34 protein-coding genes and 1 pseudogene (1 of these 35 cut by a window edge) are annotated in these 41,669 nt (G+C 74.1%); 22 read left to right on the forward strand and 13 right to left on the reverse strand.

Translation table 11 applies throughout. From position 1 onward, the window contains the following. Both VT52_RS15090 and VT52_RS15095 read right to left on the reverse strand, forming a co-directional pair. A protein-coding gene (locus VT52_RS15090; RefSeq protein ID WP_046425103.1) for an aldo/keto reductase crosses the window boundary here: on the reverse strand, nucleotides 1–918 show its 5' portion. The gene continues 99 nt to the left of window position 1, outside the view; only the first 918 of its 1,017 coding nucleotides appear in the window; its start codon is at nucleotides 916–918; the stop codon falls past the left edge of the window. Further along, nucleotides 915–1,379, reverse strand: a complete 465-nt coding sequence (locus VT52_RS15095; RefSeq protein WP_046425102.1) for a MerR family transcriptional regulator — start codon at nucleotides 1,377–1,379, stop codon at nucleotides 915–917. Before VT52_RS15095 ends, VT52_RS15090 begins: the two co-directional genes overlap by 4 nt. Before the next feature lie 375 nt (nucleotides 1,380–1,754). Between VT52_RS15095 and VT52_RS15100 the strand changes: the two genes are divergently transcribed. Further along, complete coding sequence (locus VT52_RS15100) at nucleotides 1,755–2,582, forward strand: serine hydrolase domain-containing protein (RefSeq protein ID WP_046425100.1); 828 nt, start codon at nucleotides 1,755–1,757, stop codon at nucleotides 2,580–2,582. 105 nt (nucleotides 2,583–2,687) lie between these two features. Here VT52_RS15100 and VT52_RS15105 read toward each other — a convergent pair whose 3' ends face one another. Beyond that, nucleotides 2,688–3,344, reverse strand: a complete 657-nt coding sequence (locus VT52_RS15105) for a pirin family protein (protein WP_046425098.1) — start codon at nucleotides 3,342–3,344, stop codon at nucleotides 2,688–2,690. 93 nt (nucleotides 3,345–3,437) lie between these two features. On the opposite strand from VT52_RS15105, the gene fasR reads away from it, so the two are divergent. The 5 genes from fasR to fabF all read left to right on the forward strand — a co-directional run bounded on the left by fasR (nucleotide 3,438) and on the right by fabF (nucleotide 8,421). Continuing rightward, entirely contained in the window at nucleotides 3,438–4,643 is a 1,206-nt protein-coding gene (fasR, locus tag VT52_RS15110; RefSeq protein WP_046425096.1) for a fatty acid biosynthesis transcriptional regulator FasR, read from the forward strand. Nucleotides 4,644–4,732: 89 nt separating this feature from the next. Beyond that, nucleotides 4,733–5,659, forward strand: coding sequence for an ACP S-malonyltransferase (locus tag VT52_RS15115; RefSeq protein WP_046425094.1), 927 nt, complete (start codon nucleotides 4,733–4,735; stop codon nucleotides 5,657–5,659). A 24-nt stretch (nucleotides 5,660–5,683) separates the two neighbouring features. Then, complete coding sequence (locus VT52_RS15120) at nucleotides 5,684–6,715, forward strand: ketoacyl-ACP synthase III (RefSeq protein WP_046425092.1); 1,032 nt, start codon at nucleotides 5,684–5,686, stop codon at nucleotides 6,713–6,715. Between the two features lie 81 nt (nucleotides 6,716–6,796). Then, a complete protein-coding gene (locus tag VT52_RS15125) occupies nucleotides 6,797–7,045 on the forward strand; it encodes an acyl carrier protein (RefSeq protein ID WP_046425089.1) in 249 nt (82 codons plus the stop codon). A gap of 113 nt (nucleotides 7,046–7,158) precedes the next feature. Beyond that, nucleotides 7,159–8,421 (forward strand): beta-ketoacyl-ACP synthase II, encoded by a 1,263-nt coding sequence (gene fabF / locus VT52_RS15130; protein ID WP_046425087.1) that lies wholly within the window; start codon nucleotides 7,159–7,161, stop codon nucleotides 8,419–8,421. Between the two features lie 70 nt (nucleotides 8,422–8,491). Here fabF and VT52_RS15135 read toward each other — a convergent pair whose 3' ends face one another. After that, nucleotides 8,492–8,986: a DUF3145 domain-containing protein gene (locus VT52_RS15135; RefSeq protein WP_046425085.1), complete on the reverse strand. Its 495-nt coding sequence runs from the start codon at nucleotides 8,984–8,986 to the stop codon at nucleotides 8,492–8,494. A gap of 254 nt (nucleotides 8,987–9,240) precedes the next feature. Between VT52_RS15135 and VT52_RS15140 the strand changes: the two genes are divergently transcribed. Continuing rightward, nucleotides 9,241–10,125 carry an SGNH/GDSL hydrolase family protein gene (locus VT52_RS15140; protein ID WP_046425083.1) on the forward strand — a complete coding sequence of 295 codons (885 nt, stop codon included), beginning with the start codon at nucleotides 9,241–9,243 and terminating at the stop codon, nucleotides 10,123–10,125. Here the strand turns inward: VT52_RS15140 and VT52_RS15145 are convergent. Beyond that, complete coding sequence (locus tag VT52_RS15145; RefSeq protein WP_046425151.1) at nucleotides 10,100–10,591, reverse strand: SRPBCC family protein; 492 nt, start codon at nucleotides 10,589–10,591, stop codon at nucleotides 10,100–10,102. The two genes, VT52_RS15140 and VT52_RS15145, sit on opposite strands and share 26 nt — an antisense overlap. Before the next feature lie 46 nt (nucleotides 10,592–10,637). Here VT52_RS15145 and VT52_RS15150 point away from each other — a divergent pair, with 46 nt between their 5' ends. Further along, the gene (locus VT52_RS15150; protein WP_046425081.1) at nucleotides 10,638–11,615 is read left to right on the forward strand and encodes an aldose epimerase family protein; all 978 of its coding nucleotides are present in this window, start codon (nucleotides 10,638–10,640) and stop codon (nucleotides 11,613–11,615) included. 72 nt (nucleotides 11,616–11,687) lie between these two features. Next, nucleotides 11,688–11,887, forward strand: a pseudogene (locus VT52_RS38810) (AraC family transcriptional regulator); the annotation flags it as partial. A gap of 42 nt (nucleotides 11,888–11,929) precedes the next feature. Here VT52_RS38810 and VT52_RS15155 read toward each other — a convergent pair. The 3 genes from VT52_RS15155 to VT52_RS15165 form a co-directional block, all read right to left on the reverse strand. Beyond that, entirely contained in the window at nucleotides 11,930–12,904 is a 975-nt protein-coding gene (locus tag VT52_RS15155) for a hypothetical protein (protein ID WP_107481340.1), read from the reverse strand. 78 nt (nucleotides 12,905–12,982) lie between these two features. Then, nucleotides 12,983–13,780, reverse strand: a complete 798-nt coding sequence (locus tag VT52_RS15160; RefSeq protein ID WP_046425078.1) for an EI24 domain-containing protein — start codon at nucleotides 13,778–13,780, stop codon at nucleotides 12,983–12,985. Nucleotides 13,781–13,790: 10 nt separating this feature from the next. After that, nucleotides 13,791–14,225, reverse strand: a complete 435-nt coding sequence (locus VT52_RS15165; RefSeq protein ID WP_046425076.1) for a MarR family winged helix-turn-helix transcriptional regulator — start codon at nucleotides 14,223–14,225, stop codon at nucleotides 13,791–13,793. Nucleotides 14,226–14,297: 72 nt separating this feature from the next. Here VT52_RS15165 and VT52_RS15170 point away from each other — a divergent pair, with 72 nt between their 5' ends. Then, on the forward strand, nucleotides 14,298–15,323 hold the full coding sequence (locus VT52_RS15170; protein WP_046425074.1) for an NADP-dependent oxidoreductase: 1,026 nt from the start codon (nucleotides 14,298–14,300) through the stop codon (nucleotides 15,321–15,323). A gap of 144 nt (nucleotides 15,324–15,467) precedes the next feature. Here VT52_RS15170 and VT52_RS15175 read toward each other — a convergent pair whose 3' ends face one another. Together VT52_RS15175 and VT52_RS37980 are read right to left on the reverse strand one after the other, a co-directional pair. After that, on the reverse strand, nucleotides 15,468–16,628 hold the full coding sequence (locus VT52_RS15175) for an EstA family serine hydrolase (protein WP_046425072.1): 1,161 nt from the start codon (nucleotides 16,626–16,628) through the stop codon (nucleotides 15,468–15,470). Nucleotides 16,629–16,746: 118 nt separating this feature from the next. Continuing rightward, nucleotides 16,747–17,430 carry an SCO2400 family protein gene (locus VT52_RS37980; protein WP_046425070.1) on the reverse strand — a complete coding sequence of 228 codons (684 nt, stop codon included), beginning with the start codon at nucleotides 17,428–17,430 and terminating at the stop codon, nucleotides 16,747–16,749. A 291-nt stretch (nucleotides 17,431–17,721) separates the two neighbouring features. Here VT52_RS37980 and VT52_RS15185 point away from each other — a divergent pair, with 291 nt between their 5' ends. The 4 genes from VT52_RS15185 to VT52_RS15200 all read left to right on the forward strand — a co-directional run bounded on the left by VT52_RS15185 (nucleotide 17,722) and on the right by VT52_RS15200 (nucleotide 23,230). Further along, the gene (locus VT52_RS15185) at nucleotides 17,722–20,667 is read left to right on the forward strand and encodes a glycoside hydrolase family 35 protein (RefSeq protein WP_046425069.1); all 2,946 of its coding nucleotides are present in this window, start codon (nucleotides 17,722–17,724) and stop codon (nucleotides 20,665–20,667) included. A gap of 107 nt (nucleotides 20,668–20,774) precedes the next feature. Continuing rightward, entirely contained in the window at nucleotides 20,775–21,380 is a 606-nt protein-coding gene (locus VT52_RS15190; protein WP_206306516.1) for a toxin-antitoxin system, toxin component family protein, read from the forward strand. Then, nucleotides 21,377–22,630, forward strand: coding sequence for an MAB_1171c family putative transporter (locus VT52_RS15195; protein ID WP_046425067.1), 1,254 nt, complete (start codon nucleotides 21,377–21,379; stop codon nucleotides 22,628–22,630). The genes VT52_RS15190 and VT52_RS15195 overlap by 4 nt, the downstream gene beginning before the upstream one ends. A 21-nt stretch (nucleotides 22,631–22,651) precedes the next feature. After that, on the forward strand, nucleotides 22,652–23,230 hold the full coding sequence (locus tag VT52_RS15200) for an RNA-binding protein (RefSeq protein WP_046425065.1): 579 nt from the start codon (nucleotides 22,652–22,654) through the stop codon (nucleotides 23,228–23,230). On the opposite strand, the gene VT52_RS15205 is transcribed toward VT52_RS15200, so the two are convergent. After that, on the reverse strand, nucleotides 23,227–24,114 hold the full coding sequence (locus tag VT52_RS15205; RefSeq protein ID WP_046425064.1) for an ATP-grasp domain-containing protein: 888 nt from the start codon (nucleotides 24,112–24,114) through the stop codon (nucleotides 23,227–23,229). The two genes, VT52_RS15200 and VT52_RS15205, sit on opposite strands and share 4 nt — an antisense overlap. Nucleotides 24,115–24,248: 134 nt before the next feature. Here VT52_RS15205 and VT52_RS15210 point away from each other — a divergent pair, with 134 nt between their 5' ends. From VT52_RS15210 to VT52_RS15220, 3 genes are all read left to right on the forward strand, one after another. Then, nucleotides 24,249–25,271 carry a MerR family transcriptional regulator gene (locus VT52_RS15210; protein ID WP_046425062.1) on the forward strand — a complete coding sequence of 341 codons (1,023 nt, stop codon included), beginning with the start codon at nucleotides 24,249–24,251 and terminating at the stop codon, nucleotides 25,269–25,271. Between the two features lie 154 nt (nucleotides 25,272–25,425). Next, entirely contained in the window at nucleotides 25,426–26,889 is a 1,464-nt protein-coding gene (locus VT52_RS15215; RefSeq protein ID WP_046425060.1) for an acyl-CoA synthetase, read from the forward strand. Beyond that, nucleotides 26,882–28,231: a carboxyl transferase domain-containing protein gene (locus tag VT52_RS15220; RefSeq protein ID WP_206306517.1), complete on the forward strand. Its 1,350-nt coding sequence runs from the start codon at nucleotides 26,882–26,884 to the stop codon at nucleotides 28,229–28,231. Before VT52_RS15215 ends, VT52_RS15220 begins: the two co-directional genes overlap by 8 nt. 15 nt (nucleotides 28,232–28,246) lie before the next feature. On the opposite strand, the gene VT52_RS15225 is transcribed toward VT52_RS15220, so the two are convergent. After that, nucleotides 28,247–31,927, reverse strand: a complete 3,681-nt coding sequence (locus VT52_RS15225) for a S8 family serine peptidase (protein WP_046425057.1) — start codon at nucleotides 31,925–31,927, stop codon at nucleotides 28,247–28,249. Between the two features lie 273 nt (nucleotides 31,928–32,200). On the opposite strand from VT52_RS15225, the gene VT52_RS15230 reads away from it, so the two are divergent. The 5 genes from VT52_RS15230 to mreB all read left to right on the forward strand — a co-directional run bounded on the left by VT52_RS15230 (nucleotide 32,201) and on the right by mreB (nucleotide 40,504). Next, nucleotides 32,201–32,593 carry a CU044_2847 family protein gene (locus VT52_RS15230; RefSeq protein ID WP_046425055.1) on the forward strand — a complete coding sequence of 131 codons (393 nt, stop codon included), beginning with the start codon at nucleotides 32,201–32,203 and terminating at the stop codon, nucleotides 32,591–32,593. After that, nucleotides 32,590–34,446 carry a VMAP-C domain-containing protein gene (locus tag VT52_RS15235; protein WP_071387450.1) on the forward strand — a complete coding sequence of 619 codons (1,857 nt, stop codon included), beginning with the start codon at nucleotides 32,590–32,592 and terminating at the stop codon, nucleotides 34,444–34,446. The genes VT52_RS15230 and VT52_RS15235 overlap by 4 nt, the downstream gene beginning before the upstream one ends. A 34-nt stretch (nucleotides 34,447–34,480) precedes the next feature. Next, complete coding sequence (locus tag VT52_RS15240; RefSeq protein ID WP_046425050.1) at nucleotides 34,481–35,515, forward strand: AAA family ATPase; 1,035 nt, start codon at nucleotides 34,481–34,483, stop codon at nucleotides 35,513–35,515. Then, a complete protein-coding gene (locus VT52_RS15245) occupies nucleotides 35,505–39,323 on the forward strand; it encodes an SAV_2336 N-terminal domain-related protein (protein ID WP_071387451.1) in 3,819 nt (1,272 codons plus the stop codon). The genes VT52_RS15240 and VT52_RS15245 overlap by 11 nt, the downstream gene beginning before the upstream one ends. A gap of 143 nt (nucleotides 39,324–39,466) precedes the next feature. Next, nucleotides 39,467–40,504 carry a rod shape-determining protein gene (gene mreB, locus VT52_RS15250; RefSeq protein WP_046426428.1) on the forward strand — a complete coding sequence of 346 codons (1,038 nt, stop codon included), beginning with the start codon at nucleotides 39,467–39,469 and terminating at the stop codon, nucleotides 40,502–40,504. Nucleotides 40,505–40,527: 23 nt separating this feature from the next. Here mreB and VT52_RS15255 read toward each other — a convergent pair whose 3' ends face one another. Continuing rightward, the gene (locus VT52_RS15255) at nucleotides 40,528–41,400 is read right to left on the reverse strand and encodes a MurR/RpiR family transcriptional regulator (RefSeq protein WP_046426426.1); all 873 of its coding nucleotides are present in this window, start codon (nucleotides 41,398–41,400) and stop codon (nucleotides 40,528–40,530) included. Between the last annotated feature and the right edge of the window lie 269 nt (nucleotides 41,401–41,669).

The following is a 41,669-nucleotide window of genomic DNA, read 5'->3' on the forward strand; positions in this document are numbered from 1 at the left end:
GGTGATCCGGGCGGCGACCGTGTTCTCCTCCACCCGGCTCGCCTTGCGGGTGCCCGGGATCGGGATCACGGGGAGGGAGTCGACGCTCGCGCGCTGCTGGACCCAGGCCAGGGCGATCTGGGCGGCGGTCGCGTCGTGGGCGGCGGCGATGGTGTGCAGGGGCGCGAGCAGGGCCGCGTTGGCGGCGGCGTTGTCACCGGTGAAGCGGGGCTGCTGACGGCGGAAGTCGTCGGCGGTGAGGTCCTTGTCCGCGTTGGCGAACGCGCCCGTGAGGAAGCCCCGGCCGAGCGGCGAGTACGGCACCAGGGCGACGCCCAGCTCCCGGGCGGCGGGCACGACATGCGCCTCGATGTCCCGGCTGAACAGGGACCACTCCGACTGCACGGCCGCGATCGGGTGCACGGCGTGCGCGGCGCGCAGCTCCTCGGCGGTGACCTCGCTGAGGCCGAGGTGCTTGACCTTGCCCTCGCGCACCAGCTCCGCCATCGTGCCGACGCTCTCCTCGATGGGCACGTTCACATCGCGGCGGTGCATGTAGTAGAGGTCGATCACGTCCACGCCGAGCCGCTTCAGGCTGCCCTCGACGGCCTCGCGGATGTACGGCGAGTCGTTGCGGATGATCCGCTTGGTCGGGTCGTCCTTCGGGATGGACAGGGCGAACTTGGTGGCGATCACCACCTCGTCGCGGTGGGCCCGGAAGAACGGGGCGAGGAAGCGCTCGTTCTCCCCCGCGCCGTACGCGTCGGCGGTGTCGTAGAGGGTCACGCCCAGCTCCAGCGCCCGGTCCAGGGCGGCGCGCGCCTGCTCGGCGTCGGTGGGGCCGTAGCCGAAACTCATGCCCATGCAGCCGAGTCCCTGCACACCGACCTCGGGCCCCTGCGCTCCCAGGCGGGCCGTCGGAATCCTGGTCTCGGTCATCGTGTGTTCCCCTCGGTAGCGTAAAAATCGATCTTGCGGTCGAGCACGGCGAGCGTGTCCCGCAGCTCCGCGATCCGGCCGAGCACGTCACGGCGGGTCTGCTCCAGCAGTTCCTGCCGCTCCCGGTAGCTTCCGGCGCCCTCGCGCACCAGCTCCGCGTACCTCACCATGTCGGCCACCGGCATGCCGGTCAGCCGCAGCTTGGTCACCAGGTCCAGCCAGTCCAGGTCTCGGTTGGTGTACCGGCGCTGACCCGTGTGCGAGCGGTCGACATGCGGCATCAGGCCGATCCGCTCGTACCAGCGCAGCGTGTGCGCGGTCAGGCCGGTGCAGGCGACGACCTCGCTGATCGTGTAGTGGTCCTGGCCGTCCGGGCGCGGGTGGTGCGGGGGCCGGGCGGAGCAGATGTCGGCGGGGTGTGAGTCCTCATGGGTCGCAGGCGTGGTCTGCATCACCGTCATGCCTCAACGCTATGGCCTTGGAGTGCACTCCAAGCAAGCCGGTCCGGTAAGAAATCCGCGGGACCGGGCGCCGGGCGGCCGGACGGCGTCGGGCGCACGAGTCTCGCACGCCGGGCCGCGCCCGGGGCCGCCGCCGAAGTGCCGCGCCCGCGCCAGGTCGTGATCGGTTCGCCGGGGAGGCCGAGCCGGCCGCGCCGGCGGCGGGCGCGGCGGGCCACCGGCTCGCCGCCCGGCTCGGTCCGCGCGGCCCGGTCGGCCGCGCCCTCGGCGTGGCGACCGGCCCGGACGTCCGGCCGCTGTACGAGTCGCCGGGCCTCACCCGGGATCCGGACCCGTCGACGCGGCGCGTGCCGTGAGCCGCATAGGCTCGGCGGCATGTCGTTGAACAGCCTGGCGTCGATCGAGAACTGGCCCGTGCCCACCGCGGCCGCGGGTGTCGTACGAGCCGACGGGACCGTCCTCGGGACGCACGGACCCCTCACCCACCGCTTCCCCCTCGCCTCGGTCACCAAGCCGCTGGCCGCGTACGCGGCGCTGGTGGCGTACGAGGAGGGGGCGGTCGAGCTGGACGAGCCGGCCGGGCCGCCCGGGGCGACGGTGCGGCACCTGCTGGCGCACACCTCCGGTCTCGCCTTCGACGAGCACCGGGTGATGGCGCCGCCCGGGGAGCGGCGGCTGTACTCCAACGCCGGGTTCGAGCAGCTCGGCGACCACATCACCGAGGCGACCGGCATCCCGTTCGCGGAGTACGCGCGGCAGGCGGTGCTGGAGCCGCTGGGCATGACGTCCACCTCGCTCGCGGGCTCGCCGGCGAAGGACGGCGTCTCGACGGTGGCGGACCTGCTGCTGTTCGCGGCGGAGGCGCAGGCGCCCCGGCTGCTGGACCCCCGCACGGTCGCGGAGGCGATGACGGTCCAGTTCCCGGGCACCAAGGGCGTGTTGCCGGGCTACGGCCACCAGAACCCCAACGACTGGGGCCTCGGCTTCGAGATCCGCGACGGCAAGTCCCCGCACTGGACCGGCGGTTCCTCCTCCCCCCGCACCTTCGGCCACTTCGGCCAGGCCGGCACCTTCCTGTGGGTCGACCCGGACGCGGGCCTCGCCTGCACCGCCCTGGCCGACCGTGCCTTCGGCCCCTGGGCCGTCGAGGCCTGGCCGGCCTTCACCGACGCGGTGCTGGGCGAGGCGCGCGGCATGCGCTGACCAGCGGTCCGGCGACCGCCCCCGGGCACGGCGGGCCACCGGCTCGCCACCCGGCTCGGTCCGGGCGCGGCGCGGCCCCCGGGAACGACGGCGCGCGGCGCGCCGTCAGCCGGACATCTCCCACACCAGCAGCTCGGCCGGGGACCCCGCCACCACCCGCAGGCCCTGTGCCCCGGTGATCCGGGCCGCGTCCCCCCGGCCCAGCTCCGCGCCGTCCAGCCGCACCGCGCCGCGCACGACATGGACGTACAGGTACGCCGCGTCCGGCAGCGCGGTCCGCTCCCCCGTGCCGAGCCGGCGCACATGCAGCATCGCGCCGGCGGCCGGGACGGCGTAGGGCGTGGCGTCGGCGATGCCCGGGACGATGCCGTACGACGGCTCGCCGCCCGCCTCCAGCGGGGCCAGCCACATCTGGAGGAAGACCAAGGGGGCCCCGCCGTCGTTGCGTTCGACGTGCCGCACGCCCGTCGCCGCGCTCAGATGCTGGACGTCCCCCGCGCGCACGGTCCGCTCGTGGCCCGCGGAGTCGCGGTGGGTCAGCTCGCCCTCGATCACCCAGGTGACGATCTCGGTATGGCTGTGCGGGTGTTCGGCGAACCCGGCGCCGGGCGCGAGCCGTTCCTCGTTGCAGGCGATCAGCGGGCCGAAACGCAGGTTGCCGGGGTCGTAGTGCGGGCCGAAGGAGAAGGCGTGGCGGGTCTCGATCCCGGCCGCCGGGTCCCCGCCCGGGTAGCGCTCGGCGGCGCGCCGTACGTCGATCACGACCCCACCGTAGTCCCGCCCCCGGTGCGCGCGGGCCCCGGGTCGCCGACCCGGCGACGCATGTTCCCGTCCGGATAAGGCACTCTTGTCCCCGTGCCCGAACCCGAATCCCACCCTGGTGACCCCGCGGCGTCCGCCGTCCACACGCACGCCGCGACCCTGAAACGGCTGGAGAAGTCCTCCGGGAGCCTCGCCGCCCAGGCCATCGCGCGGATGGACGAGACCCTGCCGTGGTACCGGGCCATGCCCCCGGAGAACCGGTCCTGGATCGGGCTGGTCGCCCAGGCGGGCATCGCGGCGTTCACCGAGTGGTTCCGGCACCCGGACACCCCTCAGGCGATCTCCACGGACGTCTTCGGGACCGCGCCGCGCGAGCTGACCCGGGCGATCACGCTGCGGCAGACCGTGGAGATGGTGCGCACCACCATCGAGGTCATGGAGAGCGCCATCGACGAGGTGGCCGCCCCGGGCGACGAGAGCGTGCTGCGCGAGGCGCTGCTGGTGTACGCGCGGGAGATCGCCTTCGCGACCGCCCAGGTGTACGCCCAGGCCGCCGAGGCACGCGGTGCCTGGGACGCGCGCCTGGAGTCGCTGGTGGTCAACGCCGTGCTCAGCGGGGAGGCCGACGAGGGCGCCGTCAGCCGGGCCGCCGCGCTGGGCTGGAACTCCCCCGACCATGTGTGCGTCGTCCTGGGCACCGCCCCGGACGGGGACAGCGAGCTGACAGTGGAGGCGATCCGGCGGGCGGCCCGGCACGCCAAGCTCCAGGTGCTCACCGGTGTGCTCGGGGACCGCCTCGTGGTGATCGCGGGCGGCAGCCCCAACCCGCTGGCGGTGGCGAAGTCGCTGATCGGCCCGTACGCGGCGGGACCGGTGGTCGCCGGACCCGTCGTGCCGGACCTGCTGGCCGCCACCCGGTCCGCGCAGGCCGCCGCGGCCGGACTGAAGGCGTGCACGGCGTGGCAGGACGCGCCGCGGCCCGTGCTGGCGGACGATCTGCTGCCGGAGCGCGCGATCGCGGGCGATCCGAGCGCCCGCGAGCAGCTGGTGGAGGAGATCTACAGACCACTGGGAGAGGCCGGATCGGCGCTCCTGGAAACCCTGAGTGTCTACCTGGAGCAGGCGAGCAGCCTGGAGGGCGCGGCGCGGATGCTCTTCGTTCACCCGAACACCGTGCGCTACCGGCTCCGACGTGTGACAGACGTCACCGGTTGGTCGCCTTCGGATGTACGATCCGCGTTCACGCTGCGGATCGCGCTCATCCTGGGGCGCCTGGCCGACGGTGACCCCCAGGCATAGGGTTTTGTCGGAGGTCAACAAAAGCCCTTCGTGTTCTTCGTCCCTGTCCCCACGGGCGGCCGTGCCCGTCCCCAAGAGAGAGTGTGAGAGTGCTCGTACTCGTCGCTCCCGGCCAGGGCGCCCAGACGCCCGGCTTCCTGACCCCCTGGCTCGAACTCCCCGGTGCCGCCGACCGTGTCGCCGCGTGGTCGGACGCCATCGGTCTCGACCTGGTGCACTACGGGACCCAGGCCGACGCCGACGCGATCCGGGACACCTCCGTGGCCCAGCCGCTGCTGGTCGCCGCCGGGATCCTGTCCGCCGCGGCACTCGGTGCCATGCCGGAGATCGCGCCGGGCGCGGTGGCCGGGCACAGCGTCGGCGAGATCACCGCGGCCGTCTTCGCGGGCGTGCTGTCGGACGCCGCGGCCCTCCGGTTCGTGCGCACCCGCGGCCTCGCCATGGCCGATGCCGCCGCGATCACCGAGACCGGCATGTCGGCGCTGCTCGGCGGCGACCCCGAGACCTCGGTCGCGCACCTGGAGAAGCTCGGCCTGACGCCGGCGAACATCAACGGCGCGGGGCAGATCGTCGCGGCGGGGACGCTGGAGCAGCTGGCCGCGCTGGCCGAGGACAAGCCCGAAGGCGTGCGCAAGGTCGTCCCGCTGAAGGTGGCCGGCGCCTTCCACACCCGGCACATGGCCCCCGCGGTCGAGACGCTGGCCAAGGCCGCCGCCGATCTCGCGCCCGCCGACCCCGGTATCCCCTACGTCTCCAACAGGGACGGAAGGCCCGTCGCCTCCGGCGCCGAGGTGCTCGAACGCCTGGTCGGCCAGGTGGCCAACCCGGTGCGCTGGGACCTGTGCATGGAGACGTTCAAGGAGCTGGGCGTCACCACGCTCATCGAGGTGTGCCCCGGTGGCACGCTCACCGGGCTGGCCAAGCGGGCGCTGCCCGGCGTCAGGACGCTGGCCCTGAAGACCCCCGACGACCTCGACGCGGCCCGTGCGCTCATCACCGAGCACGTCGACGCCTGACGCCTGACGCCTAAGGAGCCGTAGATGGCGAAGATCAAGCCCAGCAAGGGCGCCCCGTACGCGCGCATCCTCGGTGTCGGCGGCTACCGCCCGACCCGTGTGGTGCCCAACGAGGTGATCCTGGAGAAGATCGATTCGTCCGACGAGTGGATCCGCTCCCGTTCCGGCATCGAGAGCCGGCACTGGGCGGGCTCCGAGGAGACGGTGGCCGCGATGTCGGTCGAGGCGGCCGGCAAGGCGATCGCCAACGCCGGTATCGACGCCTCGCGGGTCGGCGCGGTCGTCGTGTCGACGGTGTCGCACTTCGCCCAGACCCCGGCCATCGCCACCTCGATCGCCGACCAGCTCGGCACCGAGAAGGCGGCCGCCTTCGACATCTCGGCCGGCTGCGCGGGCTTCGGCTACGGCCTGACCCTGGCCAAGGGCATGGTCGTGGAGGGCTCCGCCGAGTACGTCGTGGTGATCGGCGTGGAGCGGCTCAGCGACCTGACCGACCTGGAGGACCGGGCCACGGCCTTCCTGTTCGGCGACGGCGCCGGCGCGGTCGTCGTGGGTCCCGCCACGGAGCCGGCCATCGGCCCGACCGTGTGGGGATCCGAGGGCGACAAGTCCGACATCATCAAGCAGACCGTCCCGTGGGACCGTTTCCACGTCGGGGACGTCGACGAACTCCCGCTGGACAGCGAGGGGAACATCAAGTTCCCCGCGATCACGCAGGAGGGCCAGGCGGTGTTCCGCTGGGCCGTGTTCGAGATGGCGAAGGTCGCCCAGCAGGCGCTGGACGCGGCCGGGATCACCTCGGAGGACCTGGACGTCTTCATCCCGCACCAGGCCAATGTGCGGATCATCGACTCGATGGTGAAGACCCTCAAGCTGCCGGAGCATGTCACGGTCGCCCGTGACATCCGCACCACCGGCAACACCTCGGCCGCCTCGATCCCGCTCGCCATGGAGCGGCTCCTGGCGACCGGGGAGGCGAAGAGCGGTGACACCGCGCTCGTCATCGGATTCGGGGCGGGTCTCGTCTACGCCGCCACGGTCGTTACCCTCCCCTAGGCACTCCGTGCCGGATCATGCGATCCGATGGGGGGACAAATGCCACAAACCGTCTGGAACATCGAAGAAGGAGCGCCTCACATGGCCGCCACTCAGGAAGAGATCGTCGAAGGTCTCGCCGAAATCGTCAACGAGATCGCCGGCATCCCGGTTGAGGACGTCCAGCTGGACAAGTCCTTCACCGACGACCTGGACGTCGACTCGCTGTCCATGGTCGAGGTCGTCGTCGCCGCCGAGGAGCGCTTCGACGTGAAGATCCCGGACGAGGACGTCAAGAACCTCAAGACCGTCGGCGACGCGACCGACTACATCCTCAAGCACCAGGCCTGAGCCATTCGCTGAGGCCCTACGGCCCGTCAGGCCGCAGGGCCCTCGGGTCGGCAAGGCCCCGCCACCCGGCGGTGGCGCCGTAGATTCCCGCATCCGTTGGAGAAAGAATTCCCGTGAGCCCGACCAATCGCACCGTGGTCGTCACCGGTATCGGCGCAACCACACCGCTGGGTGGCGACGCAGCTTCGTTCTGGGAGGCCCTGGTCGCCGGCGAGTCCGGTGTCGGTCCTCTGGAGGAGGAGTGGGCGGCGGACCTCCCGGTCCGTATCGCCGCCCGCATCGCCGTCGAGCCGGGTGAGATCATCCCCCGGCCGCAGGCCCGCAAGCTCGACCGCTCGGCGCAGTTCGCGCTGATCGCCGCGCGCGAGGCGTGGCAGGACGCCGGCTTCACCGCCAGGGCCGGCGAGGACACGTCCGTCGACCCCGACCGTCTCGGCACGGTCATCGCCTCCGGCATCGGCGGTGTGACGACGCTGCTGGACCAGTACGACGTGCTGCGGGAGAAGGGCGTACGCCGCGTCTCCCCGCACACCGTGCCGATGCTCATGCCCAACTCCCCGGCGGCCAACGTCGGTATCGACCTGGGCGCGCGCGCCGGCGTGCACACCCCCGTGTCGGCCTGCGCCTCCGGCGCCGAGGCCATCGGGTACGCGATCGAGATGATCCGCACCGGGCGTGCGGACGTCGTCATCGCCGGTGGCACCGAGGCCGCGATCCACCCGCTGCCCATCGCCGCGTTCGGCAACATGATGGCGATGTCCAAGAACAACGAGGACCCCTCGGGCGCGTCCCGGCCCTTCGACACGGGCCGCGACGGCTTCGTGCTCGGCGAGGGCGCCGGCGTGATCATCCTTGAGTCCGAGGAGCACGCGAAGGCCCGCGGCGCCCGGATCTACGTGGAGGCGGTCGGCCAGGGCATCTCCGCCGACAGTCACCACATCACGCAGCCCGAGCCCTCGGGCAACGGCATCGCGCACGCGCTGCAGAACCTGCTGGACAGCACGGACCTGAAGCCGGCCGAGGTCGTACACGTCAACGCGCACGCCACGTCCACCCCGCAGGGTGACACCGCCGAGATCAAGGCGCTGTGGAAGGTGTTCGGCGACGACGTCGAGCACATGGCGATCTCCGCCACCAAGTCGATGACCGGTCACCTTCTCGGTGGCGCCGGCGGCATCGAGACGGTGGCGTCGATCCTGGCGCTGGTGAACCGCACGGCGCCCCCGACGATCAACGTGAAGGAACTCGACCCCGAGGTCAACGCGGACATCGTGGTCGGCGAGGCCCGGCAGCTGCCGCAGGGCCGCGTCGCCGCGCTGAACGACTCGTTCGGGTTCGGCGGCCACAACGTGGTGCTGGCGTTCCGCACGATCTGAGTACGCACGGGAAAGGGCCCCACCGGCCGGTGGGGCCCTTTCCCGTGTCCGCGGACGAATCCGGCCGTGCTCAGACCACCTGGTGCAGCCACCGCACCGGCGCGCCCTCCCCGGCGTACCTGAACGGCTCCAGTTCGTCGTCCCACGGCTTGCCGAGCAGCTTGGCGATCTCGGCCTCCAGGTCCGTCTCCTCGCGCTGGGAGCGGGTGAGGGCGGCGCGCAGCCGGTCCTCGGGGATGAGGATGTCGCCGTGGATGCCGGTGACGGCGTGGAAGATGCCCAGGTCCGGGGTGCAGCTGTAGCGCTCGCCCTCGGCGGTGGCGCAGGGCTCCGCGGTGACCTCGAAGCGCAGCAGATGCCAGCCGCGCAGCGCGGAGGCGAGCTTGGAGGCGGTGCCGGGCCGGCCCTGCCAGGAGAACTCCGAGCGCCAGGTGCCGGGGGCCGCGGGCTGCCGGATCCAGTCGAGGTTGACGCGCGTGCCGAGCACCCCGGCGACGGCCCACTCGACGTGCGGGCACAGCGCGCGCGGCGCGGAGTGCACGTACAGAACTCCACGTGTCGTCACCGGAACCTCCGGGCTGAGCGGGACATCTTGCTGGCTGGCTGGCGGCTGTGGCACGACGGCCGCGCTGATGGCGAGGCTACCCTGCGCCGGGGCAAGGAGTGTGACGTACCGTCGGTCCCGGTGGCAGGAATCCTTCACCATTCACCCAGGGGGACGCTTGTACGGGCCCCGTTCGTTCCAGCGGGCCCGGTACCGGGAACCCTCGCACGTTGTCATGGGGGGAGCACCCACTTCGATCGAGGAGAACACCAGGGATGCGGAAGCGAAGGCACCGGGCGCGGCTCGCGCTGGCCGTGGCGGCGGCCACCGTGCTGGGCGCCGCCGGGTGCGACGCCGGGGGCTCGCCCGCGGCCCGCGGCACCGGGGCGCGGGCCGCCGAGGCACCGGTGTGGAACCGCAGTCCGGCCTCGATCGCCGCGGTCGGCGACTCCATCACCCGGGGCTTCGACGCGTGCACGGTGCTGTCGGACTGCCCCGAGGTGTCCTGGGCGACGGGCAGCGACGCCCAGGTGGAGAGTCTGGCGGTACGGCTCCTCGGCGCGGAGGGCGCGGCCGGGCACAGCTGGAACTACGCGATGACGGGCGCCCGAATGGCGGATCTTTCGCAGCAGATGGCGGATGCGGCGAGTCGCGACCCGGAACTGGTCACGGTGATGGTCGGAGCGAACGACGCCTGCCGTTCCTCCACCCGGGCGATGACCCCGGTGGCCGGCTTCCGCGCGGACTTCGAGGAGGCCCTGCGCACCCTGCGCGCGGCCGCCCCCAGGGCGCAGGTGTACGTCGCGAGCGTGCCGAACCTGAAGCGGCTCTGGGAGCAGGGCCGGGGCAATCCGCTGGGCAAGGAGGTCTGGAAGCTCGGCATCTGCCCCTCGATGCTGGGCGACGCCGACGACCTGGGCGAGGCGGCCGAGCACCGGCGCGACCAGGTCGAGGACCGGGTGGTCGCCTACAACAAGGTGCTGGAGGAGGTCTGCGCCGCCGACCGCCGCTGCCGCTTCGACGGCGACGCGGTGTACGACTACCGCTTCGGCACCGACCAGCTCAGCCACTGGGACTGGTTCCACCCCAGCAAGGACGGCCAGGCCCGGCTGGCGGCGATCGCCTACCGTACGGTCACGGCCGCGGGTCCGGCGGCGTAGCGCCCCCGCCCCCGTCCTGGTGCCGGGCCAGTTCGGCGGCGAGCCGGCGCAGGACCGTGTGGTTGGCGCGGCGCATCGTGGCGCGGACGACGGGGGCCAGCAGGCGGTCGGGCAGCGGTGCGCGCAGCCAGGTGTAGGTGAAGGAGACCCGGCTGCCGCCGCCGTCCGGGAGCGGGGCGATGGTGTATATGCCGTGGGCCTCGCGGCGGCCGGCGGCGCTGACGTTGTGCTCGACGATGCGCTCGGGCGGTTCGGAGTTGATGACCTCGATGCTGACACCGGTCCTCGTACCGCCCAGGACGGCCGTGACGGTGGCGCGGGCGCCGAAACCGCGGCTCGGGCCGCTGTAGTGCCAGTCGGTCAGATAGTGGTCGGTGAACCGCTCGTGATGGGCCAGCACATCGAGGAACTCGTAAACCTGTGCGGGCGGGTACGGAACCTCGGTCGACACGGTGACGGGTCGCATGGACAGCACGCTACAGAGGACCTCGCCGGTCACCTAGGGTTTCGGCATGAGCGAACTCTTCGGCACACTCCCCGACGGCACCGAGGTCCACCGCTGGACGCTGGAGCGGGGCGGGACGCGGGTGGAGATCCTGACGTACGGCGGGATCGTGCGCTCGGTCGAGGTGCCGGACCGGGAGGGCCGGACGGCAGACGTGGTGCTCGGGTTCGCCGGCCTCGACGGCTATCTCGCGCATCCGGAGCCGTACCTGGGCGCGCTGGTCGGGCGGTACGCCAACCGGATCGCGGGGGCGCGGTTCCCGCTGGACGACGCGGTGTACGCCCTGGAGCCGAACGAGGGGCCGCATCTGCTGCACGGGGGCGCGCGGGGGTTCGACAAGCGGGTGTGGGAGGCGGCGGCCGTCGAGCACGGGGTGCGGCTCGCCCGGGTGAGTCCGCACGGCGAGGAGGGCTTCCCGGGCCGGCTCGACGTGGCGGTGACGTACACGCTGGACGCCTCCGGTGCGCTGCGCATCGCGTACGAGGCGACGACGGACGCGCCGACCGTGGTCGCGCTCACCAGCCACGGCTACTTCAACCTCGCCGGTTCCGGCGCGGGTTCGGCGGCCGGCCACGAACTGCGGCTCGCCGCCTCCCGGTTGACGGCGATCGACGGAGACCTGATCCCCACGGGCGAGCTGCGCGAGGTGACCGGCTCGCGCTTCGACTTCCGCACCCCCCGCGAGGTGGGCACGGGGTACGACCACAACTTCGTGCTCGACAAGGGCGTCACGCTGGTGCCCGAGGAGGTCGCCGAACTGCACCACCCGTCCTGCGGCCGTACCCTCACCGTCTCGACGACCGAACCCGGACTCCAGCTCTACACCGGCGACCACCTCCCCGCGCCCTTCGCCCCATGCGACGGGATCGCCCTGGAGACCCAGCACTTCCCGGACTCCCCGAACCACCCGGACTTCCCGTCCACGGTGCTGCGCCCCGGCGAGGTGTACCGCTCGGAGACGGTGTACGGCTTCTCCGTGCGCTGACGGTGCCCGCGGGCGTCCCCCGGCCGGCGCGGGCCGGAGGATCTCCTTCGCGAGCAGGTCCCGTCAGGGACGCTGCGGGTCGCCCGGCAGCAGGTGATGTACCTGAAACGGCCCAGCGGGCAGAGCCAGTTCAGCGTCCCGCCGGAGCAGGCGCCAAGAACGAGCCGGGCAGGACCCCGCACGGCTGCATCGAGTCGGTCCGCGTCGAACGCGCCCGCAGCCGGCTGGAGTCCGCCGACGCCGCTCTCGAACGCATCGCCGCCGCCTGCGGACGACACCCGCCTGAGATCGCGGCCGGGCCGGAGCGGTCCGGGTCAGTCCCCCTCGCGGCGGGCGACGCGCAGGGGGCCCGGGGTCTCGCCGCGCATCCGGGCGGCCGCCCGCTTCAGGAGGGTCATCGCGGCGGCGCAGATCAGCATGGTGCCGATACCGGCCGCGGCCTGCTCCGCCTCGCCGCCCTTCACCCCCTCGCCCGCGACGGTCGTCGCCAGCGCGAAGATGACCGAGTACAGACTCCGTCCGACCTTCGCGCCGGCGGGGATCACCTGGAGCAGCTGCGGCAGGGTGCTCGCGGCGCCGATCGCCATGCCGAACGGCAGCGCGGCGGCGGTCACCAGGGCGCCGAACCCGAAGGAGTTGCCGTAGGCGCCCCATCCGGCGCCCTTGTAGAGGAGCCAGCCGGTTCCCGTGAGCGACAGCAGGACGAGCAGGCCGTTCAGATACGCGGCGAAGGTGGCGGCCTTGCGCGCGCCCGGCAGATGCGCGGCGGGACTGCGCCAGGCGTCCGCCGTGATCAGCCTCAACCGGCCGCGCAGTCCGCGCATCTGGATCAGCGAGTAGCCGCCGAGGGCGAGCAGCCCGAGTCCGGCGACCGCCGCGGCGAACCCGATCGGGCCCCGGGTGAACCCGTAGTGCAGGCCGCCGGAGGTCAGCGGCAGCCCGAGCACCATCCCGTAGGACATCGGCTTGGCCTTCGCCTGGATCCGGAGCGCCAACTCGCGCTGCTCGGGCGTGAGACCGGGATCCAGCCGCATCCGGCTCTCACCGACGTGCCGGACGGGCGCCGGGGGCGCCTGGTGGGGCGGGTAGGGCTGCGGCGGGTGGCCCTGGGGCGGGTACGGCTGATTCTGGTGGGGCGGGTACCCCTGCGGCTGGTACGGCGGCTGCTGGTACGGCGGATACCCCTGCTGCTGGTACGGCGGCTGCTGCGGCTGCTGGTACGGCGGGTACCCCTGCTGCTGGTACGGCGGATACCCCTGCTGCTGATTCTGCTGCTGACCTGGAAACACGTCGGCTCTCCCCCGTGCTCTCGGCACCTCTTCGGTACTCGCGGCCCGGGAGTCTGCCATACGCGGCCGAGGGCGCGGTCAGCGGTCCGTCGTCCGCTCCCGGGTGACGGGCTCGGGTTCCGCCGGTCCGGATTCCTCCCCCAGCAGGTCCCGTGCCAGCAGCGTCGCGCCGGCCACCGCCCCCGGCATCAGGAAGATCGCGACGAACGGGACCAGGAAGGCGAGCCCGAGCGGGGTGCCGTAGCCCCAGACCAGCATGCGGCGCGAGCGCAGCAGGGTGAGGCGGGTGCGCAGGTCGAGGCCCCGGCGCTGCAGGGGGATCGAGGTCAGCTCCTCCGCGAGGAAGAAGCCCGTCACGAAGAAGCCCAGCACCGGTACGGCCGTCTGGCCGACGAACGGCAGCAGGCCGAGCGCGAAGAGCAGTACGCCCCACACCGTCGCCCGGACCAGGATGCGGAGGCTGTCCCGCACCGACAGCCACAGCTCCCGCCAGAAGGGGAGCGCGGACCGGGGGGCGATGCCGTCGGGCGACGCGGAGGCGTCGACCCGCTCCGACAGGCTGTCGTAGAACGGCTGCCCGATCACCAGCGTCACCGCGGTGAACGTGAGCACCGCCAGCAGCAGCCCCAGCGCGAACAGCACCGCGGTCAGCAGGCCCCGGAACAGCGTGCCCCATGGGCTCGACCAGTGGTCCGCGAAGGGTGTGGCCCACGTCACCGCGTCGCCGCCCCATATCGCCAGCGCGACCAGCGCGGCCGCGTAGAGGACCAGCGCTATCAGGCCCGGCAGCAGGGCGGCGCCGTACCGCCGGCCGTGCCGGGCCACCCATCGCTGGCCTTCGACCAGGTACTTGAATCCCACCCCTAGATCACGCATGGCGGAAACCCTACGCGTCGAGCATGCGCCGCAGCAGATCCCGCAGGGTCGCCCGCTCCTGCGCCGACAGCCCCGCCAGCGGCTCCCGCGCGAAGTGCAGCCCCTCTCGCAGATCGCGGGCCACCCGCAGCCCCTCCTCCGTGGCCGCGGCCATCTTGATGCGGCGGTCCGCGGGGTCCGGGCGGCGCTCGGCCAGGCCCCGGGCCTCCAGGCGGTCCACGATCCCCGTCACGTTCGACGGCTCGCACTTCAGCTTCTGCGCGAGCTTGCGCATGGGCAGCGGCCCGAGGGACAGCAGGCTGAGGAGCTTGGCCTGCGCGCCGGTCAGGGCGTGCTCGGCCGCCGCCTCGTCGTAGTCCGCGTGATAGCGCGCCACGACCTCGGCGATCAGTTCTACGACGTCCAGGGTCAGCTGGTCCGGACGGCGGGTATGCGGTGGTGCCATGCCCCACACCCTACCCGGTTACTTGACAATCTGAAATATTCAGCCTAACCATTGTTTCAGGTAGTGAAGTAAATGAAAGGCACCGCTGCGATGACGACGAACACCAACCGCGAATGGCACCTGCTCAGCCGCCCCGTCGGCTGGCCGAAGCCCGAGGACTTCGCGCTCGTGGAGACGCCCGTGCCGACCCCGGGCGAGGGCCAGATCCTGGTACGGAACACGTACCTCTCCGTGGACCCGTACATGCGGGGCCGGATGAGTGCCGCGAAGTCGTACGTCGACCCGTTCGAGCTGGGCAAGGTCATGCAGGGCGGCGCGGTCGGCGAGGTGATCGAGTCCCGCGCCGAGGGGATCGCCGCCGGCGACCACGTGCTGCACTTCCTCGGCTGGCGCGAGTACGCCGTGCTGGACGCGCAGCACGCCGTGAAGGTCGACCCGGACGCGGCGCCCCTGTCCGCGTACCTCGGCGTGCTCGGCATGACCGGTCTGACCGCGTACGCGGGCCTGCTGCGCACCGCCTCCTTCAAGGAGGGCGACATCGTGTTCGTGTCCGGCGCCGCGGGGGCCGTCGGCAGCCAGGTGGGGCAGATCGCGAAGCTCAAGGGGGCCTCGCGGGTCATCGGCTCGGCCGGGTCGGACGAGAAGGTGCGGCTGCTGGTGGAGGAGTACGGCTTCGACGCGGCGTTCAACTACAAGAACGGGCCGGTGTCGGAGCAGCTTCGCGAGGCCGCGCCCGACGGGATCGACGTGTACTTCGACAACGTCGGCGGGGACCACCTGGAGGCGGCGATCGGCTCGCTGCGGCAGGGCGGCCGGATCGCCGTCTGCGGCATGATCTCGGTCTACAACGACACCGAGCCCGCGCCCGGCCCGCGCAACCTGGCCCGGCTGATCCAGACGCGGGGCCGGATCGAGGGCTTCCTCGTCAACGACCACCGCGATCTCCAGCCGCAGTTCGTGCGCGAGGTCGGGCCGTGGGTGGCCTCGGGTCGGCTGAAGTACCGCGAGACCGTCGTGGACGGCATCGAGAACACCCTGGAGGCGTTCCTGGGGCTGCTGCGCGGGGACAACACCGGAAAGATGGTCGTCAAGCCGTAACCCCCGGCGCGCCGGGCCGCCTTCCGCAGCGCCGCCGGCCGGTGCGCCGCCTTCCGGGGCGTCGCCGGCCGGGGGTCGCGGGCGGCCGCCCGCGTGGTTCCCCCGTCCCTGGGTGGGGATGCGGGTCCCCACCCGGAAGGGCCGTCACCCGACGGCCGTCGCCGCCCGGTGCACGGCCCGCACCAGCCGGTCGTTCTCCGGCGCCGCCCCGTGGGGGAAGGTGAACCGTCGCCGGGTGTACCCGTACGCCAGACCGGCGTGCGGGTCGGCGAACGCCTGGGTGCCGTTCGCGCCGCTGTGCCCCATGGAGCCGGCGCCCAGGAAGGGGTGCCAGAGGTCGGCGGTGGCCTGGAACCCGAGGCCGAAGGACCTGTGGTCGCGGGTCACGAGGTCGTAGCCCGCGGAGTGGATCCGGCCGAACTCGGCGACGGTGTCCGCCTTCAGCAGCGGGGCCTTGCCGTCGATCTCCCCGATCATCGCCGCGTACATCCGCGCGAGACCCCGCGCCGAGGCGATCCCGCCCGCCGAGGCGGGGCCCTTGGCGCGGATCAGCCGATCCTCGTACAGCCGCTCCAGATCGGTCGGTTCGGCGCCGTGCCGGTTGAAGGCGATCGCCTCGAGGGTGTGCGGGCCACGCGGCGACGCCTCGATGAGCGCCTGCTGTCCGGGGGTGGGGAGCAGCGGCTGGGCACCGCGGAAGCGGGGTTCGGCGGTGGCCGGCAGGCCCAGGTGGAAGTCCAGCGCGTAGGGGGCGCGAACCCGGTCCTCGTACAGGTCCTGGATCGTACGGCCCGTCGCCCGGCGCACCACCTCGCCGGTCAACGCGCCGATGACCAGGGCGTGGTAGCCGAACGCGGCTCCCGGCCGCCAGAACGGCCGCTGGTCGGCGAGGTGTTCGGCAATCGCACGGTCGTCCGCCAGCTCCGCGCGGGTGAACCCGGCGTCCGTGCCGACCAGTCCGGCACGGTGCGCGAGCAGGTCCCTCAGGGTCAGCTCGCCCTTGCCCTCGGCCCCGAACTCCGGCCAGTAGTAAGTTACTTTGCGGTCCAGCTCCAGCGTGCCGTCCTGCACCAGCAGCGCCGTGACCAGGTGGGCCGCGCCCTTGGTGGCCGAGAACACGCCGTACAGCGCGTCACCGGCCCCGGCCCCGCCCGCCCACAGGTCCACCACGCGCCGCCCGTGCGCATAGGCGCACAGCTGGCCCTCGTAGTCGTCCCGTTCGCCGGCGACTAACGCGGCGAATTCTTCCCGTACCGTCTCGAACCCCTCGGCGACCGTGCCGTGCACGGCGGTGTCCTGCGTCATCCGTTCTCCTTCAGAACCTGTTCCTGCAACGACTCAACCGTTGCGACGGCCCTTCGGTGTCATCGATGCCCCGAACGGCCGATGGCATGGGAGAGGCGCAGTTCGGGCGCGGCCCTGATCAGGTGCACCACCACAGGAAGCGGTCGCAGGTCCGGGACGGGGACGGCGACGGGGGCGGCGCGGAGGTCGCCGGGGCGGTGGTGGGGGGTGCGGTGGCCGGCCGCGTCGCGGGCGCGGTGGCGGGGGCCGTGACGGGCGAGCCGGCGGTGGTCGCGGAGGGCGGTGCCTGAGCCGTACCGGTGGCGGCGGTGGCGGACGGGGAGGCGGATCCGGTGGCCCCAGCCGACGGGGACCCGCTCGCGGCGGCCGTCGCGCCAGAGGTCACCCGGACGTCGCCGGCCCGGGGCGGGGCGGTGGCGCCTCCCGGGGGGCCGGAGCCGTCGCCGTCGTCGGCCGAGGTGCTCTTGACGGTGGCCGTGCCGGCGCCGGTGAAGGGCAGCGGCGCGTCCGTACCGAGTTCGGCGAGGCCGAGGCCGCCGGCCGCGAGCACGAAGCCGGCGGCGAGCAGGGCGGTGCGGCGACGGCGCCGGCGGTGGGCGGCGGCCCGGCGACCGCGCCGCTCCGAACGGCCCCCTGCGGGCTTCCCTGCCGGGCTCCCCTCGTCCGGTTCCGGCCCGGCGTCGGGCTCCCCGCGCTGCGGCGCCACCGCCGCCGGACCGGGTATTCGGTCGGCCGGTGTTCCGCACCCCGGGCAGACCAGGGCGCCGTTGAGGTGCCGTCGGCACGGGAGGCAGTAGTCCATGACGCCGGAAGACTAGGGTCGACGCGCGTCACGTTCCTAGGCGCCGCTGTGAATGTTTGGTGCGGGGTCGAAAACATTCTCGAAAGACGGCGGTGCGACGACCGCGCCCGGCTCGCGGGGCCGCGATTTCCTCTGCCTTCACCGGGCCGTTACCCTGCCGTACGGCCAGCTCCAACCGCCCGTACCGCGTAATCCGCCCGTGCCGAGATCCTCATGAATCCATCGCGGGACCTCCTCGCGTGGAGAATGGCCGCACCTTCGCGCCCCGTAAGACCGCCGGGAGGATCCACCTTGGCGCTCAGCAGACGTACCTTCAGTGCCCTGACCGGCTCGGCCGCGCTCGGCCTCGCCCTGAGCGGCAGCGGCGGAACCGGGGCGCCCTCGGCGTACGCGGCCCGCAGCGTGCCGACCGGTCCGACGCCCGCCCCGCCCCGCGCGGACGGCGAGCACCACACCGTCGGGTACGACCGCTACTCCCTGCTGGTGGACGGCAGACGGCTGGTCGTGTGGTCGGGCGAACTGCACCCCTTCCGGCTGCCGAGCCCCGCCCTGTGGCGGGACGTGCTCCAGAAGATGCGCGCGCACGGCTACAACGCCGTGAGCATCTACGTCGCCTGGAACTACCATTCCCCCGCCCCGGGGACGTACGACTTCTCCGGCGTCCGGGACCTGGACCTGTTCCTGCGTACGGCCGCCGAGACCGGCCTCTACGTCATCCTGCGTCCGGGCCCGTACATCAACGCCGAGGTGGACGGCGGCGGTTTCCCCGGCTGGCTGACGGCGACGAAGGGGCGGGCCCGCTCGGCCGACCCGACGTACCTCGCGCACGTGGACGAATGGCTGACGCACGTCGACCGGATCGCCCGCGAGCACCTGTTCACCCAGGGCAAGGGCACCGTGCTGCTCTACCAGATCGAGAACGAGTTCGACGCGCGAGTGGACTCGGCGGACAGCCGCGCCTACATGTCCCACCTGTACAAGAAGGTGCGCGCGGACGGCATCGACGTACCCCTCTTCCACAACGACAAGGGGCGCAACGGGTACTGGACCCCGGGCTCCTTCGACACCGGTGGTGAGCGCGGTGGCTGGCTGTACGGCTTCGACGGCTACCCCTCGCCGTCCCGGACCCCACCGGACTGGGGGACGTTCGGGCCCGGCGGGGCGAAGGGCGGCTCCAGCGCCTCGCCCACCACGCCCGGGTTCACGCCCGAGTTCGGCGGCGGCTGGTTCGACCCGTGGGGCGGTTCCTTCTACGACGGCAAGGGGTACGCCGAGGCCCGCCGCACCCGGGACTCCGCCTACGAACGCCGCTTCTACCTGACCAACCTGGCCAACGGCATCACCCTGCACAACGTCTACATGACCTTCGGCGGCACCTCCTGGGGCTGGCTGCCCGCGCCGGTCGTCTACACGTCGTACGACTACGGCGCGGCGATCGACGAGGCCCGCAACGTCACCGCGAAGATCGCTCCGATGCACCAGCTCGGGCATCTGCTCCAACGCGTCCCCGATTTCACCAAGCTGGACCGCGCGGCGGACGTGCGCGCCGAGGGGCTGAAGGTCTACCACCTGACCAACCCGGACACCGGCGCCCATGTGTACGTCGCCCGGAACGACGCCGCCGACCCGGTGACGTCGGAACTGCCCACCGCCGAGGGGCATGTGCGGATCACCGTGCCCGGCAAGGACGCCAAGCTGCTGGCGACCAATCTGTCGCTGGGCAGGCGGAAGCTGAGGTACGCCACCGTGCAGCCGGCCATGTGCCTGACCGCCGGGCGGCAGGACATCGCCGTGTTCACCGGGCGCAAGGGCGAGATGGCCGAGCTGCTGCTGGCGTGCGACACGGACCCGGACGTCATGCGGCTCGACCCGGAGGCCGCCTGGGGCGTGGACGACTCGGGGCTGCACGTGAGCGCGCCGCTCGGACAGAGCGGTCTGATCCGCGTCCTGGTGGAGAAGGGCGACACCGACACCCCGCTGCTCCTCCTCTTCGCCGACGACGCCACCTCCGTGCGGCTTTTCCCGTACGACACCCCGTCCGGCACCCTGCTGGTGTACGGCCCCCAGCTGCTGCGCCACGTCGAACTGCGCGGCTCCGAAGTCCACTTGACCGGTGACATCACCGACCCGACGAGCCTGGAGGTGTGGGGGCCGCGCGGCGTCTCCAGCCTGGTCTGGAACGGGCGCGAGCTGGCCACCCGGGTGACGATGTCCGGCAGCCTGATGACCACGCGGATGCTGCCCGGGGTGCCGGAGGTCCGGCTGCCCGCGCTCGGCAAGTGGCGGATGCGCCGGGAGAACCCCGAGGCGGGCCCGAACTACGACGACTCGAACTGGAGGACGGCGGACAAGACGACGTCGTACAGCACTTCGGCCGTCCCGGACGGACAGCCGGTGCTGTTCGCCGACGACTACGGGTTCCACTACGGGGACGTCTGGTACCGGGGCGTCTTCGACGACTCCCGCGACATCTCGGAGGTCGCGCTCGGCTACAGCACCGGCACCCAGGGGCTGTTGATGGCGTGGCTGGACGGGGAACCGCTGGGCACGCACCGGATGCCGGTGCCGGACTCCGCCACGATCCGCAAGGGGACGTGGTCGGACACGGCCGCGTTCCCGGTGCGCGACGCGCTGCGCTCGCCCGGCCGGCACGTGCTGTCCGTCCTCGTGCGGCGGATGCAGCACGACCAGGACGGCAAGGCGGACGACACCCACAAGGCCGCGCGGGGTCTCACGGCTGCGGTCTTCAAGGGGGCCTCTCCGAAGGTCCGTTGGCGCATCCAGGGCGAGGGCCGTACCGATCCGGTGCGCGGTCCGCTGAACAACGGGGGTCTGCACGGGGAGCGTTCGGGCTGGCACCTGCCGGGGTTCGAGGACGGCGGCTGGGAGTCCGCGGACTTCCCGCGCGCCGAGCGGTACCAGGGGGTGACCTGGTACCGGACGACGTTCCGGCTGGCCGTACCCGGCGACGTGGACGCGTCGGTCGGGCTGACGCTCCAGGACGATCCGTACCGGGCGTACCGGGCGCAGATCTTCCTCAACGGATGGAACATGGGGCAGTACGTCAACAACGTGGGCCCGCAGCACACGTTCGCGCTGCCCAACGGGGTGCTGCGGACTCGGGGCGAGAACACGCTCGCGCTGGCGGTGCTGTCCGAGTTCACCACGCTGTCGGGGCCGGGCGAGGTCCGGCTGACCCTGCTGGGCAGGGCGGCCGGGGGGTTGGTTGTGTCTTGAACCACGCCCCCGGGATCGCGTGACGCGGGCACATCCGGGCGCGTACGCTCGACGGGGCTCCGACGGCGGGCGGCCGCGGGCAGCGGCGGAGGCGGGAAAGGGAACGGATGGGCATCGCGGGCGCGCGACAGCGGGCGGCACGGCTGACCGCACGGCTGCGACGCCCCGGCGGCCCCGGCACGGCCATGCGCTCCCTCGCCGGCGAGCTGGCCTCCGCGGTCCGCGCCCGCCCCGAAGCACCCGACGACGTACGGGGGTTGTGCCGGGCGCTGTGCGAGGAGATGAGCGCGCTGCGCGGCGGCCGGCCGCTGGAACTGCGCTTCGAACGCTTCCCGGACGAGATCGAGGTGACCGGGCTGTGGGTGGAGTTCGCCGACTTCGACCTGGTCATCGTGGAGGACCGGGCCGAGGACGTGCAGCAACTGGTCATCCTCGGCCATGAATTGTGGCATCTGCACGCCGGACACCGGCACCACCACCTCGCCGGCGACGCGGCGGCCCGCGCCTTCGCCGAGGCCCCCGGCTGGCCGGACCGGGCGCTCACGGTGGCCGCGCGCAACGGGTCCCGCGAGGCGGACGAGGCCGAGGCGGACGACTTCGGCCACCGGCTCGCCACGCTGCTGCGGACCCGGCTCGGCGGCCCCGGGGACTGCCCGCCCGACCCCCTGCAGCGTGCGCTCGGCTATCGCGGGCGGGGCGGAGCGGCGCGGTGAGCACGCTGGCGCTGGACCCCTCGGCGCTGCTCAGCCGCTTGTACATCTCCTTCTGGATCCCGGCGGCACTGCTGACCACCGCGCTGCTGCTGAAGCTGCCCACGATCATCCGGCTGTGGCGGGACCCGCTGCTGCGCGCGGTCGGCGGGGTGCTCCTGTTCGCCTGCACGGTGTTCGTGTTCTGCGTGCCGTCGGTGATCCACCGGATGAACGTGCTCACCGGCGTGCCCAACTTCTCGGCGCCCTGGTGCTACTCGCTGATCACCGCGAACTCCGGGGCGGGGCTGCTGTTCATCGTCACCTGGCGGGCCGGCAGCGACGGGCGGGCCGGCCGGCCGGCCCGCACCCGGCGGGCGGCGTGGTGGATCGTCTCCGGGTACATCCTGGTGGTCGTCGCGCTGTGGGTGCTGTTCCTGCTGGCCGACGTGCCGGTGGAGCGGGTACGGGACCTGGACACGTACTACGCCCGTACGCCGTTCATGCGCGAGGAGATCCTGCTCTACCTGCTGGCCCACACCGTCGCCTGTGCGCTGAGTTCCCGGGTGATCTGGGACTGGGTACGGGACCGGGGGCTGGACCCTTGGCTGCGGTGGGGGCTGCGGCTGCTGGGCGGGGGGTACGCGCTGAGCCTGCTGTACGACGCGGCCAAGGTGACGGCGGTGGCCGCGCGGTGGGCGGGCCGGGACCCGGACTGGCTCAGCACGAACCTGGCTCCGCCGGTGGCCTCGCTCTCCGCGATCCTGCTGGCGGCCGGCTTCATCCTGCCGCACGCCGGGCAGGCCCTGCACGACCGGTGCCGGGTCCGGCTGGCGCATCACCGGCTGGGGCCGCTGTACCGGGTGCTGTGCCCGGCGGCGGGCTCGGGGCCGCGGTTCTCGCTGCGGGCCACGACGGAGCTTCGGCTGATCCGCCGCGAGACGTACATCCGCGACGCCCTGCTGCCGCTCGCCCGGCACGTGGACACGGACCTGACGGACCGCGCGTACGCGGCGGCGACCGCGCTGGGCCATCCGGCGGCGCGGGCCCGCGCGCTGGCGGCGGCGGTGGGCGTCCTGGACGCGGTCGAGAACGACGGGCGGGAGGTGACGGCGGGCTCCGGCCCCGCGGTGCTCCTGCGGGACATCGCGTCCATCTCCTCGGCGCTGCGGCACCCGAGGGAGGTAGCGGCGGTCCGCGCGCTGGCGGCGGCCCCGGCCCCGGCCCCGAGCCTCACGGTGCCGGAGGAACGGGCACCCGTCCGGCGCCGGTGAACGTCCCGGCCCCCGGGCACCATGGATACCGTGGCTCTTGATTTTCAGCTGGTGCTGCTGCGCCGTATGGCCGATCACAATCCCGTGCTGGTCGACGAGGCCCGCAGAACGCTGGGGGTGTCGATCTCGGAGATGCGGGAGGCCAACAAGCGCTGGCAGGCGATGGTCCGTTCGCCGAGGGGGCGGGGGGCCGCGGCGCGGTACCGGTCGGTCCTCGGGGAGCCCGAGAGCGTCGGCCGCCGCGACTTCGGGGACGTCCGGTGCGAGGCCCGCCGGTGGGCACTCCCGCTGTGGCCCGGCCTCAGGTTCGAGGTGCTGGTCGGGCCCGACGGCGCCGTATGGAACGAATGGCTCGTACGGGCGCCCGGTGCCACGCCCCCCGTCCTGCGTACCCTGGAAGACCTCGTCCCCTGGTCCTGCACCGTGGACGAGGTCGCCCGCGCCTTTCCCCCGGCCCGCCCCCTGGAGGGCACCGCCCCCACCCGCTGGGGCCTCGCCTTCACCGCGCCCGACCGGGAGGGCGTACCCCGGGACACGGTCGCCGAGTTCACCTGGGGCCTGCTCCAGCGCACCGCGGCGGCGCGGCCTCGGGGGTCCTAGGCGGTGGCTTCGGCTTCGGCGAGGATCGCCGCCGCCGTCCGGGGCAGGGAGTCCGGGTGCAGGAAGAGGAAGAGGTTCGGTTCCACCAGTTCGAGTTCCATCAGGCGAGGTGTGCCTTCGGGGCCGTCGGCGAGGTCCACGCGGGCGTAGAGGAGCGGCGCGGAGGAGCCGGGCACGGAAGCCAACGCCTTTTCCGCCACGACGAGTTCGGCGTCCGTCGGCTGCCAGGGGGTGAGGTCGGGGTGGGCGACCTTGTCCGCGTCGTACGGGGTGCCGGGGGAGAGGACTGCCCCCTTGCGGCTCGCGTGCAGCAGGCGGCCGCCGAAGAACTGGAGGGCTCGTTCACCGGTGACGTCGATGCTCTCGAGGTAGGGCTGCACCATCGCGGTGAAGCCCTCGGCGTGCATCCGCGCGAGGTGCCGTACGGCCGTCTCGTGCTCGGCGGGGGTGTAGCGGGCGGCGAAGCGGGCGCCCGCGCCCGAGGTCGGCTTGATGACGTACTCGTGGTCGGCGGGCAGGGCCGCCGCACCGTCCTCGCCTGGGGCGACGTAGCTCGTCGGGACGGTGGGGACGCCGGCCGCGGCCAGCTCGCCCAGGTAGCGCTTGTCGAGGTTCCAGCGGATGACCTCGGCGGGGTTGGCGATCCGGGTCACCCGGGCCACCCGCTCCAGCCAGGCCGTGAACAGCGCCGCGCGCCAGCTGTAGTCCCAGGTGGAGCGCACGACCACGAGGTCGTACGCGGACCAGTCGATGCCGGGGTCGTCCCAGTGGGGGGCGTCGGCCCGAGCGCCGGCCTCGTTCAGCGCCCGCACCAGCACCGGCAGGTCCGCGTCCCTGCTCGGGGCGGTACCGGGGTCGTAGGTGGCGAGGGCTATGCGGGGCACGGCGGGTCTCCCTGTCGTACGACGTCCGGACACCCGCGAGGCTAACAAGCGGCCCGGAACCGGGACAGGGGGTTTGACCTTCACCTTCGGTGAAGCCCCAGCATCGGTGGTGGACGACGGGAGACGGGGACGCGATGGAACTGCTGACGATCGGGGCGTTCGCCAGGGTGAGCCGGCTGTCACCGAAGGCGCTTCGGCTGTACGACGAGCTGGCCCTGCTGCGGCCCGCCCGGGTCGACCCCGAGACCGGCTACCGGTACTACGCCGCCGGGCAGTTGGGGCGGGCGCGGCTCGTGGCCTGGCTGCGGCGGATCGGGATGCCGCTCGCCGAGATACGCGCCGTGTGCGCGCTGGAACCGGGCGAGGCCGCGCGGGAGATCGGCGCGTACTGGGCGCGGGTCGAGGCGGAGACGGCGGTACGGCGGGATCTCGCGGCGTTTCTCGTCGGCCAGCTGACCGACACGATCGACACACCGGGAAGGGAACCCACCATGATGCTGGAACTGCGGCACTCGGCGCTCACCGACCGCGGGCTCGTCCGCCCCGCCAACCAGGACACCCTCTACGCGGGCCGCAGGCTGCTCGCCGTCGCCGACGGGTTCGGGCCCGCGGGGCTGGCGGCGAGCGGGGCGGCGGTGGAGGCGCTGCGGTATCTGGACGAGGCGGAGTCGCTGCCCGTGGCCGGGGAGCTGGGCGTGCTCGGAGCGCTGGAGGACGCGGTGCGGGCCGCGGGGACTGCGGTGGCGGACCTGGCGGGCGGCACGGACGAGGTCGGCACCACGCTCACGGCACTGCTGTGGACCGGGTCCCGGCTGGCGCTCGCGCACATCGGGGATTCCCGGGTGTACCTGCTGCGGGGTGGCGAGCTGTACCGGATCACACAGGATCACCGGGTGTCGCCCGGAGATCTGCTGCTGTCCAAGGCGCTGGGCGGCGGGGCGGATCCGGTGCCGGACCTGCGCCTCCAGGAGCCGCTGCCGGGGGACCGGTACCTGCTGTGCTCCGACGGCCTCACGGAGGCCGTCCCCGATGCGCGGATCAGGGAGCTGCTGGCGTCGTCCGCGGGGCCGCGGGAGCTGGTGGCGGCGGCGCTGGCGGCCGGCGCACCCGACAACGTGACGTGCGTCGTCGCCGACGTGGACGTCCCGGCGGGGTGAGGCGTCCCGCGTCCGCACCCCGAGTCCTTGCCGTCCGCCGCGCCCTCCCGCACGCGGCCCCGCTCGCCCGCACCCCGCCGAGGCATGGTCGTCCCCGGATGGATCCTGGTGTAGGAAGGGGCTGAACGGTCGCGAGAGTGAAGGGGTGCGTGGGGTGTCCTCACTTTTTCCTGGGCTTGTCGGTGGGTCGCGGAAACGGGTCGCGGTGGGGTTCGGTGAGCGGTCCCTGACGTACGGCGGGCTCGCGGACGCCGCCGGGGTGGTGGCCCGGCGGATCCGCCGGGGCGACCGCGTGGCCGTGTGGGCGACACCCGAGATGGAGACGGTGGTCGCCGTCGTCGGCGTGCTGCTGGCCGGTGCCGCCGCCGTGCCGCTCAACCCCAGGTCCGGGGAGAAGGAGCTGGCCCACATCGTCTCCGACAGCGCGCCGTCCCTCGTCCTCGCGGCGCCGGGCGCACGACTGCCCCCGGCGCTGGGCGACCTGGAGCGTGTCGATGTCGACGCCGGTTCCGGCGCCGGCGCCGGCGCGGGCGAGGGCGTCCCGCACCCCGAACTCCCGGGGGACGCCCCCGCCCTCATCGTCTACACCTCCGGCACCACCGGCCCGCCCAAGGGCGCCGTACTCCCCCGCCGGGCCCTGACCCGCACCCTCGACGCGCTCGCCGACGCCTGGCAGTGGACCGAGGCCGATGTGCTGGTGCACGGGCTGCCGCTGTTCCATGTGCACGGGCTCGTGCTCGGCGTCCTCGGCCCGCTGCGCCGCGGCGGCTCCGTGCGGCACCTGGGGAGGTTCTCCACGGAGGGGGTGACCCGCGCGCTGGCCGACGGCGCGACCATGCTGTTCGGGGTGCCGACGATGTACCACCGCATCGCCGAGACCCTGCCCGGCGACCCCGAGCTGGCCAAGGCGCTCGGCGGGGCCCGGCTGCTGGTCTCGGGCTCGGCCGCGCTGCCGGTCCACGACCACGAGCGGATCGCGGCGGCCACCGGGCGCCGGGTCATCGAGCGGTACGGCATGACCGAGACCCTGATGAACACCAGCGTCCGCGCGGACGGGGAGGCCCGCGCGGGGACGGTCGGCGTGCCCCTGCCCGGTGTGGAGCTGCGGCTCGTGGAGGAGGACGGGAGCGAGATCGGCGCCCGCGACGGGGAGACCGTCGGGGAGATCCAGGTCCGCGGTCCCAACCTGTTCACCGAGTACCTGAACCGGCCCGACGCCACCGCCGCCGCGTTCACCGCCGACGGCTGGTTCCGCACCGGCGACATGGCCGTGCGCGAGCCGGACGGCTATGTGCGGATCGTCGGGCGCAAGGCCACCGATCTCATCAAGAGCGGCGGTTACAAGATCGGCGCGGGCGAGATCGAGAACGCGCTCCTGGAGCACCCGGGGGTCCGGGAGGCCGCGGTCACCGGGGAACCGGACGCGGACCTGGGCGAGCGGATCGTCGCCTGGATCGTCCCGGCCGATCCGGAGAACCCGCCGGGGGTGGAGGAGCTGGCCGGCCATGTCGCCCGTCGGCTGGCCCCGCACAAGCGGCCCCGCGTGGTGCGCCACCTGGCCGTGCTGCCCCGCAACGACATGGGGAAGATCATGAAGCGGTCCCTGACCGATGTCTGACCAGCGGCGTACCGCGCGCGAGGTGCTGGCCCTCGTCACGGACGACGGCACCTTCACCGAACTCGCCTCCCCCGAGAGCGAGTCCCGGCCCGACGGCCCGCTCGCCTGGCAGGGGTACGACGCCTCGCGCGCCCGTGCCGCCGAACGCACCGGCGAGGAGGAGTCCGTCGTCTGCGGCACCGCGGCCGTCGGGGGCACCCGTGCCGTGCTGATCGCCTTCGAGTTCGGCTTCCTCGGGGGCTCCCTGGGCGAGCGCACCGGGGACCGGCTGGCGGGCGCGTACGCGCATGCCCGCGAACACCGGCTGCCCGTCGTCGCGTTGATCGCCACCGGGGGCAGCCGGATGCAGGAGGGCATGGTCGCGCTGACCCAGCTCCAGCGGGTCGCGCGCCAGTCGGCGCTCACCCGGGAGGCGGGCCTGCCGCAGATCGCCGTTCTGCGCGACCCCACCACGGGCGGCGGCTGGGCCACCCTGGGCGCCGGCTCGGACGTGGTCCTCGCCCTCCCCGGTGCCCAGGTGGGCTTCGCCGGCTCCCGTGTCCGCCCGCCCGACGCCGACCCGGCCGCCTACACGGCCGGGGCCCAGCTGGCGGCGGGGGCGGCGGACGCGGTCGTACGAGCGGAGGACCTGCGGGGGGTGCTGGAGGTGTGGCTGCGGCTGCTGTCCGAGGCGGACGGCCAGGGCCCGCCCGCGCCCGTACCCGCGGCGCTCGCCCCGGCCGGGCTCCCGGCCACCGGCTGGGCCGCCGTCCAGCGCGCCCGCTCTCCTGAACGCCCGCGCGCCCGCGCCTACCTGGACGCCTACTTCACCACCCGGGTGCACATCAGCGGGGACCGCTGCGGCGGTACCGACCCCGACGGCATCCTCTGCGGATTCGGTGAGCACCGGGGCCGTACCGTCGCGTTCGCCGCGCAGACCGGGGCCGGGACCCGGCCCGCCGGGTACCGGACGGCGGCACGGCTGATCCGGCTCGCGGACCGGCTCGGGGTGCCGGTGCTGACGCTGGTGGACACCCCCGGCGCCGCGAACGACGCGGAGGCCGAGCGTCAGGGGGCCGGCGCGGCCATCGCCGAGGTGTTCGGGGCGGTGGCCGGGGCGCGGGTGCCGGTGACCACGCTGGTGATCGGCGAGGGCGGTTCCGGGGGCGCCCTCGCCCTGGCCGCGCCGGACAACACCTGGGCCACACCGGACAGTTACTTCTCGGTGATCGCCCCGGAGCTGGCGGCGGCCATCCTCAAGCGAACCCCGGCGGAGGCCGAGAGGACCGCCGACCAGCTCCGCATCCGCCCACAGGACCTGCTGGAACTGGGGATCATCCGGGGTATCGTCCAGCACCCCTAGGGCCTCTCGTTCGGATCACGCCGGGCTCGCGGGGCGCCCGGACCGCCTCACCCCCACCGCCTCGATGATCTCCTCCGAGACCGACCCGCCCCTGTCGTCCCGGGCCGACGCCCGCAGCGAGACGGACGTGGCCGTGCTCGGCACGTCCAGCGCGCCGAGCCAGTGGGCCCCGGCTCCCCGAAGGGCCACCGCCCGCCACGTCGCGCCCTCGTCGTACGACACCTCAAGCCGGCCCCCGCCGAGCGTGCCGGTCCTTGAGGCTCCCGCCAGGTAGCTCGCGCCCAGTGTCACCGGCAGCCGCCGCCCGCCGGGCACCGTGCCCGCGAGGTCGGTCTCCAGCCCGTAGGACAGGTTGATCAGCGGCAGCGTCGTCGCGTGGTCGTCCGGCGTCCGCGCCGACCGGAACGTCCACTCGGTGTGCCCACGCGTCGTGAGCTTCCAGTGGTCCGCGTCGAGGGCGGTGTCGGTCACGACCTCGTACGTGTGCTCGTCGGCCGGCGCGTCCCGGACGAACGCGGCCGGGCCGGACCCGCTGTCGGCGAGGGTGCCGTCCTGGTAGACGGAGGTGGTCTGGGCCATGCCGCTGTCGCCCCAGACGTCGCCGGACCCGGTGTGGTCGGGGCCGGAGTCGCCCCAGCCGGGCGTGTTCAGCTGGATGTCGTTCCCCGTGCGCTGCTCGCCCCAGCCCAGCCCGGTGCCGAGCCACGGGTGCCACACCGGCTGGAACCAGTGCAGCCGGGGCCGGCTGCCGCCCCGGTAGTGGACAGGTCCGCCGCGCTCCTCCAGGGTGCCCATGCCCATCGTGACGGACTCGGTCCACAGCTGGCCCGGACCGGTGGAGACGTAGTCCGTGCGCTCGGCGGGCAGGTGGACGTCCTCCTGGAAGCCGATGCCGACGGGGAAGGCGCCGGTGACGGAGTAGCGGAACTCACCGCCGCTCGCCGGCCGCGCCGCGTGGAAGGAGACGCGCAGGGCGGCGAGCCGGTCCGGCGAGGGCCGATAGGTGAGGTCGCGGTCGGGGACCGACCCCGGGTGGCCCTCGGAGAGGTCGTACACGTACGGCGAGTCGGGCGTGCCGGTCATCTCGACCGTCGAGTCCGCCCGCAGCCGGGCCGCGTCGGCCCGGTTCACCGTGGCGATCGGCAGCGGGCGGTCGGTGCCGTCGTCGTCACCCCACCAGTCCATCAGCCGGCCCGGCGCGTCGTCGGTGACGAACAGCGCCTCGGCGCCCGCGTCCTGCGCGGCCTGGGCGAGGGCCGACGGGTCCGCGCCGTCGGCGAGGCGGGCCAGCACCGCCTTGCCGGAGGCGGCGGCGGGCACGGGGCCGTCGCCGACGTCCACCAGCGGAAGCCTCCGCCGTCCGGCGGTCAGCGTGCCGCCCGGCTGGACCGTCGCCTCGCCGACCCCCGCGACCTCCAGCCGCGGCTTCGCCAGCCGCCACACCGTGCGGTACTCGAAGCTGCCCCGGGTGACCTCGGGCGTGGGCTCGGCGAAGACGCTGTCGTAGGTGAGGGGCACCTGGACCGCGCCGGACAGGTCGGCGCCGTTCGCGGCGCGGTCGTACTCCATGAGCAGCTGGTGGGTCTCGGTGCGCCGCGGGACCGCCGCCCTGACCTCGCGCAGCCTGGTTCCGTCGAGGGTGACCTCGCTGTCGTGGTCGAGGGTGACCTCGGGTGCGCAGAGGAAGCCGAGGCCGAGCGAGTCGGCGCCGTGGCTGCCGTGCACGTCGAGGAAGGAGGTGAGGGCGTAGGTGCCCGGCTTCAGACGGAGCCTGAGCGTGCCGGAGCCGCCGACGTGGTCCGTCTCGGGGTCCGCGTTCCGGGCGAGCCGCTGCACGGTGAGGTCGGCGGCCGCGGGAGCCCCCGCGCGGTCCCTGACGTGGACCGTGAGGGTGTACCGCTCGTCCTCCTTGACCAGGCCGAACACGGTGTGCGCGCGCACCGCGCCGGTGTCGTCCAGGGCCACGATCTGCCCACTGGTGGTGCCCACCGGCGCCGTGGCTCCGTCCCCGGTGACGGTGGTGCTCGCGGTGCCGTGCGCGGGGACGGTGAGGGAGGGGTCGGCGAGGGTGGCGACGCCGTCCGGGGCGCCCCGCACCGACAGGGTCAAGTGGACATCCCGGTCACCGGAGTTGGTGTAGGTCAGGGTTCGGGTGACCGGCTTGTCGGCGGGGTAGGGCCAGCTGTGGAAGCCGAGGTCGGCGCTGCCGGTGGCGGTCACCGTGGCTCGTACGGCGTCCGGGACGCTCACCCGTCCGGCGCCCACCGTGTAGGCGGAGAAGCCGAGTTGCCCGGAGGTGGACATCAGCGCGTCCTTCAGCCGGGCGCCGGTCCAGTCGGGGTGCTCCTGCGCGAGCAGGGCGGCCACCCCGGCGACGTGCGGTACCGCCATCGACGTACCGCTCATGGTCGTGTAGTAGCCGCTGCCGTCGGTGAGCTGGGAGCGGGCGGCGAGGATGTCGACGCCGGGGGCGGACAGGTCGGGCTTGAGGGCGTCGTCGCCCGCGCGGGGGCCCGCGCTGGTGAAGTAGGCGGGCCGGTCGGCGGAGTCGACCGCGCCGACGGTGAGGGCCGCGTCGGCGGCGCCGGGCGAGCTGATGGAGGAGGGCGCGCCGGTGTTCCCCGCGGCCACGACGAAGAGCGCGCCGGTCTCCCGGGAGAGGCTGTCGAGGGCCTGGGACATCGGGTCGGTGCCGTCGCTCGGGTCGCTGGAGCCGAGGCTCATCGAGACGATCCGGGCGCGCACGTCCCGCGCGGCCCACTCCATCCCGGCGATGATCTGCGACTCGCTGCCCGAGCCCGCGTCGCTGAGCACCTTGCCGACCGCGAGGGTCGCCTCCGGTGCCACGCCCTTCTCCTTGCCGCCGGAGGCGGCGCCGCTGCCGCCGACGATGGAGGTGACATGGGTGCCGTGGCCGTCGCGGTCGGCGACCTCCTCGCCGTCGACGAAGCTCGCGGACCGGCCGATCCGGCCGGCCAGGTCGGGGTGGGTCAGGTCGGCGCCGGAGTCGAGCACGGCGACGGTGACGCCCTTGCCGGTCAGCCCCGCGTCCCACGCGGCCCGCGTGCCGATCTGGGCGTTGCTCTCGGCCATGTCGGCCTCGACCCGCCCGTCCAGCCACACCTTGGCGATGCCGTCGCCGCCGGTGAACGACCGCCAGAACGCGCGCCCCTTGCCCGCCTCGACGGCCGCGCCGCGCAGGCTGGGCAGGCTCCGGGTGCGGGAGGTGCCGGCCGGGGCGGCGGCGGGGACACGGGCGCCCTTGCCGTAACCGACGATCAGCGGGAGGGACTTGGTCCGGGTGTCGGTGAGGCCCTGCCGGATCAGCGCGCTCACGTCGAACAGCCGTCGGTCCAGCTTCCCGGAGCGCAGGTACGGCAGCGCCTCGTCCGGTACGACGGTCAGGTCGCCGTCGCTCGTCCGCGTCCGCACAGCCCCGGTGGCGTCCCGCGGCCGCTCGACGGTGACGGTCTTCCTGCCGTGTCCGAGGTCCGCGACGGTCACCTTGTCGCCGGTGACCAGGGTGACGGTCCTCGGGGCGGGTCCGGCCGGCCTCCCGGCCGTGACCGTCGCCCCCGCCCGCGCCGGCGTCGTGGCACTCCCCGCCGCGGCGACCGCCCCGGGCACCGGCACCGTGGCCAGTACGAGTCCTGCCGACAGCAGCGCCGCCCGACGTCTGACTGGTCCTCTGGTCATCCGCGCCCTCTTCCACGTGCTCCTCGACGCCCGGGTCGCGCGCCCGGAACGGCCCGTACGAAACTGTCGTGTACATGATTTGCGGGTAGCCACGAGTGTGATGCGCCCGCCGGGAGCGCACAGGGGGCCGGACGTGGCGGGTTGTCACAGTGGCGGGTTCTCGCCATGCCGCGCCGGTTGACCCGCCGGGGCATATCGGGTGGGACCGGCGAAGCACCGTCCGTACCATGGGGGTTGACCACGGGTCTGCGACGAGGGGGAGCGAGCGGCGGCATGGAGCAGCTGGTGGAGTTCAGGACCGAGGACGGCGCGCTCGTCGTGGTGGAGGAGGCCGGAGCCACCCCCCGGCCCGGCAGCCGACTGGTCTCGCGCGGCGACGAGGCGGTGCGGGCGGCGCGCACCTTCGAGGGCGCGCTGGACGGCGTGCGGGCGGCGGCGGAGGCCGCGCTGCGGGTCTTCCGCGACGGCAGCCTGCGGCCCGACGCGGTGGAGATCGAGTTCGGTGTGAAGATGTCCGCCGAGGCCGGCGCGGTCATCGCCAAGGGCACCGCGGAGGGTCAGCTGGTCGTCAAGCTCCACTGGAAGCCGACGAGTCCGGCCGGCGGCGCGCTGCCCGCCGTGCCGGATCAGGCCGCCGCCGGGCCCGGGTCCGCCGAGCGCCCATGAACAGTGCCGCCTGGCATGCCCGGATCCACTGCGGCCACGAGGTGGGCGCTGGATTCCTGATCACCGCCCGCCGGGTGCTCACCTGCGCCCATGTCGTCCGTGCCGGCGACCCGGACGCGGTGACGGTGGTGTTCCCGCACGCCAGGGAACTGGGCGAGGTGTCCGCCTCGGTCGTCGCGCACGGCGGCTGGGCGGGCGGCCTCACCGACCCCGGTGACGTGGCCGTGCTCGAACTCGACCGGGACGTCCCGCTCTCGCCGGCCGGCTTCGCGCCGCCGGAGGCCGCCTACGCCGAGCCGCACCCCCGGCTGCTCGCCTACGGCTTCCCGGTGGGGTACGACGAGGGCACGCTCGCCGAGTACCGGGCCGTCTCGGGGCAGTTGATCGCGGGTGAGTGGCTGGAGCTGGTGGCCTGGCAGGGGTACGGACAGCCGATCGTGGCCGGGTTCAGCGGGGCCGCGGCGACGCTGCCGGACGGCCGGGTGGTCGGCATGGTCACCTCCGCCTCGGACGCGCCGGACGTGCGCAAGGGCCGGATGCTGCCGCTGGACGTACTGGCCAGGCACTGGCCGGAGCTGGGTGAACTGGTGCCCACCCCGGGCCATCGCACGGACGTGCTACGGGAGTTGTACGAGCTGCTGCGGCGCGCCCCGGGCGCCCGGGAGTGCGACCCCGACCGGCTGTACGTGGACGCGGTGGGCGCCTTCGGGCCGCCGCTGCCCGAGGGCGGGTTCCCGACGCTCGGGCAGGCCGCCGCGTACGTGCAGTGGGAGGTGCCCGACCCGACGGCGGTGGACCGGTTCGCGGCGCGGCTGCGGGAACTGGCGGGCACGGGACCGGCGGTGGCGCCCGCCCCGCCGCCCGCGCGGGCCGCACGGGGCGGGCAGGGCGCACCGGGCCCGCGGATCGCGCGGGCCGCGCAGGCGTCGCCGCCCTGGGCGCCGGTCGTCGTGGAGATCGATCACAGCGGCGCCGGACCCGACCAGGTGACCGTGGAGGTGTCGGCGTACCGCGACGGGCAGCGCCGCCCGGTGGGCACCCGCCGGCTGCCGCGCTCCGGCGTGCGGTCGTACGTCCAGCACCGCATCGACGAGGCCGTCGCCCATCTGGACCCGGACGCCGAGGAACTGGTGACCTTCGTGCTGCCGCGCGAGTGGCTCAACGAGGCGGTGGCGCACTGGGAGTGCGGCGCGGACGACAGCACGCCGCTCGGCTGCGCCTACCCCCTCGTGGTGACCGACCGCGCGCGGCATCGCAGCAACCGGCTGCGGCACCAGCTGCGCAGGAAGTGGCAGAAGCTGGACGCGGAGCGCCCGGTGCCGGTGCACCGCGTGGAGTGCGGCAGCCAGGAGCGGCCGCCGAGCCTGCGCAAGCGGCTGTGGGACGGCGACGCCGGGCTCGCCGGGTTCGCGGTCCCGCCCACCGCGGCCCGCGAGCACTTCGAGATCGGCCTCACCGTCCCGGTCCCGGTCCTGCTGTGGTCCCGTACGGGCTGCCCGGCCGGGGAACACGGCGAGGCGCGGTGGGCTGGGCACGGCGGGGGCGGGCACGAGGTCCCCCGCCGGGCCCCGAGCGGTCCCCGGGACACGGCCGCAGCCGGCACCGCGACCGCCGCCCGGCCCCGCGTCGAGGCCGCCGGCCCCTGCCCCGGCACCGCGTTCCTGGACCAGCTCGCCGCCGCCGTCGCCGAGGTACCGCTCGCCGAACTCCCCCGCCACATCCTCTCGTTACGGGTGACCGCGGACGCCGCCGACGAACCCGGCCGGCACTGGGCCCGGGACCTCCAGCTGCTCTGGGACGACCCCCGCTGCTTCCCGGAGCCCGCCACCGGCCTGCGCTCCCCCGTCGACTGACCGCCCGCACCCCCACCACGGAGAAGAAGAAGCCATGCCCCTGTGGCCCGTCTACACCGGTACGAACGCGCCGCACGACGGCATCGCGCAGCTGCCCCCGCCGCCGCCCTGGCGCGCCTTCGACGGCGGTCCCGTCCTGGATCCGCCGGACGCGGCCGCCGACCGCTCGGCCGTCTCCCCCGACCGGGTGCACCGCGCCGAGACGTACCGGGCCACCGAGGACACGGTGCAGCTGGTCAACGCGGCCCTGTATCTGCGCCGCCCGTTGCTGGTCACCGGCCCGCCCGGCACCGGCAAGTCCTCCCTGGTGTACGCGGTCGCGCGGGAGCTGCGGCTCGGCCCGGTGCTGCGCTGGAACATCACCAGCCGCAGCACGCTCCAGGACGGCCTCTACAGTTACGACCCCCTGTCCCGCCTGTACGCGGCCCGCCGGCGGGCCGCGGAGCAGGAGGCCGGGCCCGAGGCGGCGGACGAGACGGGCATCGAACATCATCTGCGCCTCGGCCCGCTCGGCACCGCCCTGCTGCCCTACGCCCGCCCCCGCGCGCTGCTCATCGACGAGATCGACAAGAGCGACCTCGACCTGCCCAACGATCTGCTGAACGTGCTGGAGGAGGGCCAGTACCAGATCCCCGAACTGGTGCGCGCCGCCCGGCTCGCCCCGGACGGCACCGCCCGGGTCCCGGCCGACGGCACCGGCGCACCGGTGCCGGTGGTGCGCGGCCAGGTCCGCTGCCGCGCCTTCCCGTTCGTCGTCCTCACCAGCAACGGCGAACGCGAGTTCCCGCCCGCCTTCCTGCGCCGCTGCGTCACGCTGCGCCTGCGCCGGCCGGACGACCGGCACCTCGCCGACATCGTCCGCGCCCACCTGGGCGAACCGGACTCCTACGCGGAGGAGTTGATCGGCCGCTTCCTGGACCGCACCGGTGCCGGCGACCTGGCCACCGACCAGCTCCTCAACGCGATCTACCTGGCCCGCACCAGCAACCTGGACGCCGGGTCCCTGGACCAACTGGCCGAGCGGCTGATGCCCCACCTGGGACAGAGCGCGCAGACCGATGTCTTCTGACACCCCGGGCTCCCCCGGCGCCCCCGGCTGCCCGGACTCCCCGGACGCCCTGGCCCGCCTCGCCGCCGTACTGGCCGGGGCGGGCCAGGGCGTGCCGCCGACACCGCGTGAGCTCGCCGAACTGCTCTGGCTGGCGGGACACCTGGGAGCGGAGGGACCGGCGGACACCGCGACCGTCACCGGGGGCGGCAGGGACCCCGGGGACCCGGGTGGCGACCGGGCCGCGCAACCGCTGCCACCGCCCGCCCCCGCCGGCGGGCCCCGGCCGCCCGAGGTGGAGACGCCCCGGCCGCGCCCCGCCCCCGGCGCCCCCGCCCGGGTCCCGCTGCGCCTCCCCTCCCCCGCCCCGTCCGCGGACCGCGCTCCGCACACCGCCCTGACGGCCCCCGCGCCCCCGATGCTGCGCCATCCGCTCGCCCTCCAGCGCGCGCTGCGCCCCCTGCGGCGCCTGGTCGACGCGCCCGTGGGCCGGGAGCTGGACGAGCGGGCGACCGCCGACCGCATCGCCCGCCTCGGCGCCGACCCCGACCGCTGGCTCCCGGTGCTGCGGCCCGCCCGGGAGCGCTGGCTGAGCCTGAACCTGGTGTACGACGCCGGTCCCACGATGCCCCTCTGGCGGCCCCTGATCCACGAACTGCACACCGCGCTGGCCCAGTCGGGCGCCTTCCGCACGGTCACCCTGCACCGTGCCGGCGCCGACGGCACGGTGCGCGGCCCCGACGGGCGGCTCCCCGCCGACGGGCGGACCGTCACCCTGCTGATCAGCGACTGCATGGGCCCGCAGTGGCGGCAGGGCCCCGCCGGCACCCTGTGGTACGCCACCCTGCACCGCTGGGCCCGCCGGATGCCGCTGGCCGTCGTCCAGCCGCTGCCCGAACACCTCTGGCGGGAATCGGCGTTGCCCGCCGCCCCCGGCCGGCTCTCCGCACCGCACCCCGTGGCGCCCTCGGCCGCGCTCACCTTCACCCCGTACGACACCCCGGAGCCCGGCGACGAGGCGGGCGCGGTGGTCCTCCCGGTGCTGGAGCCCGAGCCGCGCTGGCTGGCGAACTGGGCCGGGCTGATCAGCACGCCCGGCGGCACCCGGTTCCCGGCCGCCGCAGCCCGGCTGACGTCTCCGCTGCCGGTCGACGCGCAGGACCGTACGGACCTCGGCCGGTTGTCCGCCGAGGAGTTGGTGCTGCGGTTCCGTGCCACGGCCTCCCCGGAGGCGTTCCGGCTGGCCGGGCATCTCGCGGTGGGGCGCCCCGACCTGCCGGTGATGCGGCTGGTGCAGGCCGCGGTGGAACCGGATCCGCGGCCCCGGCACCTGGCCGAGGTCGTGCTCAGCGGCATGCTCACCGCGCTGCCGGGGACGGCGGCCGGATCGTACGCGTTCCGGGAGGGCGTACGGGAACTGCTGCTGCTCGGACTGCCCCGCACCGAGCGCAACCGAACGGTCGGACTCCTCGACCGCATGGGCGAGTTCATCGACGAACTGGCGGGGCGGGCGCCGGGCGGCTTCCGGGCGGTGGTGCCGGCCCCGGGCGGTGCGCCGACGCCGGTGGAACGGCGGCCGGTCGCCACGCTCAGCGAGGAGAGCGTGCGCAGGCTGGCGCCGGCCGTCGGTGCGGGACTGCTCGCGGGGCGGTACCGGCTGCTGCGGAGGTCGACGGCGGGACTCGGGGGGTGGGTCGCCGAGGACGCGCACGACGGGGGCGCGCAGGTCGTCGTGTGCCGGTATGCGCCGGGCGAGTACCAGGAGCCCTTCGGCCGGCTCTGCGAGGATCTCGCGGAGGTGACGCACCCGGGGATCGCGCGGGTCCTCGATCACGGCTTCGCCGAGGGAAAGCCTTATCTGGTGCGGGAGTTCGTCGAGGGGCCGACGCTGCACGAGCGTCTGGCCGACGGCTCGGCCGGGCTGTCGGCCGACGAGGTGCGCGAACTGCGGCCGGGGCTCCGCGAGGCGGTCCTCGCCCTGCACGCGACGCGGGGGCCGCGCGGCGAGCTGAACGCCCGCTGCGTGGTCCTCTCCCCGAGCGGACCGGTCCTGACCTGTCTGGAGGCCGCGCCGATCGCGCCCGGGAGCCGTGCCGAGGCCCTGCGGACGGTCACAAAGCTCCTCGCCGGCCTCGCTCCCGAACCCCCGGGCACACACCCGGACACCACCCGGATCGGCTTCACCACCGACGACCTGACCGGCCGCCCCGGGACCCGCATCTCCCTCGAAGCCGCCGTGCACGAGATCCTCACCCGCTCGCTGCCCCCGGGCCGGTTCCGGGTGCGGGTCCGTCCGGACGGCTACCAGGTGGACGTCGAGCCCGGCACCTATCTGCTGCCCGTCCTGGTCGCCGTGCTGCGGGAACTGCCCCTCACCCTGGCCCGGAAGGCCGAACACAGCCGGCTGCGGGTGGTGTTCGGGCAGCGGGCGGTCCCGCTGCCGGAGGCCGCCACCGGCGTCGACGTCCTCGTACCGCCCGCGCTGTACGACGAGTTCGCCGCGAGCTCCGCCGCCGGCGCCGCCCCGCCCTTCGAGCCGCTGTACGCCGACGACGCCCCGGAGGCGCCGCCGCTGGCCTGGTACTGCCCGCTCACCACCGAGCACCCCCGGCGCGAGCTGGTCCAGGGCCCGTTCATCACCCAGGACCTGCGCGAGCTGGGCGTGCCCACCCCGGGCCGAACGGCCGTCGTGCACACCCGCGCCGACGGACCGCTGACCGTGCTCGACCCGATCCGGCCCTACGGCGGGCGGGCGCCGCGCGCGGAGACGTACTACACGGTCGACCTCACCGTGCGGCAGGCCCGGCACAACCTGTCCCTGCCCAGTTCCGGGAAGGCCGGGTTCACCGCGGTGGCGGAGCTGACCTGGCAGGTCAGTGACCCGGTCGCCGTCGTGCGGTCCGGCGCCGCCGACGTCTCCGGGCTGCTGCGGGAGCATCTGCGCGAGGCCGCCGCGAGGCTCACCGCCAGGCATCCGGCACGCCGGACGGGCGCGGCCGAGCGGGCGGTGAACGACGGGGTGCGCGACTGGCCGGTGCCGGGGCTCGCGGTGACGTACACCGTGCGGCTGGGGTCCTGGAGCGCGCCCGAGCCCGCCCCGGCCCCGCGATCGCCGGTGCCCTCGCGCCGCCGGGCGGTGGACGTGCTCACCGGCGCCGGGCATGTGCTGATCAGCTTCGACGGCCCCCTCACCCGGCTGTTCGCGGCGCACCGCGCACGGCCGGCCGTACTCGCCCTGCTGCGGGTCGTCGCCGAACACCGCGACCCCCGAAGCGCGTTGGCGGGGCAGCCGCTGCCGACGGCCGCCGGGCCGGCGGGCCAGGACACGTTCCCGCATCCGCTGGACCTGCTGCGCGCCTTCTCCCACGACCGGCTCGGACCGCTGCTGCGGGACCGGCTGGAGGAACTGGAGCTGGCCGCTGTGCCCGATGTGCCGATGACGCATCGCTCGCTGGCGCTGGTGCGCGCGCTGCACAAGTCCGGACGGCGGGTGAGCGTGGTGTCGGACGTGAGTTCCCGGGCGGTGCAGCGGGGCGTGGAGTCGTACAAGCTGCCGCTCGCGGGGGTGCACGGGCGGCGCGCCGACCTCAGCCTGCTGACGCCGGACCCCCACTGCCTGCTGCGGGCCCTGGAGCATCTCGGCACTCCGGCCCGCACCGGGGCCCTGCTCGGCTCCTCGGTGGCCGAACTGACCGCGGCCCAGCGGCTCGGCCTGCCCTTCATCGGGTTCGCACCGTCCGCCGACGCACGCCGGCTGCTCCACGAGGCCGGCGCGCAGGCCGTGGTCTCCACGCTCGAACCGCTGCTGGAGGCGATCCGCGCCGGTTGACCCGGCGACACTCCGACGACCCCCGTGATTACGCCCGTTCGGCGGCGCCCCGCCCGGCCCCCCAGGAAAGGCGGCCGGTACCGGGCGGCGCGCAGGATACGGAGAGCAGGAAGAGCCGAATCCCGCGCCCGGAAGGAGCTGCCGTGTCCGTCAGCCTGGAGCAGTTGCGCCGCTGTCACTTCGCCGTCGACCTGGGCGCGGCCCGTACCCGGGTGTATGTGAAGGGCACGGGGCTCGTCGTGGACCAGCCCTCGGTCGCGGCCGTGAACGTCCGGTCCGGCTCGCTGATCGCGGTGGGCGACTTCGCGGAGCAGATGACCGGCCGCACCCCCGACTACATCAGGGTCGTACGGCCCGTCTCCGGCGGCACGGTGGTGGACATCGACATGGCCCAGCGGATGCTGCGGCACCTGATGGGAGACAAGCTGCGCCGGGCGCTGCGCCGCAAGGCCCGGCTGCGCGCGGCCGCGTGCACCCCGCACGACGCCGATCCGCTGGCCCAGCGGGCGACGATCGAGACGCTGCTCGGGCTCGGCGCGCGCCGGGTGGAGCTGGTGGACACGCTGATCGCGGCGGCGGTGGGCTGCGGGCTGCCGGTGGAGCGGCCCGAGGCCACCATGATCATGGTGTGCGGGGCGGCGGCCACCCAGGTCGCGGTGCTGTCGCTGGGCTCGATCGTCACGGCCCAGCGGGTCCCGGTGGGCGGGGAGGCCGTGGACCAGGCGATCGTGCAGTACCTGCGGCACACGCACGAGCTGATGCTGCCGAGCCAGTCGGTGCGGCCGCTGCAACTGGCCCTGTCCGGCAACGGACTCACCCCGCAGGGCCCGCCCGAGACCGAGATCAACGGCCGGGACGTGGCCACCGGGCTGCCGCGCACCGTACGGGTGAGGACCTCGGCGGTGCGGGAGGCGATCCAGACCCCGCTGACGGCCGTCCTGGACGGCATCGGCAAGGTGCTGCGCGCGTGCCCGCCGGACCTGGTGGCGGACCTCGCCGACCGCGGGATCATCATGGTCGGCGGTTCGGCGCTGCTGCCCGGCTTCGACCAGATGGTGCGCGAGGGCACCGGGATGCCGGTGCTCATCGCCGAGCGCCCGGACGTGTGCGCGGCCCGGGGGCTCGGCGAGATGCTGGAGGGCCGGATCGAACCACTGGTCCTCGACCCGCTGGCCGCGTGAACTCCCCTGTGCGCCGCCGGTGTTCAGTAGGCGTGGTCGGCCGTGATGTCCGCCGACAGATCGAGATGGCGGCGCGCGGTCTCGGGGCGCAGGCCCATCAGGAGGTGGGTCAGGACGTCCACCGCGGCGAGATGGGCGATCCGGCTGGCGGAGGTCTCCAGGCCGAACACGAGGTCCTGACCGCCGGCGACGAGCACCTGGCAGCTGGTCTCGCTCAGCGGTGAACGGGCGTAGCTGGTGAGCGCGACGACGGTGGCCCCGGCCTGCCGGGCCCGCCGGGCGGTGTCGACCGTGGTGCGGGTGGCCCCGGTGTGGCTGATCGCGAAGCAGACGCCGTCGGGCGGGAGCTGGGCCGCCGCGAGCTGGGCGGTGAGCGGGTCGGACGGTGCGTCGACCTGACAGCCGAGGGCGCGCAGCCGGTAGGCCACGTCGAGGGCGACCGCGCCGGACAGCCCCGCGCCCACCACGACGACCCGCGACGCCGTGTGCAGCGCCTCGGCCGCGGCGGTGAGCGCGCCGGGGTCGAGGGTCGCGGCGACGCCGTCCAGGGCTTCGCGGGAGGCGCGCAGCGTGGCGGCGAGCGCGTGCGCGGCGGGCTCGTCCACCGGCGGCGGGGGCGGTTCGGGCGCCTGCCGGGCGGCCTCCAGCTTGAGCTCCTGGAAGCCCCGGAAGCCGAGCCGCTGGCAGGTGCGTACGACGGTGGAGGACGCGGTGCCGGCCAGCGCGGCCACGTCGCTGACGCTGAGGTGGACCAGCGCGGCGCCCTGGTCGAGCACCACCCGCGCCACCCGGGCCTCGGTCTCGCGCAGCTCGGGCAGCCGGGCCCGGATCCGGGCGGAGAGGGAACCACGGGGACCGTCGGTGCCCCCGGGACCACTGATGGAATTCTGTTCCATGGAGATAGCGTACCGTGGAATCAAATTCCACAGCCGCGCCCCCGCCCCTCTCTCCGCCCGCCCCTCTCTCTCCCCGCCCGCCCCCTCTCCCCCCGCTCGCTCGCACCTCCCCGCCAGGAGTCGCTCCGGCCATGCCAGGAACCATGTCCGCCCCCGTGCTCACCACCGTGCTGACGGCCGCGGTGCTGCACGCCGTCTGGAACTCGATCGCCCACCGGATACCGGACAAGCTCACCGGTTTCACGCTGATCAGCGTCGCGTGCACCGGA

Source organism: Streptomyces malaysiense (assembly GCF_000980885.2).
Classification (GTDB): Bacteria; Actinomycetota; Actinomycetes; order Streptomycetales; family Streptomycetaceae; genus Streptomyces; species Streptomyces malaysiense.

Coding starts and splice junctions, on each gene's coding strand:
- VT52_RS15095 (WP_046425102.1), bottom strand. CDS start 1,379: ATGACGGTGATGCAGACCACGCCTGCGACCCATGAGGACTCACACCCC.
- VT52_RS15140 (WP_046425083.1), top strand. CDS start 9,241: ATGCGGAAGCGAAGGCACCGGGCGCGGCTCGCGCTGGCCGTGGCGGCG.
- VT52_RS15235 (WP_071387450.1), top strand. CDS start 32,590: ATGAACAGTGCCGCCTGGCATGCCCGGATCCACTGCGGCCACGAGGTG.
- VT52_RS15190 (WP_206306516.1), top strand. CDS start 20,775: ATGGGCATCGCGGGCGCGCGACAGCGGGCGGCACGGCTGACCGCACGG.
- VT52_RS15210 (WP_046425062.1), top strand. CDS start 24,249: ATGGAACTGCTGACGATCGGGGCGTTCGCCAGGGTGAGCCGGCTGTCA.
- VT52_RS15170 (WP_046425074.1), top strand. CDS start 14,298: ATGAAAGGCACCGCTGCGATGACGACGAACACCAACCGCGAATGGCAC.
- VT52_RS15255 (WP_046426426.1), bottom strand. CDS start 41,400: ATGGAACAGAATTCCATCAGTGGTCCCGGGGGCACCGACGGTCCCCGT.
- VT52_RS15240 (WP_046425050.1), top strand. CDS start 34,481: ATGCCCCTGTGGCCCGTCTACACCGGTACGAACGCGCCGCACGACGGC.
- VT52_RS15145 (WP_046425151.1), bottom strand. CDS start 10,591: ATGCGACCCGTCACCGTGTCGACCGAGGTTCCGTACCCGCCCGCACAG.
- VT52_RS15165 (WP_046425076.1), bottom strand. CDS start 14,225: ATGGCACCACCGCATACCCGCCGTCCGGACCAGCTGACCCTGGACGTC.
- VT52_RS15245 (WP_071387451.1), top strand. CDS start 35,505: ATGTCTTCTGACACCCCGGGCTCCCCCGGCGCCCCCGGCTGCCCGGAC.
- VT52_RS37980 (WP_046425070.1), bottom strand. CDS start 17,430: ATGGACTACTGCCTCCCGTGCCGACGGCACCTCAACGGCGCCCTGGTC.
- VT52_RS15160 (WP_046425078.1), bottom strand. CDS start 13,780: ATGCGTGATCTAGGGGTGGGATTCAAGTACCTGGTCGAAGGCCAGCGA.
- VT52_RS15100 (WP_046425100.1), top strand. CDS start 1,755: ATGTCGTTGAACAGCCTGGCGTCGATCGAGAACTGGCCCGTGCCCACC.
- VT52_RS15200 (WP_046425065.1), top strand. CDS start 22,652: ATGGATACCGTGGCTCTTGATTTTCAGCTGGTGCTGCTGCGCCGTATG.
- VT52_RS15120 (WP_046425092.1), top strand. CDS start 5,684: ATGGCGAAGATCAAGCCCAGCAAGGGCGCCCCGTACGCGCGCATCCTC.
- VT52_RS15220 (WP_206306517.1), top strand. CDS start 26,882: ATGTCTGACCAGCGGCGTACCGCGCGCGAGGTGCTGGCCCTCGTCACG.
- VT52_RS15175 (WP_046425072.1), bottom strand. CDS start 16,628: ATGACGCAGGACACCGCCGTGCACGGCACGGTCGCCGAGGGGTTCGAG.
- VT52_RS15125 (WP_046425089.1), top strand. CDS start 6,797: ATGGCCGCCACTCAGGAAGAGATCGTCGAAGGTCTCGCCGAAATCGTC.
- VT52_RS15230 (WP_046425055.1), top strand. CDS start 32,201: ATGGAGCAGCTGGTGGAGTTCAGGACCGAGGACGGCGCGCTCGTCGTG.
- VT52_RS15150 (WP_046425081.1), top strand. CDS start 10,638: ATGAGCGAACTCTTCGGCACACTCCCCGACGGCACCGAGGTCCACCGC.
- VT52_RS15225 (WP_046425057.1), bottom strand. CDS start 31,927: ATGACCAGAGGACCAGTCAGACGTCGGGCGGCGCTGCTGTCGGCAGGA.